The sequence below is a fragment of the Siminovitchia fordii DSM 16014 = CIP 108821 genome (assembly GCF_000374565.1).
Taxonomy (GTDB): domain Bacteria; phylum Bacillota; class Bacilli; order Bacillales; family Bacillaceae_C; genus Siminovitchia; species Siminovitchia fordii.
On the sequence record NZ_KB894694.1, the window covers coordinates 1 to 57671 of the forward strand.

Sequence of the window (57671 nt, forward strand, 5' to 3'; positions counted from 1 at the left end):
CTGAAGTGACCCCAAAAAGTTAGACACGGTTATTTCGTCAGGCGGCATGTTGGGCATGAACCCGGTATTGTATCGGGCTCATGCCTTTTAATTTGGCCTTAATCCGTTTGTGATTATAGTATTTTATATACTTTTCTAGTTCTAGTTTAAAGTGTTCCACACTTTCAAACTCCTTAAGATAAAGAAATTCAGACTTCAGGATACCGAAAAAGTTTTCAATAACGGCGTTGTCATAACAGTTGCCTTTACGTGACATACTTTGCGTAATCCCGCGTTTCTCTAGGGTATGCCGGTATTTTTTCATCTGATAATGCCATCCTTGATCTGAATGAAGCAGGAGTTCATCCTCTTCTGATAGTCGCTTAAATGCCTGATCCAGCATGGTGGAAACTAGTGAATAGGTTGGTCTTGGCCCGATTGTATAAGTGATGATTTCCCCATTAAACAAATCCAGTATGGGTGATAAATACAGCTTCTCCCCAAATAATTTAAATTCCGTAATATCGGTAACCCATTTCTCATTTGACTTTTCAGCCTGGAAGTTACGGTCTAAGATATTCGGCGCGATCTCACCAACCGTCCCTTTATAGGATTTATATTTTTTGATGCGGACTATACATTTAATCCCCAGTTCCTTCATGAGGCGCTGTACTTTTTTGTGGTTTACCTTATACCCACGATTTCTGAGTTCATCGCGTATACGGCGGTAACCAAAACGACCTTCATGTTCATCATAAATAGACTGAACCAATTGTTTCAGTTCTTTATCAGGGTCTGGCCGGCCAAAATTTTTTACGTTGTAATAATAAGTGCTGCGTGGAATACCTGCTAGTTTGATTAGTGCCTTTACCGGAAATTCATGCCTTAGTTCATAGACTACTTGTGCCTTGTCTTGTTTGGTGACTTTTCCTTGTTTTGAACTAAGGCGTTCAACTTTTTTAAATAAGCATTTTCCATACGCAAACGTTCTACTTCTGCCTGTAAAGATTCTACGGATCCTTCGGCTGAACGTTTTTTATTCAGTTGCTTTTCATCTTTTCTTTTCATGGCTGGACGCCCCTTTTTCTTTGGAATAAGGGCATCTATCCCACCAGACTCCAGGAGTTTTTTCCAGCTCCGTATCAAGTTGGTGGTAGGAAGGTTGAAAATCGCAGATGTTTCTCGGATAGACGTCCCGTGTTCATTTATATAGTTTAGTACGTCTAGTTTATAGTCTGCTGTATAGTTTGTATAGCTCTTTATAAATGCTTGTTCCCCATGGTACTCATAACGCTTAACCCAAAGACGAAAATCTCCACAATCAACTCCAAGAGAGTTTGAAATATCCTGATATGACTCCTTTCCTTCTAAATAGCGAAGAACAGCAGTATGTTTATTTGAATCTGATATTTTTACCATCTAAAAAAGCACCTCCAAATGTTCGAGTATGTGTCTAACATTCGGGGTGCAGTTCAACCCAGGAGGATTTTTAATTTTTACATTCAGAAGCATGACCAATCCTTCTTCAGCATAAACATGAGAAGTAGGGTGAACCTATTTGGATCAAGTTCATTTAGATCTTCTGCGAAGGAGGAAACGCTTTGGCTATGACAAATAATCCACAACAACCACCCGGTTTTTATCCACAAGCCCAAATGCCATTTGGCCAGCAAAGTCCTTATTACGGTATGCAGCCGCCGCCATACACCGCTCCACCGATGCAGCCCCCTGCGGGAGTAGCCGGAGCAAAAGGCGGAATAAATGTACCCGGTATGCTGCCAATTGAAGAGTCGTATATTGAAAATATTCTACGGCTAAATAAAGGAAAGCTTGTTGAAGTTTTTACTACGTTTGAAAACAACAGAGAATGGAATGCAAAAGTGTTTAAAGGGGTCATTGAAGCTGCCGGGCGGGATCACTTGATTTTGAGTGATCCCGAAACAGGTGACAGATATCTAATTCCAATGGTTTATGTGGATTATGTGACATTCAACGAACCAATCGATTATGAGTATCATTTTCCTGGTGCTGTTGCAAGATATTCACCGCGTTAAGGAAAGAGACAGGCTGAGAAGACCTGCAGTAAAATTAGGTTTATACGATTACACGAAATAAGGGAAATATCGCAACGACCATTTAAAAAAACCTCATCTCGGTTTGGATGAGGTCTTTCCCCATTATAGATGTTTTGCGGCAAACACAATCAAAAGCACCCAAGATACAAGGAAAGCGACTCCACCAAATGGTGTGATAGCCCCAAGCACTTTGATCCCGGACAATGTCAGCACATAAAGGCTGCCGGAAAACAGAATAATTCCAATGAGCATCAGCCAGCCGGACCAGTTCAGTAAAGATCCGGGAGATACATTTCCGGAAATAATACCGATTGCAATTAGCCCAAGAGCGTGGTACATCTGATATTTAACCCCTGTTTCCCAGGTTTCCAAATATTTCGGTTCAACCTTCCCTTCAAGCCCATGAGCACCAAATGCACCAAGCGCTACTCCAAGGAATGCATTGATTGCTCCGATGATGATAAACAGTTTCATGTATACACCCTCTTTTTCCTCTTAAAAATCAAGGATTGAATCCCCGCCACCATGGTTTTCATGATATTTACCTGCTGAAGAAGGAATTTCTTTCGAAGCCGGCTCAAGATATTCCTTTAATAATTGAGGCTGCTCATTTTGAGTTTCTTCCCCTGTATCCAATGTTAATTCTGCAAGGGCTTTGACTGCAAATAGATGGCCACGCATTTGCTCAGGATCCCTCGCTTCTTTTGCCTTTTTAAGTTCCGATTCCATCTTTCCGATAAGAGCTTTATATGTAATATGCATGTCCAGCTCCAGCCTTTCTTTTCTATAATACTTCTTAACGCAATATTAGCATAGACGTAAAAGTATAAAAAAGCAAAAAGGCAACACTTTTATAGATCTGGAATTTGCCAGTCAATCGGTTTTTCACCTAATTCTAAAAGGCGTTGATTTGCTTGGGAAAATGGGCGGCTGCCGAAGAAGCCTCTGTTTGCTGAAAGCGGACTCGGGTGAGGCGATTTGATAATGGTGTGTTTTGTAGTATCTATTAAACGAATCTTCTCTTGGGCTGGCCTCCCCCATAGAATAAAAATGACAGGCTTTTCCCGTTCATTGATCAAGGAAATCACTTTATCGGTAAAAGTCTCCCACCCTTTGCCTCTGTGCGAATGTGCTTCGCCTGCTCTTACTGTCAATACTGTGTTTAGAAGCAGGACTCCTTCGTTTGCCCATTTCACTAGACAGCCATTGTTTGGAATGGGGTACCCTAAATCATCCCGTAACTCTTTGAAAATATTTATGAGAGATGGCGGGATTTTCACACCAGGCTTCACTGAAAAGCTAAGTCCATGTGCCTGACCTGGACCATGATACGGATCCTGTCCTAACAGCACCACCTTTACATGGTGATAGGGGGTGAATTTTAAAGCATTAAATATGTCGTGCATTGGAGGATAAACTGTTTTGTCAACATATTCTTTTTTTAGAAACTCTCTTAGCCTTAAATAATATGGCTTTTTAAACTCTTCCTCCATAAGAGGCGCCCAATCATTATCCAATATTTTACTTGCCACGTACATCACTCCTTCTTCAGCATTATATCATGTCCATCCTTTATGCTATTGCACAAACAGCCAGCACCGAAACCTCGTCCCATGTTTAATCATAAATAGAAGGGATATATATATACTAGCGCATCCGCAAGAGATGCATTTCATATAAATAATAAAAGGAGGAAGTTTTCATGAACACTGTGAAAATATGCGAAAATGGCGTTCAAGCTCAAGAAATGGTCAATCAACTGACTGCTGAAGGTTATGATAAAGATCATATTTATTTGTTTGCACATGGAGAAGAGCGTTCGAAAGACTTGACTGACGCATTGGATACAGGAAATGTAGGTATTTCCGAACAAGGATTGGTAGACTCTGTAAAAAATATTTTCAATAAAAGAGGAGACGAGCTCCGTTCAGAGTTTGAAGCAGTTGGACTAAGTAAAGAGGAAGCAGCGAAGTACGAAAGGGTACTTGATAACGGAGAGCTTGTTCTGGTTGCAAAAAAATAATAGTTACAATAAACCCCCGCCAATGCGGGGGATTTTCATATTTTATTAGAAGAAAACAGCGATTTTGACTTAACAATCCAAACAATAAAACCAACAGCAATGAGAAGAATATACACTTCTACAACAAAAACATTGATCAGTCCTTTTTGATACAGCGCGGCCGGAAAGTTAATGACTGCATGAATGAGAATGGCATACAACAGATAGGCCTTCTTTCCTTCCTTTATGCCGTACAATACAAAGATGGACAGCCCGATATGGATGGCTAGAGCCCCAAGTCTTTCAACTCCGGCAAAAAGCATGAGGTATGAGGATGATCCGGTCAATTGCTCATAAAGGGGAGCCAATGCTGTTGCAGCTTGCCCTGTAATAAAAGAATCGTATGACCCGTTATTGATCATAAAGGCAAGAACAACCATGACAACACTGTTTATTCCGACAATAAGAATGGATTCTATTCCTCCATGTCCCAATCCAAAAGCCAAGCCATCCTTCCATTCCCTGTATTTTTTCAATGCATATTTTATCATGATGAATCTGCCCGTCTCTTCAAAGATTCCCGCCATTAATCCACCGTACAGCATGTAAAGCCATGTATTTTCCAGAAGTGCCTTGGTTGATTTATTCCATTCCAGAAAAATGGCGTGAAAAAAACCCTCTAGTATAGAGGCAAATACGAAAAATGTCAGCATTCCAAAGAGAACTACTTTAATGGATATGTTGAAATTCTTTTTAGAAATAATAAGGAGAACTATCGGTATACCTACTGCAACAAAAAGAGATAGAATGATAGATGCAATGGTGAAAGAGGAAACCAACATAATCTCTCCTTTCTTTTTTAACCCATTAGTGAATGATAAATTTTTCGAGCTTCATTCAAATCTTTCGTACCATGGATCAGGGCGCGGCCATCCTTAAAAAACACAGCCTTTGCCCCATCCTTTGTTACTGAAATCAAAAATGGGTTCCCGCCTACTGCAAGACCTGCCGAACGCCATTGGTCAACCAGTTTTTCCAATGGAAAGCTTTGATTATCTGCAGGCCTTATCTGGACCGTGTCGCGGCCGCATAGTACAGCCACTTTCATCTCCTGTCCAGATTGTAAAAAAGGATATTCGGGAGTCTCCCCACATGAAAGACAATTACTTTCTTTTAAAGCATCTGCCTTTAAGGATAAATATTCATTCTCCCATAGATCAAATGAAACATACGTTTTTCTTACAGCTTCCATATTTCCTGAAAGAATTTTCAACGCTTCTGCTCCTTGATGGGCCGTTACCATTTGAACAGCGGGTGCGATGATTCCGACTGTGTCGCACGTCTGACCCTGCAACGGCAGTCTCTTGATCAAGCATTGAAGACATGGTGTTACGCCGGGAATGATGGTAAATGCCATTCCGAAGCTTCCTACACAGGATCCGAAAACATATGGAATTTTATATTTTTGAGACAGATCATTCATCAGAAACCGGGTTTCAAAGTTGTCTGTTCCATCCACCAAAAGGTCCACATCTGCTATTATATCTTCCAAAAGTGCAGCATCCGCCTGTGCAACGATCGCCTCCACTTCAACCTGGCTGTTAATGTTTTTCAGTCTTTCTTTTGCCGCTTCCGCTTTTGGCCATTGTTCCGCTGCATCTCTTTCTGTAAAAAGATGCTGACGTTGCAAATTGCTCCTATCAACATAGTCCCGATCAATGAGTGTCAGCTTTCTAACTCCCGCCCTGGCAAGCAGTTCGGAAGTGTGAGTCCCAAGAGCTCCTACTCCAACGATAAGCGCGTGCTTCTTTCCAATTTCTATCTGCCCTTCTGGCCCAATCGGCTTAAATAGCATTTGTCTTGAATAACGCTCCAATTGTGAATCCATCTGTATCAACCTCCGCTGACCGGAGGTATTAAAGCAATTTCATCTTTTTCTCCAATGACCCAGTCATCTTTTACAAACTCTTCATTGACCGCTATCATAATACCGTCTAAGCTCCCCAATGGTGTTTCCTCTTCCAGAAAAACGCGGAGCTCTCCAACAGTTTTTCCTGAAACCTCAACTTTCATCAAGCTTTTCCCCATATCCTCTTTCAATTGGGCAAATAACATGATTTTATTCAAGTAAGTCACCTTCCTCCGGTTTCCCTGTTGCATATTCCTTTGTTCCCTGCTGGTTTCCGATCCACTTTTCCCCATCTTTCCAATGCTCTTTCTTCCAAATCGGGACCATTTCCTTTACTCTTTCAAGTGCATATCGATTCGCTTCATATGCTTCTGGTCGATGTGGAGAAGACACTGCAATCGCTATGGCTATATCGGTAATTTCGAGGCGGCCGATCCGATGCACCATTGCCACTTCAAGGACTGGCCATTTTTCTTTCATTTCCTCCACAATTTGCTCCATTTTTTTCAGAGCCATCGATTCATAAGCTTCATATTCAAGATAAAGCGTTTTCTTTCCGTGTGTCAATTCACGGACAGTGCCGACAAATGTAGTGACAGCGCCAGCTTCCCTCCTCACTACTTTATGATAAATGTCTTCAATTTTTATCGGGTCTCTTGTGATTTCACAAGTCATTCTCCTTCTCTCCCTTCTGCCATCTTCGCCGCTTGTATGTATTCCTCCATTGTATTCATATTCCAAACGGCATCACGCTTTTCTTTTATTGTAAAATATTCCACATCTATCCGGTCAAGAAATGATTTCACCGACCTTTTTCCAGCCATTAACGTCTTCTTAACCGTTTCCGCAACGCGGGCATCATACACGGCAAACAGCGGATGCATGCGATCTTCATGGATGGGAACAACAGCATCCACTTTATTCCTTTTTAATATCGACACGAGTTCCCGCCCAATCCTGGCGGATACAAACGGCATATCGCAAGCAACAACGAGACAAGGTCCGCAACCCGCTTCCTTTAGTCCAGTATAAATTCCTACTAGTGGCCCCTGTCCTTTAAAAGCAGGTTCATCTTCGATAATGAAGGCATTCATATGTTCATACTGAGCAGGGTCGTTTGCAATGACAATCATCTTATTTGATACAGGCTCCAATTCAGCCGCAATCCGATCTATGACCCGCCTTCCTCCTATTTTTATCAGGGCTTTATTCTGTCCCATCCTGCTCGATTTTCCACCGGCCAAAATAATTGTATTCAAAACAGCGCCCCCCCAAAAGTCTATTTACGAACTGCAGCGAATCTTGTAATCTAAACATACTCTATAAAGAATCGGGTGGTTCTATGTTGTTAAAAAAACTGGCCCTCTGTGTTATGAGTGTTTTCTTTGGTGTTTGTCTGTTTTTATGGATCCTTACAGGAAAATGGATTGCCGACGGTAAAAAGCCGAAAGCGGATGGCACATATGAATACGCTATTGTGTTGGGAGCAAAGGTCAATGGAGAAACTCCTTCACTTTCCTTGCAATATCGGCTGGAAGCCGCTCTTCAATATGCTGAGAAATACCCCTTTGTAAAACTGGTTTTATCCGGTGGGCAAGGACCTGATGAGCTCATATCGGAAGCTGAAGCAATGAGACGCTATTTCATTAATCACGGCATTTCAGAAGACAGGTTAGTTCTAGAAAAGAAATCTTCATCTACTTATGAAAATATTTTTTATTCTAAAACATTGCTTCCACCATCAAACAAGGGTGTTACAATCATTACTAGTGATTATCACTTGGCACGCGCCCGAAAAATTGCCGTTAAACTCGGACTGGAGACAGATGTAGTCGAAGCGGAAACACCTGCAGTTGTCAGGCTGAAATTAATAACAAGAGAGCGGTTGGCCCTTTTAAAAACTGCTGTTTCACCAGAATGAGATTAGAATTATTATAGCAGAAAATTCCTTCCTCTTGGGCACTGGGTTGAACACCGACAAAGCAGTGGACCTTTTCTATGATGGACACGAATTTACTGTTCTTGAAAAGGAAAAACTTGATAAAACATACAATCATGGTGCAGGCTGTACATTTGCAGCTGCAGTTACGGCAAACTTGGCAAAAGGAAAATCGGTCAAAGAAGCAGTTACAGCAGCAAAAAAATTTGTCACTGCGGCCATTGAACATGGTTGGAAACTTAACCAATATGTCGGGCCGGTCATGCACGGCGCTTATACGAAATATGTTGGAAGTCTTAAAAATTAACAGGAGACCTGGTGGAAGGAAAGTTCTGCTGGGTTTTTTTTTATCTGCTCCAAGGTAGGATTTGTATGAAACTCTCCTTGCAGTATCGGTTATGAATTCAGAGTCGAGCAGAAAATGATATGTTTAAAACTTCACCTGTAGTTGGTTTTATCATAAACAACTTTTTGGTACCATACACATCGTCAGTTTTTTCTTCCCCGATTTCCCTCTCCCTTCCTATACAAAGCAAAAAGTCATTCATACTATAACTACCAAACCGCAAATCTTCCCATATAAAATCCAATCTTTCGTAATTCAGCATGTTTTTTAGTAAAATGATTTTATGTCACAAGGCGAAGGAGGCCAATGGGCTTGGAAGATATAAATGTTCAGCAGGTTCAATATATGATCAATCAGTTTGCGGGCAAAAATGTCTATATTCATCTGGAAACCACAAATGGTGCATACGCTTCACATAAAGATGAATCGTTTTTTTCATCTGGTGCTTATATCCGTAATGCGGAAATCTGTTACGAGCATGGAAAAATCAAAGGTGAAGGTCCATATAGAGTCGGATTGAAGCTGCCCGTCGGCTGGGTTTATGCAGAAGGACTGACACATTTTCAAGTTGACGATAAGGGAAGGCTTTTGCTAGCGGGGCATGATTTTGAAGGTAAGCTGGCAGTTGCCCTGCAAATAAGCAAAACCCCTTTCGAATAAAAAGACAGAGCGAGACTTTTAAAAGGAGCGAAAAGCCAATGGAACAGGAACGGCAAGTGTTAGTGATTTTCCCTCATCCAGATGACGAGGCTTTTGGAGTCTCGGGAACTATCATGAAACATATAAATAATGGAACACCAGTAACCTATGCGTGCCTCACTTTAGGAGAAATGGCGCGGAATCTTGGAAACCCACCGTTTGCCACAAGGGAGTCATTGCCTCAGATCCGGAAAGCTGAGCTTGAAGAAGCCGCAAAAATCATGGGAATTCAAGATTTACGGCTAATGGGCTACCGTGATAAAACCCTTGAGTTTGAAAATGATGAAGAACTGGCAAATATGGTGTTCAAGCTAATGGAGGAATTGAGCCCCTCCCTTATCATATCTTTTTATCCCGGTTATTCTGTTCATCCCGATCACGAAGCGACAGCGAGGGCGGTCATACGATCGGTACGAAGACTACCTAAAGAAAAAAGGCCGAAGCTTCATCTCGTGGCGTTTTCAAATAATCATGAAGCCGAACTCGGAAAGGCTAATATTGTTCATGATATTAGTGATGTTTGGGAGAAAAAAGTGGAAGTATTAAAAGCTCACATTTCCCAAACAGCCTGGATGATGGATGAAATGCTGGAAAACGTTGCGGCAGAAAATCCCGCTTGGACGGAGAGGATGCTGAGGGAACGGTTTTGGACGTATGATTGGGAGAATGATAACGTGCTCTAATCTATTCCAGGTTAACTAAATTGAATGAAAGAGCAGGGCCTCAGTGCAAATCCACTACCGGACCTGCTTTTTTATTTGTAAATGTTCAAATCCACCCTTTTTCAACGGCAATGTTTACCGCTTGCTGCCTTGAATCGGCTCCCAGCTTTTGAATAGCGGATGATAAATAATTGCGGACCGTTCCTTTCGTCAAGAATAACTCTTTAGTGATATCACTTGTTGTCAGTCCTGCTTTTGTCAACCGAAGAACTTCGGTTTCACGTTCAGTCAGGGGGCTCTCTTCTTTTAATAGTAGGGCGGCAGCCAAGTCAGTACTGATCACTCTCTCCCCATTCATAACTTTACGAATGGATCTAATGAGATAGTCGATCGGTTCGTCCTTAAGTAAATAACCTTCCACCTTCGCATCCACAGCCTTCTGTAAGTAACCGGGCCGCCCGTAAGTTGTCACAATAATGATTTTACAGCCATTTCCTTCACTGCGAAGATTCTCAGCAAGCTCCAACCCTGTCATATTGGGCATTTCGATATCCACAAGGCAAACATCAGGCTTGTATTTTTGTATCGCTTCCCAAGCTTGCTGTCCATCGGAAACTTCAGCCACAACCTCGATGTCTTTCTCAAATTTTATTAAGGAGGTAAGTGCGCCCCTGAGCATTCTTTGGTCTTCAGCAACCACAACCCGTATCACAATACTGATTTCTCCTTTTCGTATGAATTGATAGGCAAAGCTAACGTAACAACCGTACCTCCATCTGAAGCATTGGCGATTTCGGCAGTTCCTTTCAATGTTTGCAGCCGTTCCTTCATCGATTGAATGCCATTCCCACTCGATTGATCCATTAAACCAACGCCATCATCTCTAATAAGAATTTTAAAATAGCTTTCATCTGTTTCTAAACGGATATTACATTTTCTAGCCCCACTATGTCTGATGATATTTGTAACTGCTTCACGCAAAGAGAGGGCCAGCATCGTTTCGTCGACACTGGGCATTAACAACCTTTGCCCTTTTCCTTCTACATTCGATTCAATATTTGCTTCTTTCAAAAGGTCTCTTGAGCGGGCAATTTCCTCTTCTAATGAGATAAACTTCATACCCGTTACAAGCTCTCGCACTTGTTTGAGTGCAACCCTTGATGATTCCAAAATATCATTCAATTCTGCCTTTGCTTGCTGCTCGTCCTGATCAACCAGTAGAATTGCCAACTCACTTTTGAGTTTGATCATTGTTAATGTTTGCCCCAGGGTATCATGCAAATCTCTTGCGATTCGATGTCTCTCCTCCTCCTGAATATACCTTTCAATTTGCTGATTTGCTGTATCCAGCTCTCCCTCCAATGTTTTTGCTTTTTCCCTTATATAAATAATGACTGGAAGCAGAAGCTGAAGAATCACCACTGGCAAGAATATAGAAGACTTCATGGAAATCAATGATCCTGTTTCATGCCATTGGACAATCACAAACATTGTTGCGATTGCCAGCATTCCGATTCCTATATGAAGCTTTTCATTTGCTCGCCCTAGTAGATCGGCAAATATAAAGCCAAAAAGGAAAATGGACTGTTCTGTGAAGATACATAGCAAAGAAAGGGAGAAACAACCTAAGGTCATTGCTGTTAAAAGCCGCCAATCCCTAAACCATAATGCTATATAAAATGAAAAGAAGAAAAGAAGAAGGAGCAACAGCTTCATCATCAATGGCGTCGTCGACTCCGAAGTCAAAACCATGAATGTCAGTAGAACGGCAGCAAATGTATCTATTAATAAATAGTTTGATATTTGTTCCCGTGGATATATTTTATGAATCATAGGCAGCCCCCGGCTAAAAATTCATCTTTGCATAACACCAGTAGCATGTTTGCGCATGGATTCCATTGGCCCCAACGTGAAATATTTCAGCCAAAATGAAGAAATGATCATGAGACAGCAGCAAATAAGAATCCATAATAATATGACGGTCAGGGAGTTCACCTTTCCCCCAAGTCCCAATCCCCATCCGTAAAAAATAAAGGAAGCAATTAGGTTTTGCATCACATAGCAGCTTAAAGACATTTTTCCCATTTGTTCCAATCGCCGCCAAATCCACAACCTTTCATTTCTTTCTACCATTCTCGCAATCAAGGCCAAATACCCCAGTGATAGAATCGGGGCAAATAGATAGCGGACAGGAAGGTCAAAAGCTCCACCTGGAATAAAAACCAGGAGGTTTAATGGGACACCGACATAAATCCCTATATTGAACAGTTTTTTTCGTTTGCGCTTCCCGCTCTCATTTGGCGAAAAAACTCCTGAACGCATAAATCGTACACCGAGCAAAAATAGAAAGATATTCATTGGAATCACAAGAATGGCTTCACTTCTAAGGAGCAGAAAATGATCTAATCTATAATTTACCTGTTCAAGCCATGTACCATCTTTGTACAGTAAAGTGACATCGTAAAAACTCCCCAAGGACATATTCGCCCCCAGGATGCCGACCAGTAACAGAAAAAGTACAAATACGGCGTGAATACCACCGATCACCTTCATCGTTCTGGAAATAATACGGTCGCCGCCTTTAATGATGAGTGACACAATGATAGCTGTGATCCCATAGCTCATCAAAATATCATACTCCATGACGAATAAAAAATGAATGAACCCTTCCATGATCAATATACATGACGTCCATATATACAGGCCTGGCCAAGGCTGGTTCTTTCTGAGTGACTGTCTATACTTCAACTCCAACCCTACTCCAAACATAATCGTCAGCAAGCCCAGCAGTTTCCCGTTTACTAAAAATAAGATGAACATTCTCCAAAAGTCTTCAAGCGACCACCAAGATGAATATTCATATGTAGTGATATATGACAAATCCCCTAAATGGGCAAAAATCCAAATGTTGGTACCCAATGTTCCTGCAATTGCAAATCCCCGTAAAATATCCAGTAGGCGAATCCGCTCTTTTTTCATGTCAATCTCCTCGCTTTTTGAAAAATCGGTTAATCCGATTGTATACAGAAAAAAAGCGAGGGAGAATTCACACCTATCAGATGTTATATATGACAGGTGTCATAACTTTTAAGGGTAAAGTAAAAAACTGCTCCCAACTGTAGACATCATCTAACAATTGCGATGCAGCTCAATATTGTCATAGTCGGTTATGGCAGGAGTTATTATAAGAATTTCTAATTCAAGAGATAGCCATTTCCTCGAGTGCTTTATAAATCGCTTTGGCAACCCCGTCTTCTGTATTTAAGCCTGTGACATAGCGACAGGCATCTTTTATCTCTTTTTCGGCATTTCCCATGGCGACCGAATGTCCCACCAGCTCCAACATCGATAAATCATTGTAATTATCGCCCAGCGCCATCGTCTCATCAAGGGAAATTCCCCGTTTCTCTGTATATCTCTTTAAAGCATTACCCTTCTTGGCGTGCCTGTGAGTGATTTCAATGTTATGGCGCCCGGAAGTTGTCACTGTAATTCCTTTAATTTGTTCAAACCGTTTATATATATCAACAAGCAATGATTCATCTTTCGAAAAGCCAAAAAATTTATAAGTGACAATGTCCTCCGCACCAAAAACTCCATCGAAGTCATCTACAATTTTAATCAGACGTTTTTTAAAGCGTTTTTCGACTCTCTCTCTTAACATTGAAACTTCTACAGATGGATTGGCAGTCCGATAAATATCCATGACAGCCTGAATACCCTTTTCATAGTTTGTAGTATAGGTCCCGTTACTTGTATAGAGTTCGTAATATATATCCGCAGTATCAAGTACATGGGCTACTTTCTCAGCCGTCTCTTCCGCTAAACCGATGCCGAATTCCACATTTCCATTCTCATCTCGGATTTCCGCGCCGTTCAAGCAGATAGCAGGACATTGAACCCCAACTTTATCCAAAACATAGCGCAAGTCATGATAGGAGCGCCCTGTTGCAACAAGAAAATCAATTCCCTGGTCCCGGGCTGCCTGGATTGCAAGCTTGTTTTGCTCACTTACTTCCTGGTTGGCATTAAGCAGCGTTCCATCCATATCTGTGGCGATACATTTAATCAATGTCATATCCCCTTCTCTACAGGCTTTTTCCGCCCTCTGATATTGGCATGTATTCTAGCCGAAAACCTTCAAAAATGCAACGAAATCTTCTTTATTTCGGCCTTGTTTTGATGGTTAAATTTCATTGTATGCGATGATCTGCTGAATAATAATCAAACATTTGATTAAGAGCTTTTAAACTTTGGCATACTGCTAATCAAACGTTTGATTAAGTGCCAAAACCTGGATTCTTATTACTAATCAAACGTTTGATTAAGATATCCAAAACTTGGCCCTATTTTTATTCAAACAGTTAGTTAAGGCTTCCTAAACTTGGGCCCTATTTTTAATCAAACGTTTGGTTAAGATACCCGAAACTTAAAGTCTATTTTTAATCAAATAGTCAGTTAAGACTTCCTAAACTTAGACTCTATTTTTAACCAAACATTTAGTTAAAACATTCGAAACGGGTGCCGTTTTTATTTGATCACCGGTAATTTTCCAGCAAAAAACCCGCCAGAAGGGCTGAACTGCCCCCCCGTAGGTAGCCAGATGTTTATTTTTTTAATCTGTCTACCTATTGGGGAGCATATCACAGATTTTGGCGGATTTTTATGCTTTTTGTTTTTCTAAATAGGCTTGAATCATAAAAAAGCTGATCTCCTCGGGCAAAAGATCTTTAATTGGTGTTAATCTCCGCTGGCCAGCTTGTTTAACAGCTTCTTCTATTAATGGTTCATATTCCTTTGGGATGAATGAAGACCAATCCACTTCCAAACCGTCGCCCGGGCATTTCAGCAAATGCCCCTCAATTGTCCTTTCCGTCATGCCGCGTTCACCTGCAATTTCAGTAATGGAAAAACCGTCCTGGAGCATTTGATAGGTTATATGATGGCTTGGTTCTGTTCTTGAGGATCTTCCCGTTTGCTTTTTAGAAAGAGTCATGAATTGGCTGATTTTACGACTTTCAATCCCCTGAACCTCACAATACTTATTTATTTCTTTCAGGAAAACCGTTCCGTAAGCTTCCAGCTTCTGCTTACCAACCCCCTTTACTTGCATTAGCTCTTCTTCGCTTCTTGGAAGCAATGTACTCATTTCTTTTAATGTCACATCAGAAAAAATGATATATGGAGGAACATTCTCCTCATCGGCAATTCCTTTTCTAAGTTTACGCAGCACATCAAACAGCATATTGTCCTCTACAATTTGTGTGATACGCGCCTTTTCTTTTCTCATTACTTTTTCTTTACCATGTAAAACATCCCTGGCCATTTCGGTTAACATCAATATGGGGTAAGAGCCATCCGTTGGGCGTAAATACCCTTCCGCTGTTAAAAAGTCGATGAACTCTGTTGTCTCCTTTTGGGTCTTATCCTTCATGATTCCATAGGTTGACAGCTGATCAAAACCGAAGCTTCGTATTTTTTGGTCAGACGAACCAGTCAACACCTTGGCAATCATCGTTTTGCCAAATCTCTCATTCATCCGTCTGATGCATGACAGGGCCATTTGAGCCTCGACAGTCACATCAACTTGTTCCCTGTCATCCGTGCAGTTGCCGCACTTTCCACAAATATTGGCATCTTCCTCGCCAAAATAGTGCAGGATGTATTGCTGCAGACATGACTCTGTATGGCCGTAGGCAATCATTTTCCTTAGCTTGCCAAACTCGTTTTCTTTACGATGCTCATCCATTTCGGACTGATCAATGAGGAATGACTGGATGTGGCTGTCCTGCGGGGCAAAAAGCAAGATGCAGTCACTCTCTTCCCCATCTCTTCCTGCTCTCCCCGCCTCCTGATAATAGGACTCCATGTTGCGTGGAATATGATAGTGGATCACAAACCGCACGTTCGACTTGTTGATGCCCATTCCAAAGGCATTTGTAGCAACCATCACATCTATATCATCATATAAAAATTGTTCCTGGTAACGCTCGCGGCTTTTTTCCGATATTCCAGCATGGTATTTTCCAACTGCGATTCCTTTCGCTTTCAGCAGATGATATAACCTTTCCACTTCTTTTCTGGTAGCAGCATAAACAATACCTGCCTGTCCGGAATTTTTTTGGATATAGTCAATCAAAAACAGATCACGGTCCTGCCCTTTCACTACATGGAAGCGAAGGTTCTCCCTTTCAAACCCGGTTACAACTGTATTCTCCACATGAATATCTAGAAGCTGGCGGATATCCTCACGTACCTGTGGGGTCGCTGTGGCAGTCAATCCCAACACTACCGGTTTTGGCTTAATTCGATTAATCAGTTCACGGATCAATAAATAGCTCGGCCGAAAATCATGTCCCCACTGAGAAATACAGTGTGCCTCATCTATTGCAACGAGGGAAACATGAACCTCGTCGAGAAGCCTTAAAAAATAGTCGGTCTCTAATCTTTCCGGTGCAATGTAAACAAGCTTATATTTACCGTTATATAGACCGGACATCCGCTCCCGCATTTCTTCTCCCGTAATCGTACTATTAATAAAAGTAGAAGGAATGCCAGCCTTTTCCAGTGCATCCACCTGATCCTTCATCAAGGATATCAATGGTGAAACAACAATGGTAATTCCACGAAGTGATAAGGCTGGAATCTGGTAACAAATGGACTTTCCGCCTCCGGTCGGCATAATTCCCAGGGTATCCTCACCCGCCAGCACTTTTTGGATGATTGTATCTTGTCCCCTGCGGAATTCATCATATCCAAAATAAGACTGTAGAAAGTCCTTTGCTTTCGTCAACAATGTTATAGACCCCCAGATTTTATGATAGTCCAAGTATATCAAAACAAAGAGCCTTCCTGCTACAGACACAGGCGGCTCATGATCGTTTCTTCTTGACTTTTTCCAGCATGTCTTTGGTCATTTCAACCAAATCAAATTCCGCGTTAAATCCCCAATCCTGACGGGCGGCTGAATCGTCCAACGAGCTTGGCCAGCTATCTGCAATTGACTGCCGGACCGGGTCAATTTTATAATCAATCACAAACGACGGGATATGCCTTTTAATTTCATTCGCAATGTCTTCAGGCGTAACACTCATTGCCGTTATATTATAGGAATTCCGGCATGTAAGCGTTCCGGGATCGGCCTCCATTAGATGTACAACAGCATTTAACGCATCTGGCATATACATCATGTCCAAGCAGGTTTCTTGGCTCACAAAACATGTGTAACTCTTCTTTCGGATAGCTTCACTATAGATTTCTACAGCATAATCTGTTGTTCCTCCCCCAGGTGGAGCGCCATATGAAATAAGCCCGGGAAAACGGACACCGCGTGTATCCAGACCATATTTATGAAAATAGTAATCACATAAAAGTTCACCCGCCACTTTATTGATTCCGTACATGGTGGAAGGTCGTTGTATGGTAATCTGCGGTGTTCTCCACTTCGGTGTCCCGGGACCAAAAGCACTAATGGAACTAGGCACAAAAACTTTCAGTTCGAGCTCCCGGGCTGCCTCCAACACATTTATAAGACCTCCCATATTGAGGTTCCAAGCCTGCAGCGGTTTTGTTTCCGCTAATGCCGAAAGAAGGGCAGCCAGATGGATGATACTATCAACCTCATATTTTTTTACGACTTCCACTACTCTTGTACCGTCCATAACATCCACTATTTCAAAAGGGCCAGATTCAACGAAATGATTGCTCGGACGGCGGATATCTGATGCAATGACACTTCCCTTCCCATACTCGCGACGCAACTTTAGTACAAGCTCTGAACCAATTTGCCCCAAGGATCCGGTCACCAAGATTTTTTTCATCAAATGACCTCCTGGTATATACAATGTAGCGCCGTGAACTTCCTTTTACTCTATTAAATGATACCTAATTCCTTTCCTACTTTTTCATAAACTGAAACTGCCCGGTCCAGCATCTCCTTCGTATGTGCTGCGGTTGGCATGTTCCGTATACGCCCAGTGCCTTTCGGAACAGTAGGGAAAACAATAGACTTGGCATAAACCCCTTCTTCAAAAAGACGTCTGCTAAATATCTGTGTTGTTTTTTCATCTCCAATGATGCATGGGGTAATCGGTGTTTCACTCCGACCGATATCAAACCCCAGTTTCTTTAGGGCATTTCTCAAATAATCTGCGTTTTTCCATAAGCGTTCAAATAGCTCAGTACTTTCCATTAACAACTTAATTGCCTTCGTTGCCGCAGCAGCATCTGCAGGTGTAACGGCAGTGGAAAACAGAAATGGCCTTGACCTGACCTTAAGCCAGTCAATCAGCTCTTTTTTTCCCGCAACATAACCGCCCACAACGCCAATCGCTTTTGAAAGAGTGCCAATTTGAAAGTCTATTTTTTCCTGGAGTCCGAAATGCTTCACTGTTCCGGCTCCTTTTCCGAGTACTCCCGAGCCGTGTGCATCATCAACATAAGTGATCAAATCATATTCTTCAGCGATTTCTGCGATTTGAGGCAGTTTGGCAATATCTCCATCCATTGAAAAAACACCATCAGTTATCACCATCAGCTTATTGTAACTGCCAGATTCCTTTGCCGCCTTCGCCTGCCGGTACAAATCATCCATGTCGGAATGACTAAAACGGATGATTTTTGCCCGCGAAAGGCGACACCCGTCAATAATGGACGCATGATTCAACTCATCTGACAATATGGCATCATTTTTGTCCATGACCGCCGAAATGGCGGCCATATTACAATTAAACCCTGATTGATAGGAGATGACGGCTTCCGTCCCTTTAAATAAGGCGAGCGTTTTTTCCAACTTCTCATGCACTTCAAACGTCCCGTTAATTGTACGGACCGCTCCCGCACCGACTCCCCAATTCCTGATTGCTTCAACAGCAGCAGCTTTCACTCTCTCATCCGTTGCCAAGCCGAGATAATTATTGGATGAAAGATTGATCTGCTCTTGACCATGAATACGGATGATGGGACCATTTGGCGTTCCAACCTTGTCTATTTCATTGTAGAGGCCCTGCCTGCGAAGCTCAGACAAGTTTTCGGTTAAAAATTGCTGCAGTACTTTCGTCATATCGATCACTCCATTATGGAAACTCATACAAACTTCTGTACTTTCCAAAAGGACACACTCGAACCCCATTTATGCAATCATCATTCAAACGTATCTAATTCTCTATATTATGTTTATTGAGGGAAGACAGCATTTATGTCAATAGATGAGCGAATATACCTTTGATCAGCGCAGTCAAATAGGACGCATCAGGCAGTTCTTCAACCACCTCAGAATTGCCAACTGACAACCCATGTAAAACTGACCGGGTCATACCTCATCGGAACTTTGCCGAGAGTTAAACAAAATTGTTCAAAAAAGATTTTGCGCAAAAGAGGCAGCCTTCTAACAAGCTTGTAATATTGAGGTACCTGATGCTTGAGCTAGACAAAGCAAATTAATGTTTTTGCCAGGTATACTTGGGTTCTTACCTAAAAAAACCCCTTCAGTCTTTTGAAGAGGCGTTAATCTTTTGCAAGAAGCTTAATTTCTTTTTGAATGTCGGAAAATATTTCGTCGATCCGCGAGTGGTCCATATGAACCTGATATATCGATTCCAATTGATCATTGATTTGTTTTGCTTCAGCGAGGTAGTCTTTCCCTGCCTTCATTTGTTCTCTATACTGCCTTTCAATCTCTGCAATTTCATTGGCATATAATTCATCTGTTCCAGGCGCAACCGCCAATTCATACATATCGATTACTTCATCTCCCTTACGGGAAGGGAAATACTCATGCGGTTGGGTGCTGTCAAACACAGCCCACCCAAGTTCCCTGACAATAACCATATCCAGACTATCAGGGTCAAAACCACAATGATAGATTTCCAAATCATATCCTCGTTTTTCGGCCTCTACCACGATTTTTTTCAAGACAGTGGACTTCCCCGTTCCTGCCCGCCCTTTTAAAAAAAATCTCTTATTCAGGCCAGACGTGATATTTTCTACAAAATCGACTGGTCCCTTTGGTGTTGCAGCACCAAGAAATCTGCGGATTGATGTTCGATCTTTTCGCGTGGATTCTTTAGAAAGCAACTTTAAAATCAAGCGATCTGATACATGATCCGCTTTTGAAAAATCCATCCGGTCAATGTAGAGCTTCTCCCACTTATCATGAACCCGTAATCCCTCAGCATATGATTGATAAGCGTTATCCAGAGCACGATCCCTATTTGCTGTATGCTGTATGATATCTTTCTTTGTGGCTGCCCCTAGGGATGAGAGATCCATTGCATCCAGATCTACCGTTTCCCACCTGTCACCAACAAATCCTTTTCCGATCTCACGAGGAGAATCACCGTCCACAATTCCAAATCCGAGGTCTCGAATAATCAGCCCTTCCAATGAATCCGGATCGTTTGGGGAATGAAGTGCTTCAAGTTTTATATCTTTCTCAGCCCATTCATCCATCAGCTTTTGAATCAGGATCTTTTTCTCCAGACATGATTTTCCTGAAAGGATAAAGACTCGGTCCAGTCCGCGCAAATTGGAATCATACAAATGACTAAAACCCTTTGCAGTATTACCACCAGCAAAATAACGCAAGACATTTCCGCTCACATTGTCACCCTCAATACTATTAACTTTACTCTTTCTTCAGCCTATGCTTTGGGTGAAGGGATGGTACTTAAATATTTAAAAAACCGGGCAGTCCGATTACGGTGCGTCATTCGCTGACTTCATCAAGCATTCTGTTTAAAACTTTGAGTTCCTCCTCTATTTCCATCAACTGTTTCTCAAGTGGATGCAATATCCCTTTTACGTATTCAAGTTTTTCCAAATCATGCTGAAGCCGAACATAATCCGCTTTTAAATCTGCAATCTTGTATTCAATTTCTGACCTGTTCATTAAAAAAACTCCTTTTTAAAAAAAGATTAATCTTCCAATACATACTTGTTTCTTCCTGCCCCCATACCTGCAGCAACCAAAAAAATTACGATTATCAATAGGGTCAGGATCGGCAGGAACCAAGAATGAGTATGATCATATTCGTAGCCGATCAAAGCGGGGCCGATGGCAGCAAGGGAGTAGCCTAACGATTGGGCCATTCCGGATAAACGGGAAGCATCCATGACATCTTTGGCCCTGAGTACGAGAAACGTCAGGGCTAAGCTGAAGCCGGAACCTTGAGCCAACCCAATCAAAACGACCCATAAAAATATGAGGGGCCCTCCTCCAAACAGCAACCCTATAAAAGAAATCAGATAGACAGCCCCCAGCCCCAGGACGAGTCCTCTTTGGTTGTTCATTTTTCCCGCAACGACAGGAATAATGAAGGAAGCCGGGAGGCCGGCAAACTGTACAACCGAAAGCATCCAACCGGATAAAATTCGGGTAAATCCATGACTATATAATATTTCCGGCAGCCAAGTAATCAGGCAGTAAAAAATAAGCGACTGAAAACCCATGAAAAATGCAACTTGCCATGCAAGCTTGGACTTGAGAAGAGAGTTGCCATATTTGATAATCTTCACTCTTCCCTCAGTCACTTTGGGCTTTCTGATCTGCGGAATCCAAATAAGAAATGCAGCCAAGGCCAAACAAGCCCAAATCAAAAGGGAGTCTTCCCATCCCCATCCAAATTTTTCAACCAGGGGAATGCTGATACCGGACGCGATGGCCGCCGATATACCAAGTGATGTTGAATATACCGCAGTCATTAACGTGGCTTTATTGGGAAATTTCATCTTAACAACGCCGGGCAACAATACATTACCTACAGCTATCCCTATTCCCGCTACAGCCGTACCAGCGAATAGGAGGAAAATGCTTCCCATGGAACGGATGACGATACCGACACCAATAAGAGCGACTCCCAACAGGATCGTCAATTCATTTCCGATCTTCTGTCCGATTTTCGGAGCAAAAGGCGACAATATAGCAAAGGCAACCAACGGGAGGGTGGTCAAGAAACCCGCCATTCCATTGGAAAGGCCTGTATCATTCCGGATAAAACTTACAAGCGGTCCGATTGAAGTGATGGCAGGGCGTAAATTAAAGGCTATGAATACAATTCCGGCAATGAGAAATAGTTTTTGAGCCATTGTCCGTTTTTGAGCCAACACATGAAATTCCATTCTTATCTACCCCATCTATTTAAAAAATCTTTATTACGATAACAGCAACGCACCAATTTTACATGAAAAACGGATGTTATGAAAGAAGATGAATCAGTTGAAAGCAATTATTGTAGATAAGAATACCCAAAGAGCTGAAGATTAGAAACGCTCAAGAGCTGACCATTTCTTAAAGGCGATAGCAGGTAACAAAGCGGATCTTCTTCAAAAGCTTACTGCCTGTACCCTTTTCCTTTAGGCCATCAGATAAGATTGGCCTGAAATGAAGCGGGACAATTGAACAGATAAGCCCCCCAAAATAAGCCTGTTTGAATTTGGCGATTAAAAAAGCGAAGACCTTACCGATACAGGCCTTGCAGGTGAAGTCGTCAAACGACTTTTCACTTGCAAAAAAACCAATAGCCAACATCATCGTTACAGCAGGACCGGAAGAAAAGTACCGTCTCTGAAAGTTCACTTAGTGCTAATTTACCCTCATGGCGGAAAATAAAATGCAGAGAAAATAAATTGGGTGGTAAGGGAATAATGTATATTGAAACAGGCTCAAACCAGGGGAGGGTGGAAATGAGGTTCATTTTGGATATTTCCAAACGTTTTTTTGTAGACCGGTTCCATGATCAATCTGCCCAAATGGCCTATTTTTTCATGCTATCCATTTTTCCATTTCTTATCTTTGTCCTTTCCATTCTAAGTTTTTTACCGATTTATTCTACAGATGTGTTGTCTGCCATCGAGCAGTTCGCTCCCAAAGGAAGCTACGCGCTTATCGAAAACAATGTCATCCTTATTTTTGATAGACAAAGTACAAGGCTCGCCTCATTCAGCTTGATCGCCTCCTTTTGGATATCCTCCATGGCTGTCCAGTCTCTTGTAAGGGCAATGAATGATGCGTACGGTATTGTTAGAAAAGAAGGGTTTTTCTTGGCTCTGGGCAAAGATTTATTTTTAACAGCCATCCTGATGGTCACTTTGACTATCTCACTTCTCGTACCCATCGGAGAAGAAATTGGGCGGGTTTTCTTATCCTCCCGCCTTGATATGCCTTTCATTTTTTATGAATCTTGGTTCTTAATCAAATGGGGGATCGGCACGATCTATTTATTTTTTTTCTTTATGCTCATTTATAAATTCGTGCCAAGTGGAAATATCCCTTTTTCATCCGTTTTGCGGGGAGCAGTTTTTTCAACTGTCGGCTGGCAGTGTGCATCTATCGGCTTTTCGTATTACGTGTCTTATATCAACTATTCACAACTGTATGGACAGCTCGGGAGCATAATCGTACTTATGATCTGGTTCTATTTAACAGCCGCCGTCTTGCTGATCGGAGGCTTGATCAATGCTTCTTACATTAATATTAATCATAAATGACTTTCCAATTATAATTTACAGTGGCTTTCACCGTTTTCTTCCTAATAAAATAATTGGCGATCAACTCGGACATATCTATTTGAATTTCTTTAATAACGGGCCTTCCCTGGTACATGAAATATTGCCCGCCGCCTCCCGCCCGATAATTGCTCATGACAACCTCATATGTATGGTCAGGCAGTACGGGAGCACCCTTATACTCGAGTTTGATGACCCTTTTCCCTTCCGGCTTGGAAATATTGAGTATATAATCGATTCCTTCCCACATGTCATAATTATAGTGCTGGGGCTTGGGCGTGGTAAATGCGGGGTTCACTTCTATTTCGTTTCCGTTATATTGCATGAAATAAGAAGCGGAACGCTCTAGTGCATCTCTTATGTCTTTACCCGAGATCCGGACTACCTTCAGGGTGTTCGGATATATGTAGTTTGAAACAACATCGCGCATCGTCACATTTGCAGGAAACCCCGGAGATTCATTGTCAAAAAGAGCTGTAGTTGAAATATCCACTCCAGCAGCTTCCATTTGTACCTTGTTAATAAATTCGATCAGCGCATTGTCTTTCAATCTGATTTTCAGGGGATCCTCCACCAGCATATTCCCTTCTATTTTGCCGATCGGCTGGTCCAGCCATGCCTGGGTACTTCTTTCGTATATTTGAACTTTATCAAGCAGAGCCTGATCCTCCGGCACCCCTTTTACTGATAAAAGTTTGGAACGTTTACTGATTGTCATCCATTTCCCTTCAATATTTTCAAGCTCCAATACTACCTTTCCAAGAAAAGCTCCTGAACTGCCCGGTTGAAGCACAATCACTCCGTTCAGTTCTGTTCCATATATTTGCCGGTGTTGGTGGCCAGTTAAAAGCACATCAATCCCCGGCACTTCCATGCATAGGCGATAACCTTGATTTTCCCTTGTGATTTTTTCAATTGGCTCACCTGTATCCAAATCCCTTTCAAAGCCGCCATGGTATGACACAACAACGATATCGGCCTGTTCTTCTTCTTTTAATAAAGGCACCCATTTTCGGGCAGTTTTCACAGGGTCATCAAAGTGTATCCCCTCAATATTTTCCGGTCTTTCCCAATATGGTATGTAGGGAGTTGTTAATCCCAATACAGCAACTTTCAAATCATCAGAAAACTTTTTTACCGTGTAAGGTTTACCAAAATAAGGAGTTTGATCAGCCGCATTTAAAATATTGGCTGACAGCCAAGGATAGTTTGCCTGGTTTACAGCAGCTTCCAAGTTCTTCATACCGTAATTGAATTCATGGTTTCCAAACACTCCGGCGTCATACTTCATCTCGTTTAATACAGCTACCATAGGGTTTGGCAGTTCTCTATTTTCATCCGAACGGACATAGTGGTAAGTCAGCGGCGTTCCCTGGATCAGATCGCCGTTATCAATTAAAAGGACATTGGGATTACTTTCACGTTCTTTTTTTACAAGGGTCGAAATTTTACCCAATCCAACATCATTATAGGTATTCGTTCCATAATTGATTGGAAAGATGTTTCCATGGATATCACTTGTCTGCAAAATCACCAAGTTTGTTGTCGTCATTGATAGCGCCTGCTCCTAACTTATTAAGATATTAGTGAAAATTACGAATTAACCATTATCTTATAATGGATTAATATAGTATGGCAAGGACTCAGCTTATTGTATGATCCCCTCTTTGATCACCAATTCCTCCGTATCGGCATCTATTTCTATGAATGCCCCAAAAGGCAGGGATACCATCGGAATGCAATGTCCTGACCTTACATTGAAAAGCACAGGCTTTCCGAACGGTTGAAGCATCTCCTTGAATAAAACTTTTATGTCTAAATTTGAAACAGATTGACATCCTGTCCAAGTACCGAGGATAATCCCTTCCGCTTCTGAAAACTTTCCTCCTAGCTCCAGTTGGGTCATCATTCTGTCCAACTTGTACGGCTCCTCATTTATATCTTCCAGGAACAAGATTTTTCCCTTTGTGTCTATTTCAAAAGGTGTTCCCATCAAAGCGGAGATGAGACTCAAGTTACCCCCTGTCAAGATCCCGCATGCCCTTCCAGGAACTATTCCCTCCATTCTTTCTTCAGAAGGATTACTCACTTTCCCCAATGGAGTATGACCTTTCAATAACTGGTAAAGGTCCCATTTTGTGAATGGATCAGCATCAACCAGATCAGAAGCGGGCATTGGACCGTGGACTGCTGGAATTCCGCAGTGCTGTAGAAGAAAAATATTCAAGGCAGTGATATCGCTGTAACCAATGAACAGTTTCGGATTGTTCTTAATCATTTCCCGATCGAGAAACGGCAAAATCTGCGGCGAGCCATACCCTCCCCGCAAACAAAAAATCGCCGAAATTTCCTTATTTGAAAACATGTTGTTCAATTCCTCTGCCCTCTTTCGGGGCGGTCCTGCCAAATAGCCCCTATATTCCATCCGGCATGTTTTCCCAACTTCGACTTGTACCCCCCACTCTTCCAATGCCCAAATTGCCTTTTGCAATTTTTCTTGGCTTACAGGCCCTGCGGGTGCCATTAATCCGACTGTATCATTTAGCTTCAGTGCCCTTACCTTTTGTATTTTCAATTTCATCACCCCTATTGAAATATTGATGATGTCGATTATTCCCGAGGAAATACATATAGCGTTGTCGATTATTGCCGGGGAAATATTATTAAGGTATTTCTTTATCAAATCTTTGTTCTTTATAAGGTAAGATGAAAGAAACATCTTATTTTGGAGTGGATAAAAATGAGGTTGAATGACTCTAACCAATATATTAAAAGAGTCGAATTATTGCGTGACCAAATCCCATTAAAAAAAGAATATCCCTTTTGCCTTCCAGCAGTCGAATCTCTTTCGGAACTCCCGTTACACCCACAGATAACGTACTTTGTCGGTGAAAATGGAATGGGGAAATCAACCTTATTAGAAGCGATCGCCATCTCAGCTGGATTCAATCCCGAAGGTGGTTCTTTCAACTTCAATTTTTCAACCCATGACTCACATTCGGAATTGGAACAGTATCTTCGCCTGATAAAAGGTGTTCAAAGGCCAAAAGACGGGTTTTTTCTTCGGGCAGAGACTTTTTATAATGTAGCCACAAATATTGAGCAACTGGACAGTGAATCGGGCGGCCCGCGTATCATTGATCAGTTTGGAGGGGTTTCTCTACACGAACAATCACATGGAGAGTCATTTTTTGCCGCCTTCACAAACCGTTTTAAGGGAAAAGGCCTTTATATTATGGACGAGCCCGAGGCAGCCCTCTCTCCTTTAAGACAATTTTCAATGCTGTCCAGGATCCATGAGCTTGCTCAAACGTCCTCCCAGTTCATTATTGCGACACATTCCCCTATCATCATGGCTTATCCCGACGCTCTTTTATATGAGTTCACCAAGAAAGGAGTAAGAGAAACAACACTGGAAAACACAGAACATTTCACTCTCATGAAACAATTCTTTGATGATAAAGATCGAATGCTATTTCATTTATTTAATAAATAGAGGGATTGTATTCATATTTTTACTACCGTTGACCAAACCTAACTGGTAATCTAACTTTTTTCAATGGGGGACCATCATGAAAGCGACCGATGTACTGGTAAAATGTTTGGAAAACGAAGGTGTGGAGTATGTCTTTGGATTTGTAGGGAAAGAGAACCTTGACCTGATTGAATCGATTTCCCAGTCAAAACAAATTCAATTTATTCCGGTCCGACAGGAACAGGGGGCAGCGTTTATGGCAAGTGTTTATGGAACCCTTGCCAAAAAGCCAGGAGTGTGCACGGCTACATTGGGTCCCGGAGCTGCAAACTTGTTAACAGGAGTGGCAACAGCTCAACTCGATGGTTCACCTTTAGTAGCCATTACAGGCCAGGCTGGATTGAACAGACAGCATAAGCAATCTCATCAGTATATTGAGATGGTCGCTGTCATGACCCCCGTGACTAAATGGTCTGCACAAATCAAAGAGGCTTCTGCAATACCCGAAATGATTAGGAAGGCATTCAAAACCGCGAATGAGGAAAAGCCCGGGTCCGTATATCTTGAATTGCCTGAAAACCTCGCACTGGAACCGGTACCACCAAGGCCTTTGCCAATCACTAGTGAGCAGTCAGTTCTTCCTTCACATCAAGCTGTCCAGACTGCCATCTCCTGTCTAAATCAAAGTGAAAAACCGTTCGTAATCATTGGTCAAAAGGTGATAAAACAGGATGCTTGTGAAGAATTGCTCAACTTTATTTCCAAACTTCAGGCTCCGACCACTCACTCCTTTATGGCAAAAGGAGTGATTCCAAAAGATGCTCCCAATAATTATTTTACGTTCGGATTCAATGAAAATGATCTAATCTTATCAGGAATTGATGAAGCTGATTTATTGATTTCCATAGGGTTTGACAAAGTGGAAAGACCCCCAAAAGAATGGAATCGCAAGCGAATTCCCGTCTTGCATATCGATTCGCAGCCGGAAGAGCCGGATGAATATTACCCTACTGCGGCAACGGTCGTTGGGCACATTAAACAGTCGTTGGAAATACTTAATAGTTTTGATGTCCCCCCAAAAAGTTGGATCCCTTCCGGCAATCTGAAACAGAAAATGCAGCAGTCTTATCAAATCGCATTAGAATACCGCACTACAGAGCAAATGTCTTTGACGATAGAGAATGTACTGCACATAGTTGAAAAGTTGTCATGTGACAATACCATTGTAATCTCAGATGTAGGAGCACACAAAATATCAATTGCGCGGACATACCAGCCCAAAAAGCCAGGGAACCTGATCATTTCAAACGGGCTTGCTTCCATGGGCATTGCAATTCCTGGGGCGATTGGCGCCAGGCTCTCCCGACCAAATGCCCCTGTTATTTGCATTACCGGAGACGGTGGTGCATTGATGACATATTCCGAGCTGGAGACAGCAAAAAGGCTTGGCCTTCCCTTGATTATTATTGTATTGAACGATCAGGTATTAAAACTTGAACAGCAAATGATGAACAAAAAATTCGGAAAAAGTTTTGGTGTATTTTTTGAAAACCCGGACTTTCTAATGCTCGCCGAAAGTTTCGGCATCAAAGGATTTAGGCCAAAGACTCTGACAGATTTTGAAAAAATGCTCCAGTCTGAGATTTCAACATCGGAACTTGTTTTGATCGATATACCGCTTGACCATGGGAAGAAAAAATAAGCGGATAGTCCTGGTGAGATCATCCTTGCCATGATCTAAAAGGAAAGCATCCCTGAAGGCTTGTCCAATTATTATTACTTCTCAACCCTGTTTTTTTAAAGGAGAAAAGTGCCCGGCTGGATTTTTATTTAACGACACCCTATGCAGCCTCCCGAAATGTTCGAAACCAATCTTCTTACTCTCCCAGTTATGGTCTTTGTGGAATTACTGCTTTGGATCCGTCAATGGAAACTTTCATTGCAGCCCTCAGAAACAACGACCCTGGAACATTCGGGAGAAACGAGTCTTCCGCAATTGTACATCGTACCTCTTGTATCAATATGATAGTTATTACCGTATCAAAACCGAAAACAAGAGCTTAGAAAGCCCACTCGATCTAGTGGTATAACTTGCCGATTTTTCACCTTATCCTCCAACAAAAGGACCTCTTGATCCAAACACTGAGTAATTTGAAAAATGACTATCCGATAATTCTAATCATCCTTTTTAACATAATCTTGCCTGCAAGTATCCAAATCCAGCTATACAGGGCTGAAAAAATGACGATGCCAACAACTGTTGACAGTTTGGGTGTTGTCGAAGCCAGCGGTCCAAGCAAAGGGAATTTTAATCCATATAGGACCGTCAGTATTCCTAAAGACAACGCTGAACAGCCCATGATATTGAGAGTAAGGTATGTACCACAAATCAAGAAGCCAACCCCAATTGCAAGGCCTAGTAACCCAGTGGTAAAAGGAAATATGATCAGTTCACTTGGGTGCGAGAATAGTAGGATAAGAATGGTTAGTACATAAGAAAGGAAGCCGAGTCGTATCGAAAATATGGAACAAAAGATAATTGGAGCAGTTGCCAGCGGACTGATGATATACCCTACCCCAGGAAATAATGCACCCGCAGATTGGAAAACAGCTGCCAATCCACTGAAAATCCCCACAAGGACTATCTTATTTGTATAAGATAGCCCTTTGCATTTATTATGTATCGAGGCAATATCAACAAAGATTGTTTTTCGCAATGGGTACAGCTCCTCTTTTCAAAATGTCATATAGTATATGACTTTCATTTTTCATTCATTCCCCTCCTATTCGCAACAAAAGACCCACCTTCATAATAGGACTATCTCCACTTCCAGAATCATTTGAATAGTTGCTACAATTAATATAGTAATATATTAATTATTCTTAGGAGGTCTGATTCATAGTGGTAATAAGAAGAAAACCATTCGCAGCTCTATTGATTGCCGCCAGTCTAGCGGTCGGAGTCCCTGCTGCTTACGCCAAGGATGCGCCCGCCCCTCCAGCTCAGGCACAAAAAGCTTTTGATAATAAAATTATCAAAAAAATCAAAGCCGACAACATGTATAATCATATTGCCCATCTTGCCGCTGAGCCCCGCGTGGCCGGGACGGAAGCGGAGTGGGAGGCCGTCGAGTATATTGAAGAGAAGTTCAATTCTTATGGTTATGAAACAGAAATCCAGCCGTTCAAGTTCGAAAACTATTATGCTCCAAAGGTATCTGTCACAGCAGGTGGAGAGACTTTGTCATCTAACAGCTTTACATATACACCTAATGGGGTAGTGACAGCAGACTTGGTATATGCAGGACTTGGTACAGTTTCAGACGTAGAAGGCATGGATCTGTCCGGAAAAATCGCCTTAATTCAAAGAGGTGAAATTTCCTTTACTGAGAAAGTTCTGAACGCTGCCAAAGCAGGAGCCTCCGCGGTAATCATTTTCAATAATGCACCAGGAGTGATAAACGGAACGCTGGGCGAGGCAAACGATGACTACGTTCCGGCCGTAGCTCTTTCGCAGGATGACGGAGAAAAACTTAAAACTGTATTGTCTGAAGGCCAAACTATTTCTGCAACAGTCAGCGTTACCGATGGCCGAATCGTTGAAGAAACATCCCACAATGTAATCGCTGTCAAAAAGCCGACACAAAAGAAAAAAGCAACGGATCAAATCATTGTTGTCGGAGCTCATCATGACTCTGTTGATGGAGCACCAGGTGCAAACGATGACGCCTCCGGGGTAGCAGCCTCCCTGGAATTGGCACGCGTAATAGCCAATATGCCGACCGACACGGAAATCCGCTTCGTCACCTTCGGTGCTGAAGAACTTGGACTGATCGGCTCTTATGAGTATGTAGATTCCCTCTCACAGAATGAGCGCGATCGGATTGTCGGAATGTGGCAAATGGATATGGTTGGAAGCAGAGATGCAGGAGAACTCGTCATGTTTACAGTTGATGGAGAGAAAAATACAGTTACAGACTTGTCAGCCGCTGCTGGAGTGAGGACCGGCACTCCTTTAACCTATGGACAGGAAGGTCGAAGCGACCACGTTCCGTTCTATGAGGCAGGCATTCCATCAGCATTGTTTATCCACAATCCTGTAGAGCCTTGGTATCATACGCCAGAAGACTCTCTTGATAAGATTAGCAAAGAAAAACTGCAAGAAACTGCAGAAATCGTGGGGGCAGCGGTTTATCATGTTGCACGCCCGGATACACCTGCACTCGAAAGAGCCAGGGTAGCTCCTAAACCGGTTGATTACGAGAAGATTGTAGGTGGAATACAATAATATAGACGGAGTTGTCTGGATGAAAGACTAATAGTAAAGCGGAGGCCCTAGCCTTCCGCTTTTTTATTTCCCCTACTTGCGACTACTCTTTAAAGTCTTCATGTAAAATTGTACTACTTCCTTATTAATACCCTTTCATATATAATAGATAATATCGAAATCATACAGAAAAGGATATGGGGTTATGATTCTAGGTTTAACTATTATATTAATTCTTGTCTTATTCTTGCCGTTTACTGTAGGTATTGTAGAAAAGAATTTGGAAGCCTTTTTATTTGTAATGGGTATCTTGGCTGCTTGGGTCAGTCATGTGTTGAACGGGGAGCTTTTTACAAAGGCGTTGGTGGACCCGATACATATCACGCTGGCTGTTCTTATTGCCGGTCTTTTGTTCAAGTGGTTCCAAGCATCCATTGAAAAAGGTATTCTCGGAATGAGCCGCGCTATCCCATCACGTTTGTTTATAGCTTTAGTTGTAATCGTTCTCGGTTTGATCTCCAGTGTTATTACTGCAATTATCGCAGCAATCGTATTAGTTGTGATTGTAAGCGTATTGCGACTTCAGCGGCAATCAGAAATCCGCCTTGTCATTTTGGCATGCTTCTCAATCGGACTTGGGGCAGCTTTAACTCCTATTGGCGAACCTCTGTCAACGATTGCTGTGAGCAAGTTGAATGAAGATTTCTTTTATTTACTTGAGCTAATCGGTCCGGACGTCATACCGGCAGTTACTTTATTTGGTATTCTTGCAGCAGTCATTGTCAATCCTGCCAGAAGCGAAGAGAGGCTCTCAGCCAGCCTTGAAGCGGAAAGCTATCCCGAAATCCTGATTCGTGCCTTTAAAGTTTATTTATTCGTCATGGGTCTCACATTGCTCGGGGCAGGTTTTGAACCATTTATTGAAAGATATCTGCTTGGGCTCAGCCCGCAAATCCTATACTGGATCAACATGATTTCTGCTATATTGGATAATGCGACATTGGCTGCGGCTGAAATCAGTCCACAAATGAGTGATACGACTCTCATCTCTATTTTACTCGGGCTGCTTATCAGCGGTGGAATGCTTATTCCTGGAAACATCCCGAACATTATTGCAGCGGGCAAATTAAATATTACAAGCCGAGAATGGGCACGTTTCGGTGTTCCAGTAGGCTTGATTGCAATGGTTCTTTACTTTATCATCATATTGATTTTCTACGTGTAAAAATCAAGAAAAACTCCTGGATCCCAGGAGTTTTTTGTTTTTAGCTTGAGATTTCTACTGAAAAGTCAGCCAGCAGACGTGCTCCGAAGCCTGTCGCCGACTTTGGATAATAACTTGTTGCATTACTGCTTTCCATGACACCGGCCATATCCACATGCAGCCAGTTTGCCCCCTCAGGTACAAAACGGCGCAGGAAAAGTGCAGCGGTAATCGCACCGGCTTCACCTTTTGAGCTGATATTGCACAAATCTGCATAATCACTATCCAAATAGCGGTCATATTCATCAACTAACGGTAGAGGCCAAACCCGGTCGCCGTTTCTTTCACCAATACGTTTCAATTGAACAGAGAGCTCTTCACTTCCAAATACACCGGCTATTTTTGATCCAAGTGCATTGGCTACCGCTCCTGTTAACGTTGCTATATCGACGATGTACTCCGCTCCCATATCCCCTGCCCTGATTATCCCATCTGCTAAAATTAGCCGCCCTTCCGCATCAGTATTGCCGACTTGTACAGTCAATCCATTTTTATAACGGATAACTTCGGAAGGCAGGAGGGACGAATTGCCTGGCATATTTTCCACCATTGGTATGAGGGCTGTTACATTCACTTTTGCCCCGGACAAGGCCAATAGTTTCATTGCTCCTGCAACGGCTGCCGCTCCGCCCATGTCCATCCTCATATCACTTATATCCCGTCCACGTTTCAGGCTGATACCGCCCGTGTCAAATGTAACGCCTTTTCCAACAAGGGCAATTAGAGGCTTGCTCTCATCCCCCCGATAAGTCAATTCGACAAAAGCCGGATCGTATTTGCTCCCTCGGTTCACGGCCAATAACCCGTGCATCTCCATTTTTTCCAGTTGCTTTTTTCGGAAAATGTGCACTTCAACCTTTTCATTCTCAAATGCCTCCTGAAGGACTTCCGGAAACGTTTCAGGATTTAAGACATTCGGCACTTCATTCATGAGATCCCTTGAAAACGATACGGCTTCCGCCCTTATTCTCCCATCAAGGATGAATGGTCCTACATTCTCGCAATCTTCCAATTCCAGCTTTGTCTGGAATGGTGTTTTCTCAGATTTATATGTAAAAAATTGATAGGAACCAAGGTGCCATCCTTCCACAAATGCTCGGACAGTTTCTCCTTTTTCCAAAGAGGGAATACCCCTCGACAATTCATCGATACTTAAAAAGGCTACATCCACTTTTTGGGAGCTTAAATGCCTTGCAATCCCCCCTGCCAAATGGCGTATCTCCTCATATGTCATTTTCTTTTTTTTAAACGGCCTGATCACCGTATAAAATTTCCCGTCAACCCACACAGGAATGAAGTCGCCATTACCATTTTCCATATATTCCGTGATAGCAGTTTTGTGAATTAGTTTGTTCCCGGAAAATAAGATATTCGTCTTCACTGGCATCCACTCTCCTCTGTAAAAAATTGTTATTTAAACAAATTGCGAATGGAATCAAACAGGTTTTGGAAAAAATTCGCAACACTGTCCCAGAACCCTTCATCTCCAACAACCTTTTCCAGCTTCCCTTTTATATCTTTTGAAATATCTTCAAGTTGCTGCTTCACATGGTTAAAATCAATGTCCAAAGAGCGCATTTTATCAAACAGATCAATCAGCAGCTGGCGGTCCTGTTCACTAAGTTCAATACTCATTTTGTCCAACTGTTCCTGAACGATTTTTTCGACCTCTTCTCTAGTAGCAGGATTTTGTTCCGCGATCATTTTTTTAATCTCGGTTAACAGCTCCGTTACCTTTTCATCGCTCAAGCCTTCTTTATCCGCCAATTCTGTTGCCAATTCCAGCTCTTCATTTGCAACCTCCATACGGTCTTTATCAAGGACTTCCCCTTTGCTCTCATAAGCTTTATAAATTCCGACCAATGCGGAATGGCCTGTCACTTTTACAGGTGACGCTACCTCCACATTCGCATTTTCCACTCCCGCTGTCAAAAGGGCATTGGCATACATCTCAGTTGTGACCTCAGTAATGTTTTCAGGGGTGACAATCGTAACAACCAGTCCATTCCCCTTCTCTTTTAATGTAATTTTTGCCGATGAAAACATTCTGGAATTTGGATTCCCATTGATTAAGCGGGCCAAATCCTTCGCAGTGACTGTAATTTCATCGACATTTTGCGGATTATCCACTTTGAGAAGCTTTCTGACTTCGTCTTTCTGTTGAGCTGTAAGGGTTTCACCGTATACCACAATCGGGACTCCCAGCTTTTCATTAATCACATCATCATTTTCGGCGGATGCTTGTCCCTGCCCGAAAAAAATAAGCCCAATACTCAGAATCCCTGCTAAAAACAGTGTGCTTATTCTTTTTAACATGTTGATTACCTCCTATGACTTCGGAGGAAGCCTGTCTAAATAATCTATAGCTTCATCCAATGTTTTAACCGGTACTATTTTAACGTCATATCCATACTTTTCAGTTTCAGCTTTTACTTCTTTTTCATTTGTATCGCTCGGAAGAACATCCATCGGACAAAAGAATATGTCCATTCCAGCTTTATCAACAGCTGCAATCTTCTCAGCTATACCGCCAATTTGACCAACATTTCCGGCCTTGTCAATTGTACCAGTTCCGGCTACCTCATATCCTTTGGTGATATCCTCCCCTGTCACCTGCCTGTATATTTCAAGAGAGAACATCAGACCGGCTGACGGTCCTCCAATATCTCCTGCCTGAACATTGACTTTCCGGCCAGTCTTCACTTCTACGTATTCCTCAAGGCCGATCCCTATACCAGGCTGTGAATTTTTCCCTGGCAGCAGAACAAGCTCCACCTGCTCCTCTTTCTTTTCCCCATCTCGGGTAAAAACAACACTTACTTCTTCTCCTGGCTTTTTTTCTTTAAAATAGCTGAGCAAATCCTCGGTTACTTTAATCTTTCTCCCGTCAACCTTCAATATGATATCGCCCGCTTCGATTATTCCTTTTGCCCTTGAATTTTCGCTTATATTCCTTACAATCATCCCATTGGGAATTACCTGTACCTCTTCGCCTGCCGCCTTTAACCCGGCGGTAATGGCATTTTCTTGGGATGATTTCATCAAATAGGCCAGCCAGCGATTATACTCCTTGTCAGACATATCACCTTTCACAACGTGTGACCTCTGAATATCAGTATGTGGTGCAAGCAATCCGTAAGCCAAATAATAGATATTGCTGGCCTTCACGGACAGAACAGTTGTCAAATATAGATGCCCTTGCTCAGCCTTCTCCCCCTCTTCAACCGTTACCTTTGAACTCAATTCCTCAACAGAACCGGGCTGAAATAAATAAAAAGGTGTAGGAATAAACAATGTGACAGCGAATATTAAGCATATTACGATAAGTATTCTTTTTTTTCTTGTCATCTGCGCATCATATTTCATGGCTTATGTCTGGTTCCTTTCTGCTGCAGCGCTGAATATGTGAGCCGCAAAGCTTAATATTCCCATCCATTATTGATATTGTACTTTTCAAATGCCATTATTGTCTATGTATTTACATGACTGGAATATGGAAAGTGGTTATATGAAATGAAAAAAGCTTACCATTTATTTTTATCTTGGGGACGTTTATAGTGGCTATGGCTGAGTTGATTATTCCTGATTTGTTGGAGTTTTTCATACAAAAGAATCGGAAGTCGAATAACTGATTACAACCTACGCCGTCCCATTTGCAGTTGACGCTCCGTACTTACAGAGGGGACATCCCTTTTTGTAACCAGTAAACCAATGGGACTCTTCTATGAGCTTAGTGCAGCTAATGTATTCGGGGTTCTTCTCGGTACTTTCATCGGGATTATCTTACAAATGGCGGGCCTACCGGGGGACTGTCCTCGTTTTATTGTCTGTTTTTATTCATACTTTTCACATTGCCTTCCATCGAGGCAGATAATGCTGTGGAAATCATTCATTTTACCTCGCAAACCTGTTAAAAAATCGGAAGATATCCGCTTTGTTGATAATCACAACACTGTGATTTGCCACCCATTATATTGTTTATTCCGGTATCAGCTCATTCATGTCGGGAACCGGAGATTTGTTTATAAACCTGAATATGTCCGCATTAAACATAGGAATCGGACCCGACACATTTTTTCGGAGACATCATTTTTTCCGTCCGAATATCCGTATACTGCTCTGCATATAACCGAAGGGATGACCGTTGCCCCTCTTGTTTATTAAAATGGGTCAACCCCCATTCAGCAGCAAAGAATTCTACCGCAAAGGAGATTGACCCGACAATGTATCAATGAGTTTATCCAAGCCCAATAACAACCTCGGCGATGGCCTGCAGTACAGGGAATCGCCGAGTACATGCACCCGATTGTTTTGAACAGCTTTGAGCTTTTCCCAGCCAGGCCGTTTTTTCAGCAATTCTGGCTTGACCTTTTCTTTTTCAATGCCTACCCAGACCATGCATATATGGTCCGGGTTCCTTTTGGCTACTTCATCCCAATCTGTTTGAACGTTTGCCTTCGGCTCAGATTCAAAAATATTCCGGCCTCCCGCAAGTTCACTGATTTCTGTCAGCCAATTGGGCCCTCCCGGTGTGAAAACGGGTTTCGGCCACCACTCCCAATAGATCGTAAAATGTTCTTTCCTCTCTTTGGAAGAAATTCGACTTTGGCGGATTTCTTCCCTGAAATGGGCAGCCCTCTCTTTTCCCAATTCAGAAAAACCGATTGCTTTCCCGACCGTTTCAATATCACGGGCAATTTCCTCCAAGGAATTAGGATTAAGAACAATGTGAGGGATGTCCCGTCTGCTGAGTTCATAAATGTTTTTCTCCATCCCCGGGACACTGAGAGAGGCAATAACAAGATCAGGCTGCAAATCCTCCACTTTATCCATGTTAATCGTAAGGTCTGGTCCTATTCTTGGCAGCTCATTTATACTTTCCGGCCAGTTGGAATAATCGTCTACCGCGACGAGCAGGCTTTCCTTCTCCAAATAACCGATGACTTCCGTATTACTCGGACACAACGAAACAATCCTCATATAAGTAACTCCCTTCGGGCTACTTCTTTCCGGCTTTCACGGGAATGGGTATTTATTCGCTGAGAATTAATTCCCCAAGTTTCAATGGTTCGATGTAATCTCCATTTTTGTATGCTCTCATGTTCCCTCCTGAGATTTCATCGATCAAGGTAATTTCTTTATTGTCACCCGCTCTTCCGAATTCCAGCTTTATATCGTATAGGTCGATTCCCTTTTTCTGAAGTTCGGCTTTAACAACTGCTCCGATTTCCCTTGTCAATTCCTTCAGCCTTTTATATTCGTCATGGCTTAAAATTCCAAGCATAGCTAAAGCATCTTCGCTGATCGGCGGATCTTGGCGGGCATCATCCTTCAATGTAACTTCAACGAATCCATCCAGTTCCTGGCCTTCTTCTGCATACATTCCATATCTGCGCAAGAAGCTTCCCACTGCACGGTAACGGCAAATCACTTCTAAACCATTGCCGAACATTTGCGCCGGCTTCACCGTCATTGTCGTTTCTTCTATATTGGCATTAACGAAATGGGTAGGAATTCCTTTCTTCTCTAAAAGCTCAAAGAAAAATTTAGTAAGGCGGAGCCCCGTCTTGCCTGCCCCCTCAATTGTCAAGCCGACCGTGTTGGCACCAGGATCAAATATTCCGTCTTCTCCAGTGACATCATCTTTGAATTTTAATAAATAGTTTCCATCTTCCAATTCAAATACGGTTTTTGTTTTACCTTCATAGACAAATTTCATGCGGCTTTCCCCCATCCGTTAATTTCGTTATATTCATATTCTATCATAATATAACAACAATCCATCGTAAGATAGATGTGGAAATGTTTCAATATTTACTATCTGGAATTCTACTGGTAGCCGCGTAGAGTATGGAAAAAGTCTTTTAGGAATTTGTGAAATAGGAGTTCCGTCGGCATCAGCTTCCGGTTTTTGGGGATGATCATTCCTACCGTCCGTGTGACATTCTGTTCAGCAAGCGGGATCTTTACTGTTGTACGCGGTAGGCTATCTACAAGTGTGATTTCCGGGAGTAAAGTAACGCCCAAACCTGCAGCAACAAGGCCTTTGATGGCATCAATGTCTTTTCCCTCAAAAGAGACCTGCGGATCAAATCCATGTTGTCGGCAGGCATTCTCAACGATATTTTGCAATATATATCCTTTAGGAGATAATATGAATGGATCATTCCGCAGCTCATCAAGCTGCAGAGATTTTTTGTAAGCTAGCGGATGTTTTGCGTAAAGCAGGGCTACGAGGTTTTCCACAAATAAAATCTCACTCATTACCCTTGCATCATTTTTAGGGACCGGTCCAAGCAGGGCCATATCAATATCACCTATTACGACACGTTCCACCAAATGGCGGTAAGAATCCTGATGAAGCTGAATATTGACTGTCGGGTGCTCTTTGCGAAAAGCTGAGATGACCGTTGGAAGCAATGATGCCGCTAAGCTGCTGGGAAAACCGATTCGTACAGTTCCCCGTTCGGGATCCAACTGTTCTTCAATCTCCCGTTTTGCTTCGTAGATCAAGTCCATTGCGGTCTCCATCTTTTCTAAAAACATTTTTCCAACGTGGGTCAGCCGGATGTTCCGCCCTTCCCGAATAAATAAATCAACCCCAAGCTCTGCTTCAAGGTTGACAATCTGCCGACTGACGGCCGATTGGGCAACGTGCAGGGCTTCTGCTGCTTCTGTCATATGCTCTCTATGTGCCACTTCGATAAAATACTGAATTTGTCTTAATTCCATCAGCGGATTCTCCTTTTTACCGATTGATATCAAAAAAGCATTAAATTTATCTCAAATCCATATTGCTATAGATTAATTGTAAAGGATAGAATGAATTGTACCAAGTTTTAGGACGTGGAAATTTTTAAAAATCAAATACAGGTGAATGGGAGTGATAACAAATGGCAATGATTATGAAAATGGAAACTCATAAATTGCAAACAGCCAAAAAGTATATCGAAAGTGTGTATGATACCGTAAAAGAACGTAATGCAAACGAACCTGAATTCCTCCAGGCTGTCCAAGAAATCTTCCACTCTCTTCTTCCCGTATTAGTGCAAAATCCAAAGTATATGGAAAACGGAATATTAGAAAGAATCGTAGAACCGGAACGCATGATTTCATTCCGGGTACCTTGGGTGGACGATAAAGGGAAAGTGAGAGTTAATCGCGGATTTCGCGTACAATTCAATGGTACTCTTGGACCTTATAAAGGCGGACTCAGATTTCATCCTTCCGTTAATGCGAGCATCATCAAGTTTTTGGGCTTTGAACAAATTTTCAAAAACGCTTTGACTGGCCAAGCGATTGGTGGCGGTAAAGGCGGATCGGACTTTGATCCAAAAGGAAAATCAGAGGCGGAAGTCATGAGATTTACACAAAGCTTCATGACCGAGTTAAGCAAGTATATCGGATCCGGCATTGACGTTCCTGCAGGCGATATTGGAGTAGGAGCAAGGGAAATCGGCTATTTATTCGGTCAATACAGAAGAGTTGCCGGACACTACGATGCAGGGGTTCTTACCGGTAAAGGCATTGGTTACGGCGGAAGCCTTGGAAGAACCGAAGCAACTGGATATGGACTTGTTTATTTTGTCGATGAAATGTTAAAAGACAAAGGCATGAGCTTTGAAGACAAAACGGTCATTGTATCCGGATCAGGAAATGTCTCTATTTATGCGATTGAAAAAGCACAACAGTACGGTGCGAAAGTCATCGCCTGCAGTGATTCCAACGGATACATCTATGATGAAAAAGGCATTTGCCTTGATACGCTTAAACACTTGAAGGAAGTTGAAAGATCTAGGATTGCCGAGTATGTCAACGAACACCCTCATGCAAAATACATTGAGGGAAGTGAAGGCATCTGGACTATACCATGTGATATTGCACTTCCTTGTGCAACTCAAAATGAGCTTGACGAAAAAGCCGCAAAAACTCTCGTGGCTAATGGTGTAAAGGCAGTCGGTGAAGGAGCAAATATGCCGACAACGCATAATGCGGCGGAGGTCTTCATTGAAAATGATGTCCTCTATGCACCAGGTAAAGCATCTAATGCGGGCGGAGTTGCAGTTTCAGCTCTTGAAATGGCTCAAAACAGCTCACGTATCGCATGGTCACTTGAGAAAGTCGATGCAGAACTTAAGAAAATCATGGTTGATATTTACCGAAACAGCGTAGAATCTGCTGATAAATACGGCATGAGCGGAAACTTGGTTGCCGGTGCGAACATCGCCGGATTTACTAAAGTGGCTGATGCGATGATTGTTCAAGGAATCATTTAATACAGTCAAAAAGTGGCTCGATCAAATAGATCGAGCCACTTTTATTATTTTTCCTGTGGGAAAATTTTTCCTGGATTCATTATTTGGTTGGGGTCCAACGTGCGCTTCAATGCCATCATGATATCCAAAGCCTCTCCATGCTCTTTCCTTTGAAAATTTATTTTCCCTAGGCCGACACCATGCTCGCCGGTACATGTACCCCCTGATTGCAGAGCAAGCTCGACCATTTGGTGGTTAAACTCGACAGCTTTTTCAAACTCTCCTTCCACTTGTGGATCATACATGATCATCGTATGGAAATTGCCGTCACCCACATGTCCGACGACCCCTCCCTTGAACCCATACTCATCCAGCTTACTACTTGCAAACTCTACATTTTCCGCCAGCTTTGAAATAGGAACACATATATCCGTCGTCATGCTGGCCAATTGAGGATTTCCGTGTCTATAGGCATAATTCAATTCATGGCGAGCCTTCCATAAAGCGGCGCGCTTAAGAGAATCTGTTTCAAATAAAAACTCAAGACACCCTGCTTCTTCCGCAATAGCCTGGACAAACTCGATATCCTCTTTGTTTCCCCCTTTATTGCCGTGGAATTCAAAAAACAATGACGGGGCTTCGGGATAATCCGTATCAGAGTGCTCATTCGCCTGACGGATGCTGCGGGCATCCACCAGTTCAATGCGTGCCATCGGAACACCCGCTGTCAAGATAGCTGTTGCGGCTTCTACACAACTTTTTACCGAAGGAAATGAACATCTAGCTGCGACGATATCTTCCGGAATCCCGTGCAATTTTAGAGCTATTTCTGTAAATACGCCTAAAGTGCCCTCAGATCCCACAAACAAACCATTCAAATGAAGACCTGATGAAGATTTTTTCGCCAAACTGCCTGTCTCGATGATGCGTCCATCTGCAAGGACCACCTTAAGATTCAGTACCTGATCCCTCATTCCTCCGTAACGAACGGTCATCGTGCCGCTTGCATTCGTTGAGGCCATTCCGCCAATAGTAGCATCCGCTCCAGGATCTACCGGAAAAAATAACCCATATCTCTTTAATTCTTCGTTCAACTGAACACGTGTGATGCCCGGCTCCACAATGACAACCAAATCCTCGGGCCTCACTTCAATCACTTTATTCATCCGTTCAAAATCTAAGGATATGCCTTTTTTTACAGGGATGGCCTGCCCTTCCAAACCTGATCCCGCTCCAAAAGGGACGACAGGAACCTTATGCTTATTTGCATAGTGTAATACTTTCTGGACATCCTCACTGGATTCTGGAAATACAACCACATCCGGCTCACTCGCTGTATGATCGGACTCATCTTTGCTGTGATTCCTGAGCACAGTTTTATTGACAGAGGCTTTATCCGCACCGATCAGACTGCATAAATCTGTATATATATCCATGTCTACTCTTCCCCCTTGGCCTTAATATATAAATAATATCATAAACTGATAAAGTTCAATGAGAAGGAAAAATCATCTATAGTGGCCTCACAGAGACAATACTCGAGTTTCCGGCCAAACTCTTGGTGAACTTTTATATGGAATGTATTTCCTGCGTTCAGCTTGCTTGGATTTCTCGATATCCCCTGAACCCTCATCATGATTATTGATATAGAAAAGAAAAAAACCGCTATTCTTTTAGTGGTCATTGATTAATGTTTCCTCGATTCTTCTTTCAGGTAATAAATTAAAGAGACATTTTTTAATAGAATAAGCCTTCCACTTGATTCATTTCTTCCAAGGCTCTGGGCTCAATCTTCAAAGTAGCAGATGGCTGCCCTGTACCACCATAAATAAACTCGTAATTTAAAAGCCGGGCCTCTATTACATACGGTATTTCGAGCCCTATCATAGGAACGGCTTCCACTTCATAACCCGTCACTTCCTGAACTTCCTTTGGAGTTGTTAGATTAACTTTGCTGCAATCTAAAATTTCAGCAACTTTTTCAAAATCGACTTTTCCACGGCTTCCCGACACAACTAAAGAGTAATATCCTTTATCGGTTTTTATGATTAACGTGGGTGCGGTTTGTTCCAATTCAATTCCGAAATAACCCGCACCTGCTTTTGCTGAGCTCAGAGGGTTTTTCGTGATGTATAATTTTCAAAATATTATTTAATTTTTCCAAAGATCACACCCCCGAATTATCAAATAAAAAATGGCCAAGGTACAATCCCTGGCCATTTTTGCTTACTCTTCCGCTTTCTCCGGATGTTGCGTATAGTATTTCCTTCCGATATAAGTCTGAATGATAAGAAAGATCCCGCCAACCGCCCAATATAACGGTAAAGCTGCAGGAGCATTCAAGGAGATGAAAATGATCATGACTGGAGACATATATGAAAATAATCTCATTTGGTTTTTCTGTGCTTCCGGCACTGTCGCCAACGAAACCTGCGCTTGGACAAAATAGACTAAGCCGGCAAGGATTGTCATGATAATATCGGAGTGCCCCAGATTAAACCACAGAAAAGTATGCGAAGCAATGTCCGTTGAACTGCGGATTGCATAATACAGCCCCATTAAGATCGGCATTTGAATGAGTACCGGCAAGCATCCCATATTAAGTGGATTCACTTCATGCTTTTTATAAAGATTCATCATTTCCATTTGGATCTTCTGCTGCTCCTCTGGTGTTTTAGCCTCCTTGGAACGCTTTTGAATCTCTTCCATTTCTGGTCTCAGTTTATCCATTTTCACTTTCATCATCTGCTGGTTTTTATATGTTTTCAGCATAAACGGCATCAAGACCAAACGGATCAACAATGTGATAATGATCAGAGCCAGACCGAAGTTTCCTCCAAGGACAGTCCCGATCTCATGAATGAGCCAGGCAAACGGCCGAACAAAGAAATCATAAAAAAACCCTGTTTGATTTGTAACTCCCGAACAGCCGCCAAGCATAGCGGACGTGATGACAAGCATGATTAGGATAAATATTTTTTTCTTCAATTAAACTCACCCTTCTATTTAAATTAATATTTTAATTAAATAGAAGGTTCACATGGGCATCGCCATCATCAGGACATACTTTCCTCCTGACAGTTTTAATGAGTTGAAGCGAAAAACACGGTGAAGGTTCATCATTAACCGTGGTTATGTGAAGGATATTTTCCTTTTTGAAATTTTGGAAGTGATTTTGTGTATTTACTGGACGGGACAGAGAAACAATTCCCAAGCTGAGAATCCACATGATGAGGATAGTCAGCGGTATAAACCACTCCGCGTAGGATTCCTGAAAAATAATGTCAAACATATTGAGCACCCAATTTCGATTCGTTATTTCCAGTATAACGATAAATGCAAAAAAATAAAAATGGTATGTAAAGTGTGCACAAGGAAAACCGGGCGCTAATCAGCCCGGTTGATTTCACGTCAAAGCATTTGCTATTTCTCGGTTCAAAGGCTCCAAATCTACTTCAAAGCCCATATCTTCAAGCATTTTCCAATCTTTCGGCCCTTCTTGCCCTTCTGTTGTTAAATAATCACCGATGAAAATCGAGTTGGCAGGGTACAACCCAAGCGGCTGAAGGCTGCGCAAATTGACTTCTCTTCCTCCTGAAATCCGGATTTCCTTTGTCGGATTGATAAAACGGAACAGACAAAGTACTTTCAAGCAATAGCGTGGATTCAGCTCATCGGTGCCTTCAAGCGGGGTGCCATCCACTGCATGCAGGAAGTTCACTGGAATAGAGTCCGCATCAAGTACTTTCAGACTGCGCGCCATATCAATGACATCTTCCTTCGATTCTTTCATGCCGATAATAACGCCGGAGCAAGGTGAAATCCCTGACGCTTTTGCCGTTTCCACTGTATTGACCCGATCGTCGTATGTATGTGAGGTCGTAATGTTTTCATGATAGCTGCTTGAAGTATTGATATTGTGGTTGTAGCGGTCAACCCCCGCTTCCTTCAAACGTTCTGCCTGGCCTGGTTTTAAGATACCGAGACAGGCACAAACAGTCATTCCCTCATGCTTATCTTTTATTTCTTTTACTGCTTCAACCACAATATCCAACTCACGGTTCGCAGGCCCCCTGCCGCTTGCCACAATGCAATAAGTACCGGCATTCAACTCGGCTGCACGGGCTGCACCTGCAACAATTTCATCTTTTTTCATCATTGAATATCTTTCAATGGGCGCCCTGGAAACAATCGACTGCGCACAGTAGCCGCAGTTTTCCGGGCACAATCCCGATTTTGTATTAATAATCATATTCAGCTTCACTTTATTTCCGTAAAAATGCTTTCTCACCTTGTAGGCTGCATTCAAAAGAGGAAGCAGCTCATCATCCGGGCAGTCAAGTACTGCCATGGCCTGCTCATTTGTCAACTCTTCTCCTGCAAGTGAAGCTTCTGCAATCACATCATATAGATCCATTTTTCCTTCTCCCTTCACCTTGATCTCTTTACAATCCCCCGCATCCGGTGGGCAAACAATCCTGCCAAAATGCCGAGCAAAATATCTTTAGGAAGCGGAACTGCCATCCACATCCATGCCACTTTATATGTAAAAACATCCGGTGCTGCTGCCCATAGTTTATAGGCTGCATACATCCAATTTGTACCGAATAAATAGCAGAATGCCATTCCCAGCAATGCAGCTATGACATATGAATGGACCTTGTTGTTTTTTTCAATGATTTTCCCTGTTATATATGCCGTAAAAATAAATGCAATGATAAATCCGAACGTAGGACTGAGCAGCTGCCCGATCCCCCCATGAAAACGGGCAAACACCGGCGCCCCTGCAAGCCCGATAAACGCATAGACAGCCATGGAAATAGCCCCTAGACGGCTGCCTAGAAATGCTCCTGCCAAAATGGCAAAGAATCCCTGAAGGGTGATGGGAACCCCCCCAATAACCATAAACGGAATAAAGGAAGTGATATTGGCTCCTATCATCATCAAAGCGGAAAATAGACTAATATAAACCATGTCCAACGTTTTTAGCCTGCTTTTAGACTTTATTACTTCACTGCCCATTTTTTTCACCTCTGTTGTTTAATATATTAAGAGGATAATTGATTACAAACCTAATTGTCAACCTAATTAATTATAAAGTTAACAATTAACCCGTTTTTTTCTGTAACAAATCTAATTTTCAAGGTACTAATCTGACAAAGAGATATTTAGGGAGGAGCATGATGAATGAGCTTGAGAATGTATATAGAGAAATCCAGCCAAAAGTCTTTGCCTTTTTCTACGTAAAACTGGGAGACCGAGTATTGGCTGAAGATCTAACGCATGATGTTTTTTATGCGGCAGTCAAAGGGTTGCCGTCATTTGAAGGAGATTCATCCTTAATTACTTGGATTTTCTCCATAGCCAAAAACCGATTGAAGAAATATTTTCGTTCAAAAAAGTACACCGCCGGTTTGACGGAGCAGCTTTCGACTCAAGGGGCACCCGCCTCTTCCACACCTGAGGAGATTTATATTTTGAAAGAAGGAAGCCAGGACCTGATGGAACATATAAACAAACTGGAGCCTCCCACTACAAGGGAGATTGTGATCCTTCGGATCTATGCCGAGCTGTCCTTTAAGGAGATAGCCAATCTTATTGGTGAAAGCGAAAACTTTGCCAGGGTGACATTTCACCGGGCCAAAATCAGACTAAAAAAAGAAATGAGGGTGAGAAATGAATAAAGATTGCTATATCGCAGAGGACCTTCTTCCTCTTTACAATGAGGACTTGCTACAGGACGAAACGGCTGTTTGGCTGGAGGATCATTTAAAATCATGCAAGAGCTGCCGGGATTTGTCACATTTGTCCAAAGAACCGGTTGAAAAGGGGACAGTCTACTCCTCAGTGGATCATGATAAAATGTTCGCGAAAATAAACCTGAAATTGTCTGTCTATCAGATCATATTTGTTGCCCTTTCGTTCTTTTTCGCTATGAAGACATCCCTTCTCAATGAAAGCTTTGGGTTCATTTTATCGTATGCAGTATTGGGGTTTGCCACTTACTTCTTTTATCAAAGACTGATGATTGTGATAACCATCGCATTCTTGCCGACATTTCTTTGGTCGCTGGCTCAGTCAGTGAACGAGAGTGTTTCTGTTTCGGAAGCGATCTGGGGAGCTTCCTTTTTGGCTTTAATCCATCTATTGTTCGCCATTATCGGGAGTCTGGTCGCCTTCCTCCTATTAAAATTCAAGAAAGAAGGGAAATAAATGAACAAGAAAAAGTGGATTTATCTTGCATTGATTTGCATCATTATCATCCCGGTATTGTTTTTCTATAACGCTTTTAATGGAAATCCGGTAAGCAAACTGGTCTCCAATTCCGTTTTAAAAAAACATTTGGAAAAAACGTATCCCGATAAAGAATTTCACATCAATGACGGATTCTACAACTTTAAAATCGGCGGGTACTCCTATGAGGTTGTTCAAATTGGGAGCGAAAAGGAATATGAATTCGAAGTCACCGGCTTATTTATGCCCACCGTCTCCTATGATGGTATTTACTATGATCATCTTGATGAGCCGTTGATTGAAAAATGGGGAAAAGAAGCGTCCGAAGAAATGGTCAAACTCCTTGAAAAAGACGTCCCGGAATTGTTGAACATTGAAGTACAAATGGAAGTGTTAAAAGGAAAATATGACACCTCAACACAATGGAATAAAAACATGAAACTTGAAAAACCCATGTATATCCATATAACGACAGACGCTGCAGGCAAAACGAAAAAGGATATCTTTGAAACGATGAAAAAAATCCAAAAACGCTTGAATGACAATGGCTATAAGTATGACACTGTGACCATCAATTCGAATGTCCAAGATAAGGAATACGCGGATAAAGACGAATTCGGGTATGTGAAATTTTCTGGCTCCTTTACAAAAGAAGAGAAGATTAAACTGAATGATATAGAGCAATTCGAATAACAGTTGCAGTAACGTTCTGGATTTCAAAGTGGGCGCTTATGTAAGACTTTTAATTCACAGGCTCATACGGACAGTTGCTGAAATCCATTGGCCCGTCACTATGGAGGGCTCATTACGACCCTACTACAAAAAAATCAATCGCTCAGTCCGTGAAGGGGTAATAGTGTTCAAGTATTCCATAAAAAAATCCGGCCTTTGTCAAAGGCCGGCAGTTATTCATCACTTTGCATATTTGGAGTAGGGTTTTCCCCACGATCATCCGATTATTTAAACACTTTAAACCTTTCATCCATGCTTTGGAATTGTTTTTCGCCTGGTGCAGCAGTCGGCTTGCCGAACGGCATTTGTGCCAACAATGTCCAGCTTTCAGGAACATTCCAAATTTCTTGGACTGCCTCGTCAATTAGTGGCTGATAATGTTGCAAAGTAGCGCCGAATCCTTCAAGCTCCAATGCTGTCCAAACAATATATTGAAGCATTCCAGATGATTGAAGCGCGTAATCCGGGAATTTGTCCGCGTATGTCGGAAATTGCTCCTGCAATCCTTTTACAACTTTTTGGTCCTCGAAAAACAAGACAGTTCCGTACCCATTTCGGAATCCTTCCATTTTTTTGGCAGTAGACTCGAATTGATCTTCAGGGACCATTTCCCTTAGTACAGCCTCGGTAATATTCCATAATTTGTCGTGATTTTCCCCGAGAAGAAGCACTACTCTGGCACTTTGTGAATTGAAAGAAGATGGCGCATGCATGATGGCATGTTCAATCACTTCCTCAATCTTTTCATCGGAAATGGGTGATTCCTTGCTGATTCCATAAATTGAACGTCTTTCCTTGACAGCAGTATAAAAATCCTGTTCCGTTTTGATCATGTTGTTATTCCCCTTTTCTTGAAACTTCTAAAATCATATGAATCCCTGACGGGTCCTTCGTTATTATAGTTCCATTTTCCTCGGTAATCCAAGCATTTAATATTTTAAGCCGGGCGATAGCCTTTCTTCTTTCATCTTCATCAGAAAATACAATGGAGAAGTGCTTCAGACCCGTACTTTTTTCTTTTGGCTGGCCTTCTCCTGCACTGTTCCACGTGTTGAGCCCGATATGGTGATGATAGTTGTGCCATGAGATGAACAATGCTTGGCTTCCGAACCGAAGGACAGGGTCAAGACCAATCCCATCGCAATAAAACGCTTTGGAATCCTCTAAATTGGATACCTGCAAATGGATGTGCCCAATCAAAGTATCAGATGGCATTCCATTCCAACCTGCTTGGGAAGCATCCATCAACAAATCATCTATATCGAGCGGTTTTGTTGTCATGAACACTTGACCTTTTTCCCATTTCCATGAGGTTGCATCTCTGTCCACGTAAATTTCTAAGCCATTTCCTTCCGGATCAGCAAGATACAATGCTTCACTGACATCATGATCTGACGCACCCTGAAGGGGATAGCGCCTTTGAGCCAAATGTTTCAGAACATCAGCCAAATCGGTCCGTCCCGGCAACAAAAAGGCTATATGGTATAAACCTGTCGTACGCGTTTCTCGGAGTTTTGCCTCTGTATCCTCTTCAAGCTTTAATAAAACATTTTTTCCATCAGCTGATAAAGAAACGGCTCCTTGACTACGTTCATGCACCCGAAAACCAAGGATATCCTTGTAAAAAGCAAGCATTCGCTCAATGTTATGCACCATTAATGTTGCTGTACCAATGACAGGATGGGCAGATTGATGAATAGGCCAACCCTCCTTTGTGATCACTTACTTTATGGAAGTAACTATATATAAGTTTATTTTATCTGTCAAGTAGACACAATTAATGATATAATGACATTATCGAGGTGAACAGTATGAACGGAAACACATGTCCTAGATTTGAAAAAGCCATGAGTATATTGGGACAGCGTTGGACCGGACTGATTATTTACCAGCTGCTGAACGGCCCGCAGCGTTTTTGTACGGTTGAAGCGGCCATGCCGATCAGTGCACGCGTCCTGTCCGAGCGTTTAAAAGACCTGGAGAAAGAAGGAATTGTAAAAAGACAGGTATTTCCCGAAACACCGGTTAGAATTGAATACTCCTTGACCGAAAAAGGGATGGCGCTCAAACCGCTTATGAATGAAATTGCTTCATGGGCTGAGCAATGGGTGGAAATTCCTGTTGAATAAATGCCGATTGCTCTGAATGAGTCAGTCGGCTTTTTATTTTGATTATTGTTCCCCCTTTAAGATAAATAATATAGAGAAAGGAGTTTTTTAAAATGAAAAGGGATATCATTGAGAGGTTTACATCCTATGTAAAAGTGGATACGCAGTCCAATGAAGACAATAAGACATGCCCTTCTACGCCTGGGCAGCTGACATTGGCCAATCAATTGGTGAAAGAACTGGAATCGATCGGCATGGAAGAAGTGACTATTGACGAAAACGGATATGTCATGGCCACCCTCCCAGCCAACACGGAGAAAGAAGTGCCGGTTATCGGATTTTTGGCGCATATCGATACAGCGACAGATTTCACGGGAAAAGGTGTCAATCCTCAAATTGTAGAAAACTACGATGGAAAAGATATCATACTGAATCAGGAAAAGCAGATCACCCTTTCTACAAAAGCATTCCCTTCTCTTACTGATTGTAAAGGGCACACGCTTATAACGACGGACGGAACAACCCTCCTCGGAGCTGACAATAAAGCCGGAATCGCGGAAATCATGACTGCGATGGATTATTTGCTTAAATCCCCTGAAATCAATCATGGAAAAGTAAGAGTGGCTTTTACTCCGGATGAAGAAATAGGCAGGGGCCCCCACCGCTTTGATGTCAAAGCATTCAATGCCTCATTCGCCTATACTGTTGATGGAGGAAAAATCGGACAGCTCGAATATGAAAGTTTTAATGCTGCAAGTGCAAAACTAATTGTCAAAGGAACGAATATTCATCCAGGAACAGCAAAAGGAATCATGGTGAACTCACAAAAAATGGCCATCGAATTCCATAACCGCCTTCCTGCTGAAGAGGTGCCTGAATTAACTGAAGGATATGAAGGTTTTTACCACCTCCTTTCTTTTGAAGGAAATGTGGAAGAAACCGTTCTACATTACATTATCCGAGATTTTGACCGGAAAGAGTTTGAGAAAAAGAAGGCTTTTATGGAGCAGGTCGCAAAGGATTTAGGAGAGAAATATGGTCATGACAGGATACAATTAGAGTTGAAGGACCAATATTACAATATGCGGGAAAAAATCGAACCTGTGAAAGAAATTGTGGAGATCGCTTCAGATGCGATGAAAAAGTTGGGTATCGAACCCGAAATATCACCAATCCGCGGCGGAACGGATGGGTCCCAGCTCTCTTTTATGGGACTGCCCACTCCGAACATTTTTACTGGAGGAGAAAACTTCCACGGTCCTTACGAGTTTGTTTCAGTAGATGTGATGGAAAAATCTGTTCAGACGATTATTGAAATTGTAAAGCTGTTTGAAGAACGTGCGGAGAAATTTCAGTAGGGTGCGGACATATGTTGACAATCATTTTGTACTTTTGACAAAAATGATTGACTTTCGATATTACAACTGACATAATATTTTTGACAATTATATCTAAGAATACCTTTAAACCAGTCCAGTGAGGCTGACAAGGTGCGTCGCGCATGCGAAGACTTCCCGCGCGTTAATTTTGCTGTGGAAATGTAGCCAAGCACCTTGCCTTTGAGGTAAGGTGCTTTTTATTTTCAAAAAATAACATGTATTGGAGAGAAAAGAATGAGTCAAAGAGAAATCCAGGTGGATGAGCGTTTACCAATATTGCAAAGTCTCCCGCTCAGCTTCCAGCATTTATTTGCTATGTTCGGATCAACTGTCCTAGTACCGCTTTTATTTGAAGTAGACCCCGCGACCATCTTGTTGATGAACGGTCTTGGAACACTGCTTTATATATTTATTACAAAAGGGAAAATTCCCGCATATCTCGGATCAAGTTTTGCCTTTATCTCCCCTGTTTTCGCGGTATTGTCCAAATACACGGGCGGAGAAGGATATGCTTATGCACTTGGAGGCTTTCTCGCGGTCGGCGTGACGCTCGTCATTATTGCATTGATTGTCAAACTAGTAGGAACTGCCTGGATTGACTTCATTTTCCCTCCTGCTGCAATGGGCGCTATCGTAGCTGTCATCGGATTGGAGCTTCTCCCGGTTGCAGGTGAAATGGCTGGATTGGTAAAACCTAAAGATGCACTGGAGACATGGAAACCAGATCCGGATGCTATCATGATTTCTTTATTAACACTGGGGATCACCATCATTTGCTGGGTCACCCTGCGAGGTTTTTTAAAGATTATCCCGATTCTGATCGGCATTGTTTCAGGCTATATTATCGCTTTCTTTGTAGGGATTGTCGATTTGACGGAGTTCCATGAGGCCGCTTGGATTTCCGCTCCAACATACTACGCGATGAAATTCAATTGGGCGGATGTCTTTCTCATTCTTCCCGCAGCATTGGTTCTCGTTCCGGAACATATCGGCCACTTAGTAGTCACGGGAAATATCGTTAAAAAAGATCTGGTAAAAGATCCGGGGCTCGACCGTTCTTTGATGAGTAACGGGATTTCCACCATCATTTCCAGCTTTGTCGGTTCAACCCCTAATACGACGTACGGTGAAAATATCGGGGTGTTGGCTATTACGCGAGTATATTCCACATGGATCATTGGAGGTGCTGGGATCATTGCCATTGCTCTTTCGTTCTGTGGAAAGTTAGCTGCCTTGATTTCCTCCGTTCCGAAACCTGTTATGGGAGGCATCTCGCTTCTTCTATTTGGAATCATCGCAGTGAGCGGGCTGCGCATGCTCGTCGAATCAAAGGTTGATTATAACAATTCTCATAATATGATTTTAACATGTGTTGTCCTAGCAATTGGTGTAAGTGGAGCTTCCTTACACATCGGACCTGTCACTCTAGCCGGAATGGGACTTGCAACCGTAGTTGCGATTTTCCTTAGCCTGTTCTTTAAATTATTAGAGGCGCTGAATCTATCAAATGAATAACAAAAAACAAAACATGCGCATGGCCCCAGAAACCCCTGCGCATGTTCTACCTTTGTCAGGCCCCTCTCTTGATTGCTGATCCAGTTTTTCCCCCTTCCACCACAACGCAGGCAGAAGCATCCCCTATAATGTTCACTGAAGTTCTTAACATGTCGAGGAGCCGGTCGATACCTGCAATCAGAGCGATTCCTTCCAAGGGCAGATTGACGGCTGTCAGTACCATCGTCAGCATGATCAATCCTGCACCCGGAACTCCTGCTGCCCCAATGGAAGCAAGCGTTCCCATCAATGCCACGATTAAAATTTGAGCCATCGTCAATTCCACACCAAAATATTGCGCGATGAACATGACTGCGATACCTTGGTAAATGGCTGTTCCATCCATATTGATCGTCGCTCCAAGAGGAAGTACGAAACTGCTCGTTTCTTTTGAGACTCCCAGATTTTCCTGGGTATTTTTCATCGTGACAGGCAGCGTTCCTGAACTGCTGCATGTGGCAAAGGCTACCGAGGCTGCAGGGAAAATTCCTTTGAAAAAGTCGTAAGGATTCATTTTTCCAAACGTCTTGACAGCCGCCGAATAGACAAGGGCGACATGGACGATAACAGCAACAACCATGGCAATAATCACTTTGATCAGCGGCATCAATACGGAAGGTCCATAGGTCCCGACAATAGGAGCGAGCAAGCCGAATATTCCCAGCGGAACGATTTTCATGACGATGCCCGTAATTTTGTACATCACTTCAGCTAAGCCTTCAAAAAACCGCTGGACCGGAAGCGCTTTTTCCCCGACAAGCGAAATACCGACACCAAGAAAAATCGCAAAGAAAATAATCTGCAGGACCGCTCCGGTCGTTAACGCTTCAACCGGATTCGTAGGAATAATATTCAATAAAGTTGCAATGACTCCCTCAGTCTCAGGGGCTTCCACAGCATCTCCCTGAACAGCAAGATCCACACCGGCTCCCGGCTGAAAAACAAATCCGGCAAACAGGCCAAGGGCAATGGCAATAAAACTTGTTAAAAGAAAGTATCCAATTGCTTTTCCACCCAAGCTCCCCAGCTTTTTCATACTTCCTGCGCTGGTCACACCAACCACAATAGTCGAGAGAATCAAGGGAACAATGATAAACTTAATAAGCCTTAAAAAGAGATCACCCAATGGCTGGACAACGGTCGCTCTTTCCCCAAAAATGATTCCGGCAATAATAGCAAGGATAAAGGCCGCCAAAATGTGAAGCATGAAATTCTTTTTCATAACAAGCCCTCCTCGTATTGCTATGGTGAGGGAAGAACGTTATTGCATTACTGGGAGACTGTCAATCGATTCGCCGGGCTGCAGTACAGGCAAATCCATAAACTCCTTGTTCATATACTTCAGGCCCATCCCTGTATTGATAATAATCACTCTCTCATCTTCTTCGATCCATCCGGAGTCGCGCAGCTTGCGTGCCGCTAAAAATGCTGCCGCCCCTTCCGGACATACAAAGGCTCCTTCCTTCCTGATAATATTCTTCTGTTCTTTTAAAATTTCTTTATCCTTTACATCCAGTGCACATCCATTTGTTTCGTAAATAGCTTGAAGGACAAGAAAATCACCCAAAGCCTTGGGAACATTTATCCCAAACGCCACGGTGCGGGAATCAGGCCAAAACTCAGATTCTCCCTTCTTATTTTTCCAAGCTTTTACGATGGGGGCACAGCCTTCAGCCTGAACAGCTACAAACCGAGGCATTTTCGTGGAATTAATCCAGCCCAACTCTTTCAGTTCCTTAAACGCCTTATAAATAGCTATAAGCCCGACGCCGCCACCCGCTGGATATAAAATAACATCAGGGGTTTCCCAAAGAAGCTGTTCTGCAATTTCAAAGCCCATCGTTTTCTTCCCTTCAATCCGGTACGGCTCTTTTAACGTTGATACATCATATAAACGGAAATCAGTGGCAGCCTTTGCGGCAATTTTTCCTGCATCACTGATCACTCCATTGACCAGGAACAAATGGGTGTCTGTAGAAGTCACCTCAGACCGGATCATTGAAGGTGCTCCCTCAGGCATGATAATCACCGATTGAATACCAGCTCTGGAAGAATAAAGCGACCAGGCGGCACCTGCATTTCCGTTCGTCGGCATGACAAGTCCTTTAATGCCTAATTCTTTCGCTTTCGATACGCCTACCGCAGCTCCTCGCGCTTTGAACGTACCTGTGGGCGCCATCCCTTCATCTTTCATATACAAATGGGAAATACCTATTTCGGCGCCAAGCTTTTTCATTGGAACCAGAGGAGTCATACCTTCTCCCAGTGAAACAACGTTTTTAGGACTTCGAATAGGAAGCAATTCATGATACCGCCAAAGATCGTGATTTCTTTTCAACAGATCATTCGGCTTGAGTATTTTTGCCAATTTCCTTACATCATAGTTTACAAGCAGTGGTGCACCGCAGCTGCACAAATGATGAACCGCATCGGGGCTGTAGGCCCGCGAACATTTTGAACAGGATAAATGTGTGACATAACTGAACGCCATAACGTTTCCTCCCTCATTCCATCCTATGCCTCTATCGTTATCATTAGTATAGAAGAGGGATTGCTGTTCAATTTTTTGTATAAAAAAGAGAGCTGCAGTTCATACCCGCAGCTCTCTTCGTTATCCATTAAGACTTCACTTCATCCGCTGGAACTTTCAATCCAAGTCCTTCAGCGACTTTTGTTCCATACTCCGGATCAGCTTTGTAGAAGTGGCCGATCTGGCGAAGCTTGATTTCATCTTTTTCCACAGGTTTCATTGCAGCCACAATATTGGCAATTAGGCGTTCACGTTCTTCTTTACTCATTAAGCGGTACAAATCCCCTGCCTGTGTGTAATGGTCGTTGTGGTCATAGCCCACACTTGCCGCTTCTCCCGAAACAGTATACGGAGCCGGTCTGTCTGCCGGTGATTCCATCGGTCCCCCATAGCTGTTCGGCTCGTAGTAAACAGAACCTCCGCCATTATTGTCAAAGCGCATCGCTCCGTCACGCTGATAATTTTTCACTTCATTCCGCGGACGGTTTATCGGAAGCATCTGATGGTTTGCACCTACACGGTAACGATGGGCATCATGGTAGGCAAACAAGCGACCCTGTAACATTTTATCAGGTGAAACATCAATTCCAGGTACGAGCGTTCCAGGTGAGAATGTCGCCTGCTCTACTTCCGCGAAGTAGTTTTCCGGATTACGATTCAATACCATCCGTCCAACTTCTATAAGTGGATAATCTTTTTGCGACCACACTTTAGTAACATCAAATGGATCAAACCGGTAAGTATCGGCATCTTCAATCGGCATGATTTGAACATACAATGTCCACGATGGATAATCGCCATTTTTAATGGCATTGAACAGATCTTCTGTATGATAATCAGGATTTTCCCCTGCCAGTTTTGCTGCAAGATTCACATCCAGGTTTTTGATCCCTTGGTCTGTTTTAAAGTGATATTTAACCCAGACACTCTCACCTTCCGCATTTGTCCACTTGAAGGTGTGGCTTCCGAAACCATGCATGTGACGAAATGTTGCCGGTATTCCCCTGTCAGACATTAAGATGGTAACCTGATGAAGCGATTCAGGTGACAGTGACCAGAAATCCCACACTGCATTCGGATTTTTCAAGTGAGTCTGCGGATCTCTCTTTTGTGTATGAATAAAGTCAGGGAATTTAATTGCATCTCGAATGAAGAAAACAGGTGTATTATTACCGACCAAATCATAGTTTCCGTCTTCAGTGTAAAACTTCACTGCAAATCCTCGTGGATCCCTGACTGTATCTGCAGATCCCAGTTCTCCCGCTACTGTGGAAAATCGAACAAATGTCGGCGTGCGTTTGCCTACTTCGGATAAGAACTTGGCTTTAGTATATTTGGTCACATCATTCGTCACTTCAAAATAGCCGTGTGCGCCCGCACCTTTGGCATGAACAACCCGCTCTGGGACCCGCTCCCTGTTGAAGTGCGCTAGCTTTTCCAAAAGATGAACATCCTGAATAAGTGTTGGACCTCGTGATCCTGCTGTCATTGAATTTTGATTATCACCTACCGGAGCACCCCAGCTAGTCGTTAATTTGTCTTTGTTATTTGCCAATTTCATCCCCGCCTTATTTATAATAATTTTAATGTAGATACATAATAACATGGTCAATAATTGTTTTCAAGTAATAATAATTATTATTTAGTAGATGGTATGATTTTCTAATGACCAAACCGAAATAAACGCTATAGTAAATATATTCATCTTGCTGCTTAATATTTCCTTTATTTTTCTCTTGTTAAAAAAGAGCTTCTCATCGACTCTATTAAGCAATTGAAAATTGAGACCGATTCTCATTACAGATGTTTAAACATCCTTGTAAGAGACCGTTTAAAAAGGTTCAAAGACTTTCCATAAAAAGGTTATAATAGCCAAAGGAACGGCCTGTGAATGAACCCTGAAATTTAGTAAATTTACTAAATGGTTCCGAAAAGGCATGGAGGAGATGAGCACATGAGTGAAGAAGTTCGGTCAGTTGGCTGGGAAGCGATTGATAACGAGATGGAGCGATTATATGGAAAACAGGAGCCGAAACATTATGGGACTCTTATCTCTTACGCATTAGGCGGGCCAGACCCTCTTGAAGGCATTAGTGCATATGTCAGCCAAGAGCCATTCCCTCACTGGCATTTAGTCACGTATGGTTTTTCGGATTTATACGAAAATGAAAACAAAGACTCTGAATATAGCGGGTATGGATTTGAATTGACCTTTCGATTAAAAAAAGATCCAGAAGAAGAAGAACCGCCAGCTTGGAGTTTAAACTTTTTACAAAACCTGGGACGCTACGTATTTTCCAGCGGAAATCTTTTCAGAGAAGGCGATTACTTAAATGCGAACGGCCCTATTGCATTAGAAACAGATACGCTAATCCAATCGATTGCTTTTATTCAAGACCCTGAGCTTCCGCCAATTGAAACAGAAAATGGCAGTGTTGAGTTTCTTCAGGTTGTAGGAATTACGCTTGATGAGTTAGAGGCCATGCAAATGTGGAATACACTAAGTCTCTTGCAAGCAGCTTCACCGCACCTCCCTTTGTACATAACCGATCTTCAGAGGCAAACTTTTATGGATGAGCCGATGATGAAAGAAGCCTTAGAGAAAGGGATGGAGCAGGACGGTTCGAATACAGGATTTCTATTTTTGGACAACTTGCAATGGTTACAAAAGAAATCTCTTCTTAAAAGCTGACAGTCGGTGCAAAAGATGCCCCATTATTGGCGAAAATATTAAAGGGGAGAATTTCTAAAAAGCGAGA

General features: G+C 42.4%; 56 protein-coding genes and 2 pseudogenes (1 of these 58 running past the window's edge). 20 read left to right on the forward strand and 38 right to left on the reverse strand.

The window, feature by feature from the left end:
• Positions 1–37: 37 nt before the first annotated feature.
• A protein-coding gene (locus C509_RS25630; protein WP_154654392.1) for an IS3 family transposase occupies positions 38–1398 on the reverse strand; the annotation gives its coding sequence in 2 pieces (ribosomal slippage) (positions 38–942 and positions 942–1398; 1362 coding nt in all).
• A 188-nt stretch (positions 1399–1586) separates the two neighbouring features.
• Here C509_RS25630 and gerQ point away from each other — a divergent pair.
• Positions 1587–2033: a spore coat protein GerQ gene (gene gerQ, locus C509_RS0113695; protein ID WP_083934598.1), complete on the forward strand. Its 447-nt coding sequence runs from the start codon at positions 1587–1589 to the stop codon at positions 2031–2033.
• 123 nt (positions 2034–2156) lie between these two features.
• Here the strand turns inward: gerQ and C509_RS0113700 are convergent, their stop codons facing one another.
• The 3 genes from C509_RS0113700 to C509_RS0113710 all read right to left on the reverse strand — a co-directional run bounded on the left by C509_RS0113700 (position 2157) and on the right by C509_RS0113710 (position 3592).
• Positions 2157–2528, reverse strand: a complete 372-nt coding sequence (locus C509_RS0113700; protein WP_018707489.1) for a DUF423 domain-containing protein — start codon at positions 2526–2528, stop codon at positions 2157–2159.
• Positions 2529–2549: 21 nt separating this feature from the next.
• Positions 2550–2816, reverse strand: coding sequence for a YwdI family protein (locus C509_RS23970; protein ID WP_018707490.1), 267 nt, complete (start codon positions 2814–2816; stop codon positions 2550–2552).
• An 89-nt stretch (positions 2817–2905) separates the two neighbouring features.
• Positions 2906–3592 (reverse strand): uracil-DNA glycosylase, encoded by a 687-nt coding sequence (locus tag C509_RS0113710; protein WP_033370124.1) that lies wholly within the window; start codon positions 3590–3592, stop codon positions 2906–2908.
• A 164-nt stretch (positions 3593–3756) separates the two neighbouring features.
• On the opposite strand from C509_RS0113710, the gene C509_RS0113715 reads away from it, so the two are divergent.
• Positions 3757–4077: a YflT domain-containing protein gene (locus C509_RS0113715; protein ID WP_018707492.1), complete on the forward strand. Its 321-nt coding sequence runs from the start codon at positions 3757–3759 to the stop codon at positions 4075–4077.
• Positions 4078–4112: 35 nt separating this feature from the next.
• Here C509_RS0113715 and C509_RS0113720 read toward each other — a convergent pair whose 3' ends face one another.
• From C509_RS0113720 to mobA, 5 genes are read right to left on the reverse strand one after another with little or no spacing between them, the layout of a single operon-like run.
• The gene (locus tag C509_RS0113720) at positions 4113–4895 is read right to left on the reverse strand and encodes a YhfC family intramembrane metalloprotease (protein ID WP_018707493.1); all 783 of its coding nucleotides are present in this window, start codon (positions 4893–4895) and stop codon (positions 4113–4115) included.
• Positions 4896–4915: 20 nt separating this feature from the next.
• Complete coding sequence (locus tag C509_RS0113725) at positions 4916–5944, reverse strand: ThiF family adenylyltransferase (RefSeq protein WP_018707494.1); 1029 nt, start codon at positions 5942–5944, stop codon at positions 4916–4918.
• A 5-nt stretch (positions 5945–5949) separates the two neighbouring features.
• On the reverse strand, positions 5950–6183 hold the full coding sequence (gene moaD, locus C509_RS0113730) for a molybdopterin converting factor subunit 1 (protein ID WP_018707495.1): 234 nt from the start codon (positions 6181–6183) through the stop codon (positions 5950–5952).
• Positions 6176–6640, reverse strand: coding sequence for a molybdenum cofactor biosynthesis protein MoaE (locus C509_RS0113735; protein ID WP_018707496.1), 465 nt, complete (start codon positions 6638–6640; stop codon positions 6176–6178). The genes moaD and C509_RS0113735 overlap by 8 nt, the downstream gene beginning before the upstream one ends.
• Positions 6637–7224 (reverse strand): molybdenum cofactor guanylyltransferase, encoded by a 588-nt coding sequence (mobA, locus tag C509_RS0113740; protein ID WP_018707497.1) that lies wholly within the window; start codon positions 7222–7224, stop codon positions 6637–6639. Before mobA ends, C509_RS0113735 begins: the two co-directional genes overlap by 4 nt.
• A gap of 83 nt (positions 7225–7307) precedes the next feature.
• Here mobA and C509_RS0113745 point away from each other — a divergent pair, with 83 nt between their 5' ends.
• From C509_RS0113745 to bshB2, 4 genes and pseudogenes are all read left to right on the forward strand, one after another.
• Positions 7308–7886 carry a YdcF family protein gene (locus tag C509_RS0113745; protein WP_033370126.1) on the forward strand — a complete coding sequence of 193 codons (579 nt, stop codon included), beginning with the start codon at positions 7308–7310 and terminating at the stop codon, positions 7884–7886.
• A gap of 37 nt (positions 7887–7923) precedes the next feature.
• Positions 7924–8211: pseudogene (locus tag C509_RS0113750) on the forward strand (bifunctional hydroxymethylpyrimidine kinase/phosphomethylpyrimidine kinase); the annotation flags it as partial.
• Positions 8212–8556: 345 nt separating this feature from the next.
• On the forward strand, positions 8557–8910 hold the full coding sequence (locus tag C509_RS0113760; RefSeq protein WP_018707501.1) for a YojF family protein: 354 nt from the start codon (positions 8557–8559) through the stop codon (positions 8908–8910).
• 38 nt (positions 8911–8948) lie between these two features.
• Entirely contained in the window at positions 8949–9632 is a 684-nt protein-coding gene (gene bshB2 / locus C509_RS0113765; protein ID WP_018707502.1) for a bacillithiol biosynthesis deacetylase BshB2, read from the forward strand.
• An 85-nt stretch (positions 9633–9717) separates the two neighbouring features.
• On the opposite strand, the gene C509_RS0113770 is transcribed toward bshB2, so the two are convergent.
• The 10 genes from C509_RS0113770 to C509_RS0113815 all read right to left on the reverse strand — a co-directional run bounded on the left by C509_RS0113770 (position 9718) and on the right by C509_RS0113815 (position 21728).
• Positions 9718–10323 (reverse strand): response regulator transcription factor, encoded by a 606-nt coding sequence (locus tag C509_RS0113770; protein WP_018707503.1) that lies wholly within the window; start codon positions 10321–10323, stop codon positions 9718–9720.
• A complete protein-coding gene (locus C509_RS0113775; RefSeq protein WP_018707504.1) occupies positions 10320–11444 on the reverse strand; it encodes a sensor histidine kinase in 1125 nt (374 codons plus the stop codon). Before C509_RS0113775 ends, C509_RS0113770 begins: the two co-directional genes overlap by 4 nt.
• Before the next feature lie 21 nt (positions 11445–11465).
• The gene (locus C509_RS0113780) at positions 11466–12596 is read right to left on the reverse strand and encodes a DUF418 domain-containing protein (RefSeq protein WP_026319855.1); all 1131 of its coding nucleotides are present in this window, start codon (positions 12594–12596) and stop codon (positions 11466–11468) included.
• Positions 12597–12810: 214 nt separating this feature from the next.
• Entirely contained in the window at positions 12811–13689 is an 879-nt protein-coding gene (locus tag C509_RS0113785) for a Cof-type HAD-IIB family hydrolase (protein ID WP_245542481.1), read from the reverse strand.
• A gap of 585 nt (positions 13690–14274) precedes the next feature.
• Entirely contained in the window at positions 14275–16407 is a 2133-nt protein-coding gene (gene recQ, locus C509_RS0113790; RefSeq protein ID WP_018707507.1) for a DNA helicase RecQ, read from the reverse strand.
• Between the two features lie 76 nt (positions 16408–16483).
• Positions 16484–17431 carry an NAD-dependent epimerase/dehydratase family protein gene (locus C509_RS0113795; protein WP_018707508.1) on the reverse strand — a complete coding sequence of 316 codons (948 nt, stop codon included), beginning with the start codon at positions 17429–17431 and terminating at the stop codon, positions 16484–16486.
• A gap of 53 nt (positions 17432–17484) precedes the next feature.
• Complete coding sequence (locus tag C509_RS0113800; RefSeq protein WP_018707509.1) at positions 17485–18672, reverse strand: glycine C-acetyltransferase; 1188 nt, start codon at positions 18670–18672, stop codon at positions 17485–17487.
• Between the two features lie 443 nt (positions 18673–19115).
• Positions 19116–20210 (reverse strand): PRK06851 family protein, encoded by a 1095-nt coding sequence (locus C509_RS0113805; RefSeq protein WP_018707510.1) that lies wholly within the window; start codon positions 20208–20210, stop codon positions 19116–19118.
• A 106-nt stretch (positions 20211–20316) separates the two neighbouring features.
• A complete protein-coding gene (locus C509_RS0113810) occupies positions 20317–20499 on the reverse strand; it encodes an SE1832 family protein (RefSeq protein WP_018707511.1) in 183 nt (60 codons plus the stop codon).
• Between the two features lie 26 nt (positions 20500–20525).
• Positions 20526–21728: a CynX/NimT family MFS transporter gene (locus C509_RS0113815; protein WP_018707512.1), complete on the reverse strand. Its 1203-nt coding sequence runs from the start codon at positions 21726–21728 to the stop codon at positions 20526–20528.
• 308 nt (positions 21729–22036) lie between these two features.
• Here C509_RS0113815 and C509_RS26515 point away from each other — a divergent pair, with 308 nt between their 5' ends.
• Both C509_RS26515 and C509_RS0113825 read left to right on the forward strand, forming a co-directional pair.
• Positions 22037–22177, forward strand: a complete 141-nt coding sequence (locus tag C509_RS26515; RefSeq protein WP_169509214.1) for a hypothetical protein — start codon at positions 22037–22039, stop codon at positions 22175–22177.
• Positions 22178–22292: 115 nt separating this feature from the next.
• Positions 22293–23096, forward strand: coding sequence for a YihY/virulence factor BrkB family protein (locus C509_RS0113825; protein WP_033370132.1), 804 nt, complete (start codon positions 22293–22295; stop codon positions 23094–23096).
• Here C509_RS0113825 and C509_RS0113830 read toward each other — a convergent pair.
• Entirely contained in the window at positions 23083–24666 is a 1584-nt protein-coding gene (locus C509_RS0113830) for a bifunctional metallophosphatase/5'-nucleotidase (protein WP_018707515.1), read from the reverse strand. The two genes, C509_RS0113825 and C509_RS0113830, sit on opposite strands and share 14 nt — an antisense overlap.
• A 96-nt stretch (positions 24667–24762) precedes the next feature.
• The gene (locus C509_RS0113835; RefSeq protein ID WP_018707516.1) at positions 24763–25689 is read right to left on the reverse strand and encodes a S66 peptidase family protein; all 927 of its coding nucleotides are present in this window, start codon (positions 25687–25689) and stop codon (positions 24763–24765) included.
• A 165-nt stretch (positions 25690–25854) separates the two neighbouring features.
• Between C509_RS0113835 and C509_RS0113840 the strand changes: the two genes are divergently transcribed.
• Both C509_RS0113840 and C509_RS0113845 read left to right on the forward strand, forming a co-directional pair.
• Positions 25855–26610 (forward strand): AAA family ATPase, encoded by a 756-nt coding sequence (locus C509_RS0113840; RefSeq protein ID WP_018707517.1) that lies wholly within the window; start codon positions 25855–25857, stop codon positions 26608–26610.
• Between the two features lie 76 nt (positions 26611–26686).
• Positions 26687–28291: an acetolactate synthase large subunit gene (locus tag C509_RS0113845; RefSeq protein ID WP_018707518.1), complete on the forward strand. Its 1605-nt coding sequence runs from the start codon at positions 26687–26689 to the stop codon at positions 28289–28291.
• A 460-nt stretch (positions 28292–28751) separates the two neighbouring features.
• Here the strand turns inward: C509_RS0113845 and C509_RS0113850 are convergent, their stop codons facing one another.
• On the reverse strand, positions 28752–29306 hold the full coding sequence (locus C509_RS0113850) for a hypothetical protein (protein WP_018707519.1): 555 nt from the start codon (positions 29304–29306) through the stop codon (positions 28752–28754).
• A 185-nt stretch (positions 29307–29491) separates the two neighbouring features.
• Between C509_RS0113850 and C509_RS0113855 the strand changes: the two genes are divergently transcribed.
• Together C509_RS0113855 and C509_RS0113860 are read left to right on the forward strand one after the other, a co-directional pair.
• Positions 29492–30877: a M28 family peptidase gene (locus C509_RS0113855; RefSeq protein WP_018707520.1), complete on the forward strand. Its 1386-nt coding sequence runs from the start codon at positions 29492–29494 to the stop codon at positions 30875–30877.
• 184 nt (positions 30878–31061) lie between these two features.
• A complete protein-coding gene (locus C509_RS0113860) occupies positions 31062–32081 on the forward strand; it encodes a DUF1646 family protein (protein WP_018707521.1) in 1020 nt (339 codons plus the stop codon).
• A 40-nt stretch (positions 32082–32121) separates the two neighbouring features.
• Here the strand turns inward: C509_RS0113860 and C509_RS0113865 are convergent, their stop codons facing one another.
• The 6 genes from C509_RS0113865 to gltC all read right to left on the reverse strand — a co-directional run bounded on the left by C509_RS0113865 (position 32122) and on the right by gltC (position 38852).
• On the reverse strand, positions 32122–33507 hold the full coding sequence (locus C509_RS0113865; protein ID WP_018707522.1) for a leucyl aminopeptidase family protein: 1386 nt from the start codon (positions 33505–33507) through the stop codon (positions 32122–32124).
• Positions 33508–33530: 23 nt separating this feature from the next.
• Positions 33531–34436 carry a DUF1002 domain-containing protein gene (locus C509_RS0113870; protein ID WP_018707523.1) on the reverse strand — a complete coding sequence of 302 codons (906 nt, stop codon included), beginning with the start codon at positions 34434–34436 and terminating at the stop codon, positions 33531–33533.
• A 12-nt stretch (positions 34437–34448) separates the two neighbouring features.
• Positions 34449–35468 carry a SepM family pheromone-processing serine protease gene (locus tag C509_RS0113875; protein WP_245542482.1) on the reverse strand — a complete coding sequence of 340 codons (1020 nt, stop codon included), beginning with the start codon at positions 35466–35468 and terminating at the stop codon, positions 34449–34451.
• A gap of 849 nt (positions 35469–36317) precedes the next feature.
• On the reverse strand, positions 36318–37100 hold the full coding sequence (locus C509_RS0113885; protein ID WP_018707526.1) for a cobalamin-binding protein: 783 nt from the start codon (positions 37098–37100) through the stop codon (positions 36318–36320).
• A 52-nt stretch (positions 37101–37152) separates the two neighbouring features.
• A complete protein-coding gene (locus tag C509_RS0113890) occupies positions 37153–37839 on the reverse strand; it encodes a phosphoribosylaminoimidazolesuccinocarboxamide synthase (protein ID WP_018707527.1) in 687 nt (228 codons plus the stop codon).
• Positions 37840–37949: 110 nt separating this feature from the next.
• Complete coding sequence (gltC, locus tag C509_RS0113895) at positions 37950–38852, reverse strand: glutamate biosynthesis transcriptional regulator GltC (RefSeq protein ID WP_018707528.1); 903 nt, start codon at positions 38850–38852, stop codon at positions 37950–37952.
• Positions 38853–39019: 167 nt separating this feature from the next.
• Here gltC and gdhA point away from each other — a divergent pair, with 167 nt between their 5' ends.
• Positions 39020–40396 (forward strand): NADP-specific glutamate dehydrogenase, encoded by a 1377-nt coding sequence (gene gdhA / locus C509_RS0113900; protein WP_425423166.1) that lies wholly within the window; start codon positions 39020–39022, stop codon positions 40394–40396.
• A 44-nt stretch (positions 40397–40440) separates the two neighbouring features.
• Here gdhA and C509_RS0113905 read toward each other — a convergent pair whose 3' ends face one another.
• From C509_RS0113905 to C509_RS0113930, 5 genes are all read right to left on the reverse strand, one after another.
• Positions 40441–41811: an FAD-binding oxidoreductase gene (locus C509_RS0113905; RefSeq protein WP_018707530.1), complete on the reverse strand. Its 1371-nt coding sequence runs from the start codon at positions 41809–41811 to the stop codon at positions 40441–40443.
• 301 nt (positions 41812–42112) lie between these two features.
• A complete protein-coding gene (locus C509_RS24835) occupies positions 42113–42448 on the reverse strand; it encodes an aminoacyl-tRNA deacylase (protein WP_018707531.1) in 336 nt (111 codons plus the stop codon).
• A 153-nt stretch (positions 42449–42601) separates the two neighbouring features.
• Positions 42602–43363 carry a membrane protein insertase YidC gene (yidC, locus tag C509_RS0113915; RefSeq protein ID WP_018707532.1) on the reverse strand — a complete coding sequence of 254 codons (762 nt, stop codon included), beginning with the start codon at positions 43361–43363 and terminating at the stop codon, positions 42602–42604.
• Between the two features lie 418 nt (positions 43364–43781).
• On the reverse strand, positions 43782–44792 hold the full coding sequence (gene bioB, locus C509_RS0113925) for a biotin synthase BioB (RefSeq protein WP_026319862.1): 1011 nt from the start codon (positions 44790–44792) through the stop codon (positions 43782–43784).
• 14 nt (positions 44793–44806) lie between these two features.
• Positions 44807–45397: a biotin transporter BioY gene (locus tag C509_RS0113930; protein WP_018707535.1), complete on the reverse strand. Its 591-nt coding sequence runs from the start codon at positions 45395–45397 to the stop codon at positions 44807–44809.
• A 161-nt stretch (positions 45398–45558) separates the two neighbouring features.
• On the opposite strand from C509_RS0113930, the gene C509_RS0113935 reads away from it, so the two are divergent.
• The 3 genes from C509_RS0113935 to C509_RS0113945 are packed head-to-tail and all read left to right on the forward strand — an operon-like array spanning position 45559 to position 47302.
• On the forward strand, positions 45559–46059 hold the full coding sequence (locus C509_RS0113935) for an RNA polymerase sigma factor (RefSeq protein ID WP_018707536.1): 501 nt from the start codon (positions 45559–45561) through the stop codon (positions 46057–46059).
• Positions 46052–46588 (forward strand): zf-HC2 domain-containing protein, encoded by a 537-nt coding sequence (locus C509_RS0113940; RefSeq protein WP_018707537.1) that lies wholly within the window; start codon positions 46052–46054, stop codon positions 46586–46588. Before C509_RS0113935 ends, C509_RS0113940 begins: the two co-directional genes overlap by 8 nt.
• Positions 46589–47302, forward strand: a complete 714-nt coding sequence (locus C509_RS0113945; protein WP_018707538.1) for a YfjL-like protein — start codon at positions 46589–46591, stop codon at positions 47300–47302.
• A gap of 263 nt (positions 47303–47565) precedes the next feature.
• Here C509_RS0113945 and C509_RS0113950 read toward each other — a convergent pair whose 3' ends face one another.
• Positions 47566–48174: a nitroreductase family protein gene (locus C509_RS0113950; protein WP_018707539.1), complete on the reverse strand. Its 609-nt coding sequence runs from the start codon at positions 48172–48174 to the stop codon at positions 47566–47568.
• Positions 48175–48178: 4 nt separating this feature from the next.
• Positions 48179–49063, reverse strand: a complete 885-nt coding sequence (locus C509_RS0113955; protein WP_018707540.1) for a VOC family protein — start codon at positions 49061–49063, stop codon at positions 48179–48181.
• A gap of 89 nt (positions 49064–49152) precedes the next feature.
• Here C509_RS0113955 and C509_RS0113960 point away from each other — a divergent pair, with 89 nt between their 5' ends.
• The 3 genes from C509_RS0113960 to uraA all read left to right on the forward strand — a co-directional run bounded on the left by C509_RS0113960 (position 49153) and on the right by uraA (position 52343).
• The gene (locus tag C509_RS0113960; protein WP_018707541.1) at positions 49153–49470 is read left to right on the forward strand and encodes a winged helix-turn-helix transcriptional regulator; all 318 of its coding nucleotides are present in this window, start codon (positions 49153–49155) and stop codon (positions 49468–49470) included.
• Positions 49471–49562: 92 nt separating this feature from the next.
• Positions 49563–50807 (forward strand): peptidase T, encoded by a 1245-nt coding sequence (pepT, locus tag C509_RS0113965; protein ID WP_018707542.1) that lies wholly within the window; start codon positions 49563–49565, stop codon positions 50805–50807.
• A 255-nt stretch (positions 50808–51062) separates the two neighbouring features.
• Positions 51063–52343: a uracil permease gene (gene uraA / locus C509_RS0113970; protein WP_018707543.1), complete on the forward strand. Its 1281-nt coding sequence runs from the start codon at positions 51063–51065 to the stop codon at positions 52341–52343.
• Positions 52344–52398: 55 nt separating this feature from the next.
• Here the strand turns inward: uraA and C509_RS0113975 are convergent, their stop codons facing one another.
• From C509_RS0113975 to katA, 3 genes are all read right to left on the reverse strand, one after another.
• Complete coding sequence (locus C509_RS0113975) at positions 52399–53604, reverse strand: dicarboxylate/amino acid:cation symporter (protein WP_018707544.1); 1206 nt, start codon at positions 53602–53604, stop codon at positions 52399–52401.
• A gap of 39 nt (positions 53605–53643) precedes the next feature.
• Positions 53644–54873: a threonine synthase gene (locus tag C509_RS0113980; protein WP_018707545.1), complete on the reverse strand. Its 1230-nt coding sequence runs from the start codon at positions 54871–54873 to the stop codon at positions 53644–53646.
• A 127-nt stretch (positions 54874–55000) separates the two neighbouring features.
• Entirely contained in the window at positions 55001–56467 is a 1467-nt protein-coding gene (katA, locus tag C509_RS0113985; RefSeq protein WP_018707546.1) for a catalase KatA, read from the reverse strand.
• A gap of 399 nt (positions 56468–56866) precedes the next feature.
• Between katA and C509_RS24840 the strand changes: the two are divergent.
• Positions 56867–57671, forward strand: a pseudogene (locus C509_RS24840) (suppressor of fused domain protein); it runs 244 nt beyond the window's last position.

Bases quoted from the DNA above. Each gene is read 5' to 3' on its own strand.
- C509_RS0113870 (WP_018707523.1), bottom strand. From the start codon at position 34,436: ATGTTAAAAAGAATAAGCACACTGTTTTTAGCAGGGATTCTGAGTATT.
- C509_RS0113710 (WP_033370124.1), bottom strand. From the start codon at position 3,592: ATGTACGTGGCAAGTAAAATATTGGATAATGATTGGGCGCCTCTTATG.
- C509_RS0113890 (WP_018707527.1), bottom strand. From the start codon at position 37,839: ATGAAATTTGTCTATGAAGGTAAAACAAAAACCGTATTTGAATTGGAA.
- C509_RS0113735 (WP_018707496.1), bottom strand. From the start codon at position 6,640: ATGACTTGTGAAATCACAAGAGACCCGATAAAAATTGAAGACATTTAT.
- C509_RS0113810 (WP_018707511.1), bottom strand. From the start codon at position 20,499: ATGAACAGGTCAGAAATTGAATACAAGATTGCAGATTTAAAAGCGGAT.
- C509_RS0113760 (WP_018707501.1), top strand. From the start codon at position 8,557: ATGGGCTTGGAAGATATAAATGTTCAGCAGGTTCAATATATGATCAAT.
- C509_RS0113795 (WP_018707508.1), bottom strand. From the start codon at position 17,431: ATGAAAAAAATCTTGGTGACCGGATCCTTGGGGCAAATTGGTTCAGAG.
- C509_RS0113840 (WP_018707517.1), top strand. From the start codon at position 25,855: ATGAGGTTGAATGACTCTAACCAATATATTAAAAGAGTCGAATTATTG.
- C509_RS0113960 (WP_018707541.1), top strand. From the start codon at position 49,153: ATGAACGGAAACACATGTCCTAGATTTGAAAAAGCCATGAGTATATTG.
- C509_RS0113875 (WP_245542482.1), bottom strand. From the start codon at position 35,468: ATGACAAGAAAAAAAAGAATACTTATCGTAATATGCTTAATATTCGCT.
- uraA (WP_018707543.1), top strand. From the start codon at position 51,063: ATGAGTCAAAGAGAAATCCAGGTGGATGAGCGTTTACCAATATTGCAA.
- C509_RS0113860 (WP_018707521.1), top strand. From the start codon at position 31,062: ATGATTCTAGGTTTAACTATTATATTAATTCTTGTCTTATTCTTGCCG.
- C509_RS0113885 (WP_018707526.1), bottom strand. From the start codon at position 37,100: ATGAGGATTGTTTCGTTGTGTCCGAGTAATACGGAAGTCATCGGTTAT.
- pepT (WP_018707542.1), top strand. From the start codon at position 49,563: ATGAAAAGGGATATCATTGAGAGGTTTACATCCTATGTAAAAGTGGAT.
- C509_RS0113845 (WP_018707518.1), top strand. From the start codon at position 26,687: ATGAAAGCGACCGATGTACTGGTAAAATGTTTGGAAAACGAAGGTGTG.
- C509_RS0113865 (WP_018707522.1), bottom strand. From the start codon at position 33,507: ATGCCAGTGAAGACGAATATCTTATTTTCCGGGAACAAACTAATTCAC.
- C509_RS0113825 (WP_033370132.1), top strand. From the start codon at position 22,293: ATGAGGTTCATTTTGGATATTTCCAAACGTTTTTTTGTAGACCGGTTC.
- C509_RS0113945 (WP_018707538.1), top strand. From the start codon at position 46,589: ATGAACAAGAAAAAGTGGATTTATCTTGCATTGATTTGCATCATTATC.
- bshB2 (WP_018707502.1), top strand. From the start codon at position 8,949: ATGGAACAGGAACGGCAAGTGTTAGTGATTTTCCCTCATCCAGATGAC.
- C509_RS0113785 (WP_245542481.1), bottom strand. From the start codon at position 13,689: ATGACATTGATTAAATGTATCGCCACAGATATGGATGGAACGCTGCTT.
- C509_RS0113725 (WP_018707494.1), bottom strand. From the start codon at position 5,944: ATGGATTCACAATTGGAGCGTTATTCAAGACAAATGCTATTTAAGCCG.
- C509_RS0113980 (WP_018707545.1), bottom strand. From the start codon at position 54,873: ATGGCGTTCAGTTATGTCACACATTTATCCTGTTCAAAATGTTCGCGG.
- C509_RS0113905 (WP_018707530.1), bottom strand. From the start codon at position 41,811: ATGGATATATATACAGATTTATGCAGTCTGATCGGTGCGGATAAAGCC.
- C509_RS0113745 (WP_033370126.1), top strand. From the start codon at position 7,308: ATGTTGTTAAAAAAACTGGCCCTCTGTGTTATGAGTGTTTTCTTTGGT.
- C509_RS0113800 (WP_018707509.1), bottom strand. From the start codon at position 18,672: ATGACGAAAGTACTGCAGCAATTTTTAACCGAAAACTTGTCTGAGCTT.
- C509_RS0113935 (WP_018707536.1), top strand. From the start codon at position 45,559: ATGAATGAGCTTGAGAATGTATATAGAGAAATCCAGCCAAAAGTCTTT.
- bioB (WP_026319862.1), bottom strand. From the start codon at position 44,792: ATGGATCTATATGATGTGATTGCAGAAGCTTCACTTGCAGGAGAAGAG.
- C509_RS0113830 (WP_018707515.1), bottom strand. From the start codon at position 24,666: ATGACGACAACAAACTTGGTGATTTTGCAGACAAGTGATATCCATGGA.
- gerQ (WP_083934598.1), top strand. From the start codon at position 1,587: ATGACAAATAATCCACAACAACCACCCGGTTTTTATCCACAAGCCCAA.
- C509_RS23970 (WP_018707490.1), bottom strand. From the start codon at position 2,816: ATGCATATTACATATAAAGCTCTTATCGGAAAGATGGAATCGGAACTT.
- gltC (WP_018707528.1), bottom strand. From the start codon at position 38,852: ATGGAATTAAGACAAATTCAGTATTTTATCGAAGTGGCACATAGAGAG.
- C509_RS0113700 (WP_018707489.1), bottom strand. From the start codon at position 2,528: ATGAAACTGTTTATCATCATCGGAGCAATCAATGCATTCCTTGGAGTA.
- C509_RS0113950 (WP_018707539.1), bottom strand. From the start codon at position 48,174: ATGATCAAAACGGAACAGGATTTTTATACTGCTGTCAAGGAAAGACGT.
- C509_RS0113975 (WP_018707544.1), bottom strand. From the start codon at position 53,604: ATGAAAAAGAATTTCATGCTTCACATTTTGGCGGCCTTTATCCTTGCT.
- C509_RS0113930 (WP_018707535.1), bottom strand. From the start codon at position 45,397: ATGGGCAGTGAAGTAATAAAGTCTAAAAGCAGGCTAAAAACGTTGGAC.
- gdhA (WP_425423166.1), top strand. From the start codon at position 39,020: ATGATTATGAAAATGGAAACTCATAAATTGCAAACAGCCAAAAAGTAT.
- C509_RS0113940 (WP_018707537.1), top strand. From the start codon at position 46,052: ATGAATAAAGATTGCTATATCGCAGAGGACCTTCTTCCTCTTTACAAT.
- C509_RS0113715 (WP_018707492.1), top strand. From the start codon at position 3,757: ATGAACACTGTGAAAATATGCGAAAATGGCGTTCAAGCTCAAGAAATG.
- C509_RS0113775 (WP_018707504.1), bottom strand. From the start codon at position 11,444: ATGATTCATAAAATATATCCACGGGAACAAATATCAAACTATTTATTA.
- C509_RS0113815 (WP_018707512.1), bottom strand. From the start codon at position 21,728: ATGGAATTTCATGTGTTGGCTCAAAAACGGACAATGGCTCAAAAACTA.